The sequence below is a fragment of the Nonomuraea sp. CA-141351 genome (assembly GCF_050944675.1).
Lineage (GTDB): Bacteria > Actinomycetota > Actinomycetes > Streptosporangiales > Streptosporangiaceae > Nonomuraea.
In genome coordinates this window covers 10,572,914-10,628,016 of sequence record NZ_CP191982.1, presented here as the reverse complement: position 1 = coordinate 10,628,016, position 55,103 = coordinate 10,572,914, and the positions used below count along the sequence as shown (strand labels likewise).

At 69.6% G+C, this 55,103-nt stretch carries 57 protein-coding genes and 1 tRNA gene (2 of these 58 running past the window's edge); 27 read left to right on the top strand and 31 right to left on the bottom strand.

Annotated features, from left to right (window positions below; genetic code table 11):
* Positions 1-128: the beginning of a sugar kinase gene (locus ACQPWU_RS49880; RefSeq protein ID WP_433433477.1), read on the bottom strand. Its footprint begins 817 nt before the window's first position; only the first 128 of its 945 coding nucleotides appear in the window; its start codon is at positions 126-128; its stop codon lies off the left edge, out of view.
* A 15-nt stretch (positions 129-143) separates the two neighbouring features.
* Positions 144-1,244 carry a winged helix DNA-binding domain-containing protein gene (locus tag ACQPWU_RS49875; RefSeq protein WP_433433475.1) on the bottom strand — a complete coding sequence of 367 codons (1,101 nt, stop codon included), beginning with the start codon at positions 1,242-1,244 and terminating at the stop codon, positions 144-146.
* A gap of 339 nt (positions 1,245-1,583) precedes the next feature.
* Between ACQPWU_RS49875 and ACQPWU_RS49870 the strand changes: the two genes are divergently transcribed.
* From ACQPWU_RS49870 to ACQPWU_RS49860, 3 genes are all read left to right on the top strand, one after another.
* Positions 1,584-2,621 (top strand): substrate-binding domain-containing protein, encoded by a 1,038-nt coding sequence (locus ACQPWU_RS49870; RefSeq protein WP_433433474.1) that lies wholly within the window; start codon positions 1,584-1,586, stop codon positions 2,619-2,621.
* A 398-nt stretch (positions 2,622-3,019) separates the two neighbouring features.
* The gene (locus ACQPWU_RS49865; protein WP_433433472.1) at positions 3,020-4,021 is read left to right on the top strand and encodes a hydroxyacid dehydrogenase; all 1,002 of its coding nucleotides are present in this window, start codon (positions 3,020-3,022) and stop codon (positions 4,019-4,021) included.
* 337 nt (positions 4,022-4,358) lie between these two features.
* Positions 4,359-6,179 (top strand): protein kinase domain-containing protein, encoded by a 1,821-nt coding sequence (locus ACQPWU_RS49860; protein WP_433433470.1) that lies wholly within the window; start codon positions 4,359-4,361, stop codon positions 6,177-6,179.
* A 105-nt stretch (positions 6,180-6,284) separates the two neighbouring features.
* Here ACQPWU_RS49860 and ACQPWU_RS49855 read toward each other — a convergent pair whose 3' ends face one another.
* The 3 genes from ACQPWU_RS49855 to ACQPWU_RS49845 form a co-directional block, all read right to left on the bottom strand.
* Complete coding sequence (locus ACQPWU_RS49855; protein WP_433433469.1) at positions 6,285-9,698, bottom strand: protein kinase domain-containing protein; 3,414 nt, start codon at positions 9,696-9,698, stop codon at positions 6,285-6,287.
* A gap of 122 nt (positions 9,699-9,820) precedes the next feature.
* Positions 9,821-10,387, bottom strand: coding sequence for a GNAT family N-acetyltransferase (locus tag ACQPWU_RS49850; protein WP_433433467.1), 567 nt, complete (start codon positions 10,385-10,387; stop codon positions 9,821-9,823).
* A 12-nt stretch (positions 10,388-10,399) separates the two neighbouring features.
* Positions 10,400-10,909, bottom strand: coding sequence for a shikimate kinase (locus ACQPWU_RS49845; protein ID WP_433433465.1), 510 nt, complete (start codon positions 10,907-10,909; stop codon positions 10,400-10,402).
* Between the two features lie 38 nt (positions 10,910-10,947).
* Here ACQPWU_RS49845 and ACQPWU_RS49840 point away from each other — a divergent pair, with 38 nt between their 5' ends.
* Together ACQPWU_RS49840 and ACQPWU_RS49835 are read left to right on the top strand one after the other, a co-directional pair.
* Positions 10,948-11,229, top strand: a complete 282-nt coding sequence (locus tag ACQPWU_RS49840; protein WP_349455194.1) for a hypothetical protein — start codon at positions 10,948-10,950, stop codon at positions 11,227-11,229.
* A gap of 13 nt (positions 11,230-11,242) precedes the next feature.
* The gene (locus ACQPWU_RS49835; RefSeq protein ID WP_433433463.1) at positions 11,243-11,626 is read left to right on the top strand and encodes a ChaB family protein; all 384 of its coding nucleotides are present in this window, start codon (positions 11,243-11,245) and stop codon (positions 11,624-11,626) included.
* 66 nt (positions 11,627-11,692) lie between these two features.
* Here the strand turns inward: ACQPWU_RS49835 and ACQPWU_RS49830 are convergent, their stop codons facing one another.
* The 3 genes from ACQPWU_RS49830 to ACQPWU_RS49820 all read right to left on the bottom strand — a co-directional run bounded on the left by ACQPWU_RS49830 (position 11,693) and on the right by ACQPWU_RS49820 (position 14,952).
* Positions 11,693-13,522, bottom strand: a complete 1,830-nt coding sequence (locus ACQPWU_RS49830) for a transketolase (RefSeq protein WP_433433461.1) — start codon at positions 13,520-13,522, stop codon at positions 11,693-11,695.
* Between the two features lie 151 nt (positions 13,523-13,673).
* Positions 13,674-14,678 carry an SDR family oxidoreductase gene (locus tag ACQPWU_RS49825; protein ID WP_433433459.1) on the bottom strand — a complete coding sequence of 335 codons (1,005 nt, stop codon included), beginning with the start codon at positions 14,676-14,678 and terminating at the stop codon, positions 13,674-13,676.
* A gap of 7 nt (positions 14,679-14,685) precedes the next feature.
* A complete protein-coding gene (locus ACQPWU_RS49820) occupies positions 14,686-14,952 on the bottom strand; it encodes a hypothetical protein (RefSeq protein WP_433433457.1) in 267 nt (88 codons plus the stop codon).
* Positions 14,953-15,048: 96 nt separating this feature from the next.
* On the opposite strand from ACQPWU_RS49820, the gene ACQPWU_RS49815 reads away from it, so the two are divergent.
* From ACQPWU_RS49815 to ACQPWU_RS49805, 3 genes are read left to right on the top strand one after another with little or no spacing between them, the layout of a single operon-like run.
* On the top strand, positions 15,049-15,999 hold the full coding sequence (locus ACQPWU_RS49815; RefSeq protein WP_433433455.1) for a DNA topoisomerase IB: 951 nt from the start codon (positions 15,049-15,051) through the stop codon (positions 15,997-15,999).
* 45 nt (positions 16,000-16,044) lie between these two features.
* Entirely contained in the window at positions 16,045-16,293 is a 249-nt protein-coding gene (locus tag ACQPWU_RS49810) for a BON domain-containing protein (protein WP_433433453.1), read from the top strand.
* Complete coding sequence (locus ACQPWU_RS49805) at positions 16,286-17,017, top strand: metallophosphoesterase family protein (RefSeq protein WP_433433451.1); 732 nt, start codon at positions 16,286-16,288, stop codon at positions 17,015-17,017. Before ACQPWU_RS49810 ends, ACQPWU_RS49805 begins: the two co-directional genes overlap by 8 nt.
* Here the strand turns inward: ACQPWU_RS49805 and ACQPWU_RS49800 are convergent.
* The 3 genes from ACQPWU_RS49800 to ACQPWU_RS49790 all read right to left on the bottom strand — a co-directional run bounded on the left by ACQPWU_RS49800 (position 17,014) and on the right by ACQPWU_RS49790 (position 17,920).
* Positions 17,014-17,214, bottom strand: coding sequence for a hypothetical protein (locus ACQPWU_RS49800; protein WP_433433449.1), 201 nt, complete (start codon positions 17,212-17,214; stop codon positions 17,014-17,016). The two genes, ACQPWU_RS49805 and ACQPWU_RS49800, sit on opposite strands and share 4 nt — an antisense overlap.
* A 12-nt stretch (positions 17,215-17,226) precedes the next feature.
* A complete protein-coding gene (locus ACQPWU_RS49795) occupies positions 17,227-17,487 on the bottom strand; it encodes a hypothetical protein (protein ID WP_433433448.1) in 261 nt (86 codons plus the stop codon).
* Positions 17,488-17,770: 283 nt separating this feature from the next.
* On the bottom strand, positions 17,771-17,920 hold the full coding sequence (locus tag ACQPWU_RS49790; protein WP_165959640.1) for a GPGG-motif small membrane protein: 150 nt from the start codon (positions 17,918-17,920) through the stop codon (positions 17,771-17,773).
* 70 nt (positions 17,921-17,990) lie between these two features.
* Here ACQPWU_RS49790 and ACQPWU_RS49785 point away from each other — a divergent pair, with 70 nt between their 5' ends.
* A complete protein-coding gene (locus ACQPWU_RS49785) occupies positions 17,991-18,944 on the top strand; it encodes a TIGR03557 family F420-dependent LLM class oxidoreductase (protein ID WP_433433445.1) in 954 nt (317 codons plus the stop codon).
* A gap of 48 nt (positions 18,945-18,992) precedes the next feature.
* Here the strand turns inward: ACQPWU_RS49785 and ACQPWU_RS49780 are convergent, their stop codons facing one another.
* Complete coding sequence (locus ACQPWU_RS49780; protein ID WP_433433443.1) at positions 18,993-19,478, bottom strand: DUF1360 domain-containing protein; 486 nt, start codon at positions 19,476-19,478, stop codon at positions 18,993-18,995.
* A gap of 70 nt (positions 19,479-19,548) precedes the next feature.
* Between ACQPWU_RS49780 and ACQPWU_RS49775 the strand changes: the two genes are divergently transcribed.
* On the top strand, positions 19,549-20,145 hold the full coding sequence (locus ACQPWU_RS49775; RefSeq protein ID WP_349455209.1) for a nucleotidyltransferase: 597 nt from the start codon (positions 19,549-19,551) through the stop codon (positions 20,143-20,145).
* A 57-nt stretch (positions 20,146-20,202) separates the two neighbouring features.
* Here the strand turns inward: ACQPWU_RS49775 and ACQPWU_RS49770 are convergent, their stop codons facing one another.
* On the bottom strand, positions 20,203-20,547 hold the full coding sequence (locus ACQPWU_RS49770) for a PRC-barrel domain containing protein (RefSeq protein ID WP_433433441.1): 345 nt from the start codon (positions 20,545-20,547) through the stop codon (positions 20,203-20,205).
* A 152-nt stretch (positions 20,548-20,699) separates the two neighbouring features.
* Between ACQPWU_RS49770 and ACQPWU_RS49765 the strand changes: the two genes are divergently transcribed.
* The 6 genes from ACQPWU_RS49765 to ACQPWU_RS49740 all read left to right on the top strand — a co-directional run bounded on the left by ACQPWU_RS49765 (position 20,700) and on the right by ACQPWU_RS49740 (position 27,139).
* Positions 20,700-21,515, top strand: coding sequence for an SAM-dependent methyltransferase (locus ACQPWU_RS49765; RefSeq protein WP_433433440.1), 816 nt, complete (start codon positions 20,700-20,702; stop codon positions 21,513-21,515).
* Positions 21,516-21,726: 211 nt separating this feature from the next.
* On the top strand, positions 21,727-22,590 hold the full coding sequence (locus tag ACQPWU_RS49760; protein ID WP_433433438.1) for a DMT family transporter: 864 nt from the start codon (positions 21,727-21,729) through the stop codon (positions 22,588-22,590).
* A 187-nt stretch (positions 22,591-22,777) separates the two neighbouring features.
* Entirely contained in the window at positions 22,778-24,928 is a 2,151-nt protein-coding gene (gene secA2 / locus ACQPWU_RS49755) for an accessory Sec system translocase SecA2 (protein ID WP_433433436.1), read from the top strand.
* A 54-nt stretch (positions 24,929-24,982) separates the two neighbouring features.
* Complete coding sequence (locus ACQPWU_RS49750; protein ID WP_433433434.1) at positions 24,983-25,357, top strand: VOC family protein; 375 nt, start codon at positions 24,983-24,985, stop codon at positions 25,355-25,357.
* 214 nt (positions 25,358-25,571) lie between these two features.
* Positions 25,572-26,456 (top strand): hypothetical protein, encoded by an 885-nt coding sequence (locus ACQPWU_RS49745; protein ID WP_433433432.1) that lies wholly within the window; start codon positions 25,572-25,574, stop codon positions 26,454-26,456.
* 314 nt (positions 26,457-26,770) lie between these two features.
* Positions 26,771-27,139, top strand: coding sequence for a YciI family protein (locus ACQPWU_RS49740; RefSeq protein ID WP_433433431.1), 369 nt, complete (start codon positions 26,771-26,773; stop codon positions 27,137-27,139).
* Positions 27,140-27,212: 73 nt separating this feature from the next.
* On the opposite strand, the gene ACQPWU_RS49735 is transcribed toward ACQPWU_RS49740, so the two are convergent.
* Entirely contained in the window at positions 27,213-27,800 is a 588-nt protein-coding gene (locus tag ACQPWU_RS49735) for a GNAT family N-acetyltransferase (RefSeq protein WP_433433429.1), read from the bottom strand.
* Positions 27,801-27,907: 107 nt separating this feature from the next.
* Between ACQPWU_RS49735 and ACQPWU_RS49730 the strand changes: the two genes are divergently transcribed.
* From ACQPWU_RS49730 to ACQPWU_RS49720, 3 genes are read left to right on the top strand one after another with little or no spacing between them, the layout of a single operon-like run.
* On the top strand, positions 27,908-29,110 hold the full coding sequence (locus ACQPWU_RS49730; protein WP_433433427.1) for an acyl-CoA dehydrogenase family protein: 1,203 nt from the start codon (positions 27,908-27,910) through the stop codon (positions 29,108-29,110).
* The gene (locus tag ACQPWU_RS49725) at positions 29,101-30,261 is read left to right on the top strand and encodes an acyl-CoA dehydrogenase family protein (protein WP_433433425.1); all 1,161 of its coding nucleotides are present in this window, start codon (positions 29,101-29,103) and stop codon (positions 30,259-30,261) included. Before ACQPWU_RS49730 ends, ACQPWU_RS49725 begins: the two co-directional genes overlap by 10 nt.
* Entirely contained in the window at positions 30,258-31,298 is a 1,041-nt protein-coding gene (locus ACQPWU_RS49720; protein ID WP_433433423.1) for an acyl-CoA dehydrogenase family protein, read from the top strand. Before ACQPWU_RS49725 ends, ACQPWU_RS49720 begins: the two co-directional genes overlap by 4 nt.
* Here ACQPWU_RS49720 and ACQPWU_RS49715 read toward each other — a convergent pair.
* On the bottom strand, positions 31,269-31,889 hold the full coding sequence (locus ACQPWU_RS49715; protein ID WP_433433422.1) for a TetR/AcrR family transcriptional regulator: 621 nt from the start codon (positions 31,887-31,889) through the stop codon (positions 31,269-31,271). The two genes, ACQPWU_RS49720 and ACQPWU_RS49715, sit on opposite strands and share 30 nt — an antisense overlap.
* A 154-nt stretch (positions 31,890-32,043) precedes the next feature.
* On the opposite strand from ACQPWU_RS49715, the gene ACQPWU_RS49710 reads away from it, so the two are divergent.
* Positions 32,044-32,811 carry a nuclease-related domain-containing protein gene (locus ACQPWU_RS49710; protein ID WP_433433420.1) on the top strand — a complete coding sequence of 256 codons (768 nt, stop codon included), beginning with the start codon at positions 32,044-32,046 and terminating at the stop codon, positions 32,809-32,811.
* A 27-nt stretch (positions 32,812-32,838) separates the two neighbouring features.
* Here the strand turns inward: ACQPWU_RS49710 and ACQPWU_RS49705 are convergent, their stop codons facing one another.
* Positions 32,839-34,203 (bottom strand): vWA domain-containing protein, encoded by a 1,365-nt coding sequence (locus ACQPWU_RS49705; protein WP_433433418.1) that lies wholly within the window; start codon positions 34,201-34,203, stop codon positions 32,839-32,841.
* Positions 34,187-35,035 carry an AAA family ATPase gene (locus tag ACQPWU_RS49700; RefSeq protein WP_433433416.1) on the bottom strand — a complete coding sequence of 283 codons (849 nt, stop codon included), beginning with the start codon at positions 35,033-35,035 and terminating at the stop codon, positions 34,187-34,189. Before ACQPWU_RS49700 ends, ACQPWU_RS49705 begins: the two co-directional genes overlap by 17 nt.
* Positions 35,036-35,144: 109 nt before the next feature.
* Here ACQPWU_RS49700 and ACQPWU_RS49695 point away from each other — a divergent pair.
* From ACQPWU_RS49695 to ACQPWU_RS49675, 5 genes are all read left to right on the top strand, one after another.
* A tRNA-Lys gene (locus ACQPWU_RS49695) sits at positions 35,145-35,218 on the top strand.
* Positions 35,219-35,869: 651 nt separating this feature from the next.
* Positions 35,870-36,436 carry an ATP-binding protein gene (locus ACQPWU_RS49690; RefSeq protein ID WP_433433414.1) on the top strand — a complete coding sequence of 189 codons (567 nt, stop codon included), beginning with the start codon at positions 35,870-35,872 and terminating at the stop codon, positions 36,434-36,436.
* Between the two features lie 147 nt (positions 36,437-36,583).
* Complete coding sequence (locus ACQPWU_RS49685) at positions 36,584-37,210, top strand: LysE family translocator (protein ID WP_433433412.1); 627 nt, start codon at positions 36,584-36,586, stop codon at positions 37,208-37,210.
* Positions 37,211-37,472: 262 nt separating this feature from the next.
* Positions 37,473-38,042 carry a TetR/AcrR family transcriptional regulator gene (locus ACQPWU_RS49680; protein ID WP_433433410.1) on the top strand — a complete coding sequence of 190 codons (570 nt, stop codon included), beginning with the start codon at positions 37,473-37,475 and terminating at the stop codon, positions 38,040-38,042.
* Positions 38,039-38,623: a hypothetical protein gene (locus ACQPWU_RS49675; protein ID WP_433433409.1), complete on the top strand. Its 585-nt coding sequence runs from the start codon at positions 38,039-38,041 to the stop codon at positions 38,621-38,623. Before ACQPWU_RS49680 ends, ACQPWU_RS49675 begins: the two co-directional genes overlap by 4 nt.
* Before the next feature lie 12 nt (positions 38,624-38,635).
* Here ACQPWU_RS49675 and ACQPWU_RS49670 read toward each other — a convergent pair whose 3' ends face one another.
* The 11 genes from ACQPWU_RS49670 to ACQPWU_RS49620 all read right to left on the bottom strand — a co-directional run bounded on the left by ACQPWU_RS49670 (position 38,636) and on the right by ACQPWU_RS49620 (position 48,506).
* Complete coding sequence (locus ACQPWU_RS49670; RefSeq protein WP_433433407.1) at positions 38,636-38,803, bottom strand: heme-binding protein; 168 nt, start codon at positions 38,801-38,803, stop codon at positions 38,636-38,638.
* Between the two features lie 19 nt (positions 38,804-38,822).
* The gene (locus ACQPWU_RS49665; protein WP_433433405.1) at positions 38,823-39,368 is read right to left on the bottom strand and encodes a dihydrofolate reductase family protein; all 546 of its coding nucleotides are present in this window, start codon (positions 39,366-39,368) and stop codon (positions 38,823-38,825) included.
* A 60-nt stretch (positions 39,369-39,428) separates the two neighbouring features.
* On the bottom strand, positions 39,429-40,358 hold the full coding sequence (locus ACQPWU_RS49660; RefSeq protein ID WP_433433403.1) for an RNA polymerase subunit sigma-70: 930 nt from the start codon (positions 40,356-40,358) through the stop codon (positions 39,429-39,431).
* A gap of 119 nt (positions 40,359-40,477) precedes the next feature.
* Positions 40,478-40,894 carry an SDR family NAD(P)-dependent oxidoreductase gene (locus tag ACQPWU_RS49655; protein WP_433433401.1) on the bottom strand — a complete coding sequence of 139 codons (417 nt, stop codon included), beginning with the start codon at positions 40,892-40,894 and terminating at the stop codon, positions 40,478-40,480.
* Positions 40,895-40,995: 101 nt separating this feature from the next.
* Positions 40,996-41,664, bottom strand: a complete 669-nt coding sequence (locus ACQPWU_RS49650; protein WP_433433400.1) for a hypothetical protein — start codon at positions 41,662-41,664, stop codon at positions 40,996-40,998.
* A gap of 138 nt (positions 41,665-41,802) precedes the next feature.
* On the bottom strand, positions 41,803-43,197 hold the full coding sequence (gene tnpC, locus ACQPWU_RS49645; protein WP_433433398.1) for an IS66 family transposase: 1,395 nt from the start codon (positions 43,195-43,197) through the stop codon (positions 41,803-41,805).
* 778 nt (positions 43,198-43,975) lie between these two features.
* A complete protein-coding gene (locus ACQPWU_RS49640) occupies positions 43,976-44,515 on the bottom strand; it encodes a phospholipase (protein ID WP_433433396.1) in 540 nt (179 codons plus the stop codon).
* Between the two features lie 150 nt (positions 44,516-44,665).
* The gene (locus ACQPWU_RS49635) at positions 44,666-45,106 is read right to left on the bottom strand and encodes a hypothetical protein (RefSeq protein WP_433433394.1); all 441 of its coding nucleotides are present in this window, start codon (positions 45,104-45,106) and stop codon (positions 44,666-44,668) included.
* Complete coding sequence (locus ACQPWU_RS49630) at positions 45,103-47,460, bottom strand: right-handed parallel beta-helix repeat-containing protein (protein WP_433433393.1); 2,358 nt, start codon at positions 47,458-47,460, stop codon at positions 45,103-45,105. The genes ACQPWU_RS49635 and ACQPWU_RS49630 overlap by 4 nt, the downstream gene beginning before the upstream one ends.
* An 18-nt stretch (positions 47,461-47,478) precedes the next feature.
* Entirely contained in the window at positions 47,479-48,195 is a 717-nt protein-coding gene (locus ACQPWU_RS49625) for a hypothetical protein (protein ID WP_433433391.1), read from the bottom strand.
* Between the two features lie 11 nt (positions 48,196-48,206).
* The gene (locus ACQPWU_RS49620; protein WP_360702176.1) at positions 48,207-48,506 is read right to left on the bottom strand and encodes a hypothetical protein; all 300 of its coding nucleotides are present in this window, start codon (positions 48,504-48,506) and stop codon (positions 48,207-48,209) included.
* Positions 48,507-48,632: 126 nt separating this feature from the next.
* Between ACQPWU_RS49620 and ACQPWU_RS49615 the strand changes: the two genes are divergently transcribed.
* Positions 48,633-49,055 (top strand): YbaB/EbfC family nucleoid-associated protein, encoded by a 423-nt coding sequence (locus ACQPWU_RS49615; RefSeq protein WP_433433389.1) that lies wholly within the window; start codon positions 48,633-48,635, stop codon positions 49,053-49,055.
* On the opposite strand, the gene ACQPWU_RS49610 is transcribed toward ACQPWU_RS49615, so the two are convergent.
* Positions 49,030-50,829: a glycoside hydrolase family 15 protein gene (locus ACQPWU_RS49610; protein WP_433433387.1), complete on the bottom strand. Its 1,800-nt coding sequence runs from the start codon at positions 50,827-50,829 to the stop codon at positions 49,030-49,032. The genes ACQPWU_RS49615 and ACQPWU_RS49610 overlap by 26 nt on opposite strands.
* 97 nt (positions 50,830-50,926) lie before the next feature.
* Between ACQPWU_RS49610 and ACQPWU_RS49605 the strand changes: the two genes are divergently transcribed.
* Entirely contained in the window at positions 50,927-53,908 is a 2,982-nt protein-coding gene (locus tag ACQPWU_RS49605) for an AfsR/SARP family transcriptional regulator (protein WP_433433385.1), read from the top strand.
* Here ACQPWU_RS49605 and ACQPWU_RS49600 read toward each other — a convergent pair.
* Both ACQPWU_RS49600 and ACQPWU_RS49595 read right to left on the bottom strand, forming a co-directional pair.
* A complete protein-coding gene (locus tag ACQPWU_RS49600; protein ID WP_433433383.1) occupies positions 53,893-54,852 on the bottom strand; it encodes a hypothetical protein in 960 nt (319 codons plus the stop codon). The genes ACQPWU_RS49605 and ACQPWU_RS49600 overlap by 16 nt on opposite strands.
* Positions 54,849-55,103: the final stretch of a phenylacetate--CoA ligase family protein gene (locus tag ACQPWU_RS49595; protein WP_433433382.1), read on the bottom strand. 1,128 nt of this gene lie beyond the right edge of the window; the window shows 255 of its 1,383 coding nt (coding positions 1,129-1,383); the start codon falls outside the window, past its right edge; the stop codon is at positions 54,849-54,851. Before ACQPWU_RS49595 ends, ACQPWU_RS49600 begins: the two co-directional genes overlap by 4 nt.

Here is a 55,103-nt window from a genome sequence, read left to right as displayed (position 1 = left end):
ACGCCGATCGCGACGTTCGACTCGGCGCCACCCAGGCCCAGGTCGAAGTCGCGGGCGAAGCGCAGCGGCCCGGTGCGGCGGGCGGCGAACAGCGCCATGGTTTCTCCGAAAGTCACCAGCTCGTGCATGGTTGAAGCCTAGTGTCACGGTTTGGACGGGCGATCGGAGACCGAGACTTCGTGTTTGTCGCCTGGGGTCAGGAACTCCAGCAGCCGCAGCCCCTCCTCCTCGACCTCCTCCAGGACGGAGATCGGCACCCACTGGTGGATGGTGAGCGTGGAGGTGCCCTTGGCGCGGGTGACCGTCCAGTCTCCCGCGGTGAAGCCGTCCACCAGGATGGTGCGGGGCGGCACGCTCGAGCCCATGAAGCCCTGGAGCGCGGCCAGGCCCGTCTCGGTGATGACCCTGGAGCGGTCGGCGTGTGACCGGAAGAGGTTGTCGAAGTCGTACATCAGCCGCACCGGTGCCGGGGTGTCCTCGTCGGGCCGTACGGCGTCGGGCAGGTCGTACAGGATCCGTCCTGACTCGTCCCTGAACCTGACCAGGTCCAGCGACTCCACCGCCTCGCCCAGCCGCGTCAGCCCCGACCACATCTGCACGTCCATCACCGACGCGGGCCCGAACGCCGCGAGATAACGCAGCACCAGCTCGGCGGGCGTCATCGGCGGCACCTCGAAGCCCAGCCACGACTCGGCGCTCGTGTGCGCGACGGGTCCGCTCTTGCCCCACAGGCCGCGGGGCGGCACCTGCACGAGCGGCACCAGGCACCGCACACCCTGGCCGAGCGCGTGCGGATCGTGTGACGGCCACCGTTCCGCGAGTCCGCGGCCCAGTTCGGCGAACGTCATGGGCCGCTCTTCCAGCAGCGCCCTCCCGACCGCGGCCAGTTCGTCCAGATCCACCCCTTCCAACCGCTTGCCGAATGTGGACCAGGTCATGCGCTCGCCGACAGTCTGCAGCAGCGGCCGCATGGCCAGGCAGTCGCGGGCGCTCACGAGGTGGATCGTGGATCGCTGCAGGGCGATGCGTACGAGATCGCGCGAGAGCAGCAGGTCGGCGGCGTCGGCGGGCTTGAAGCCCTCGATGCGGTTCCACAGGCCGGCGTACCAGGTGTGCGGGGTCTGCGCCTGGAGTCCGCCGAGGTGCTCCACGACCTCGATCACGGTCTTGCCGGTGCGGCGCAGCAGGTGCTGCCGGTCGAGCGTGGCCCGGTTGAGCGCCCTGCGGCTGATGAGGGGATCCATGGTCTAAAGGTAGGGGCTATTGCGGCCGGTCCCGGGCCGCAATAGCCCCCGCGACACCGGCGGTCGGCCGGCTCGTGGCCTTCTAGGGCCTGATAGTACGCGCGCCGATGTCATCCCTCAGGAACTTCCGAAGGCCGGAATGACCGACGGGGCAGGGGCTGTCGTGCCGTGGCACCACGATCCCGGTCAGTGCCGCGCGAGCGCTCCGTGCTCGCCCGGGTACCGGCCGCCGGAGGACAAGCCGTCCCCGACCCTGACCCCGAACGATCGCATGAAACACAAACGCTCATAACGAAAGGTCGTAGGATCGAGTCATCGTCCGTGAAGGAGTCCCCACCCGTGTCCGTCGAGCAGCGCCATCGGCTCATACTCCGCCAGGTCCGCGACAAGGGCTCGGTTCGCGTGGCCGACCTGGCCGAGGCGCTGGGCGTCTCCGCCGTGACCTTGCGCAGGGACGTCGAGCACCTCGCCGCCCAGGGCCTGCTCACCAGGGTGCACGGCGGCGTCACACTGCCACGCGACACCGACGCGCCCGCTCCGCCGGCCTCGAAGCTGACCATCGGCATGCTGGTCCCCACCGCCCACTACTACTACCCAGCGGTGATCAAGGGCGCGCAGGAGCAGGCTGCCAGGGCGGGGGCGCGGCTCGTGCTGGGCATCTCCCGCTACGACGACGCCGAGGACCGGGCCCAGGTGCGCCAGCTCGTCGAGGGCGGCGCGGACGGCCTGCTGCTCACGCCGAGCAGGCAGCCCGACGACGACCACGCGGAGTGGCTGGCCGGGCTGCGCGTACCGGCCGTGCTGGTGGAGCGCAGGGCTGAGCTCGCGGGTCCGGCGTCCATGCTCGACGCTGTCGCCTCCGATCACGCCCACGGCGCCTACCTCGCCGTACGCCACCTGGCCGAGCTCGGCCACCGCAAGCTCGCGCTCGTCGCCTACCCCAGCCCGACCACGCCGAGGATCAGAGTGGGGCTGCTGGCCGCCGCCTCGTCGCTGGGCGTGGCAGTCGCCCAGGAGGTCGTCATCGACCGCGGGCGGACGGACGAGCTCGCCGCCGGCGTGGCGGGTCTGGTGCGCGACCAGGGCGTGACGGGTCTGCTCGTGCACAACGACGAGGACGCGCTCTCGCTGGTCAGGCACCTGGGCGCGGCCGGCGTCGCCATCCCCGGCGAGGTGTCGCTGGTTGCCTATGACGACGAGGTGGCCGCGTTCTGCTCACCCTCACTCACCGCCGTGGCGCCGCCCAAGGAAGAGGTCGGCCGCTGTGCGGTGGACCTGCTGATCACCCGCCTCACCCGCGGCTCCGCCCCCGGCCGCCACCTGGCACTGCTGCCCGAGCTGAGGGTACGCGAGTCGTCCGCGCCCGCCTCACCGTGATCGCCTGCCACTCACCACTTCTGCGGACTCTGGGTGTCCGGGTCGATGTGCGTCTGTTCGGCGGTGGCTCGATTGCGGCTCGGTGGCTCCTGCATGGCCTTGGGCGCGGGGTCGGTACGCCGTGCTTCGTCGTGATGGCTCGCTCCCGGGTGGCCTTGGGTGTGTGGGTCGGTGTGCGCGTGCTTCGCCGTGATCGCTCGGTTCGGCCGCTCCCGGGTGGCCCCGGATGCGTGGGCCGATGCGTGCGTGCTTCGCAGTGATCGCTTGTCGTTCGGCGACACAAGGGCCCGAGTCGGTGCGTACGTGACCCGCGCTCTCGCGGCCCTTAGGGCGCTCGAGTTCGTGTACGGCTCCTTCGTTATGATCGGTTCGATCGAATTGATTGTCCGGGGAGCGAAATGACCGAATCACGGCCGAAGACTCTGCTCGCCATGGGGCGGCCGGTGGCGAAGCGGCTCGTCACGGGAGAGGTACGCGATCGCCTGCTCGGCATCGCCGACGTGGACCCCGACCTGGTGGCCGAGGATTTCGCCGACCCGGGCGTGGCCGAGGCGCTGGCCGGGGCGGAGGTGCTCTACACGAGCTGGTGGTGCCCGCCCATCACCCAGGAGGTGCTGGACAGGGCGCCCAGGTTGCGCGCGGTCGTGCACGCGGCCGGCTCCGTGAAGCACCACATCACCGAGGCGTGCTGGGAGCGCGGCATCCTCGTCTCGTCCGCGGCGGCGGCCAACGCCGAGCCGGTCGCCGAGTACACGCTGGCCTCGATCCTGTTCGCGAACAAGCGGGTGCTCGACATCTCCCGGCTCTACCGCGAGCACCGGGCGCGGCTCGACCTGGACAGTCACTTCCCCGGGTTCGGCAACTACCGGCGCACTGTCGGCATCGTCGGCGCCTCCAGGGTCGGCCGGCGGCTGATCGAGCTGCTGCGACCGTTCGAGCTGGACGTGCTCGTCGCTGACCCGTACCTGACGGATGACCTGGGCGTGCCGCACGTCGAACTGGACGAGCTCTTCGAGCGGTGTGACGTGATCAGCCTGCACGCGCCCGCGCTCCCGGAGACCAGGCACCTCATCGACGCGGGCCGCCTCGCGCGCATGCGCGACGGCGCGACGCTGATCAACACGGCTCGCGGTGCGCTCGTGGACCAGGAGGCGCTCATCGCCGAGCTGGCCGGCGGTCGGTTGTACGCGGTGATCGACGTGACCGAGCCTGACCTGCTGCCCACCGAGTCGCCCCTCTACGACCTCCCGAACGTCCTGCTCACCCCGCACATCGCCGGATCTCTCGGCGGCGAGCTGCCCCGCCTCGCCCACCTGGCCCTCGACGAGCTCGCCAGGTACGCCCAGGGCCTGCCGTTCCTGCACGGCGTCGAAGCGGAGGAACTGAGCAGAAGCGCCTGACACCGTGGCCGGCGGCACCACCCGAGAGCAACTCGGCGCGGGCTGTGAGTGGCTGGTGCGCGATGGGCGGTGGCGCCGCCATCGCAGCCGCTGGAGGTGGCTGGTGACGGTAGGGGTGTCGGCTCGGAGCGGTTGGCCTCGGATCATGAGCGCCGGCCGTCAGCGCCTTGGGTTGGCGGGCGGCGTCGGCCGGGTGGTGCCGACGGTAGGTGCTTGTGTCGGTTGGGCGGTGCCGACGGTGACTGCTCGGGTCGATTGGGCGGTGCCGATGGTAAACGCCGGGCGTCGGTTGGGGGCGTGATGGCGCGGGCGGCGGGCCGGCCCTACGCTGCTCTGCATGCACAGACGGGTGATCGACGGCCGCTTCGAGTTGGTGGAGCGGCTCGGCGGTGGGGGCATGGGCCTGGTGTGGCGGGCCCGGGACATGGCCCTGCACCGCGAGGTCGCGCTCAAGGAGGTACGTCCTCCCGATCCCTCCATGGACGAGCACGACCCAGCCGGCGCCCGTGAGCTGCGCTCGAGGGTGCTGCGGGAGGCCCGCGCCCTGGCTCGGCTGAACCATCCGCACGTCGCCACCATCCACCACATCGTCGATCCGGGCGAGCACGGCTACCCGTGGATCGTCATGGAGCTGGTCTCGGGCGGCTCGCTTCAGGACCGCATCCAGCGCGGGCCCATGCCGCCGCACGAGGTGGCGCGACTCGGACGTGAGGTCTTGTCCGCGTTACGGGCCGCGCACGCCGTCGGCATCCAGCACCGCGACGTCAAGCCCGCCAACGTCCTGTTACGCGAGGACGGCAGGTCGGTGCTCACCGACTTCGGCGTCGCGGCCGTACGTGAGTCCACGAGCCTGACGGCCACCGGGTCGTTCATCGGCTCGCCCGAATACATGGCTCCCGAGCGCATCAACGGCGTCGAGGGCGACCCGGCCTCCGACTTCTGGTCGCTCGGCATGATGCTGTACGTGGCGGTGGAGGGCCGGCACCCGCTGCGCAGGAGCACCGTGCTGGCGACGCTGGCCGCCGTGCTCAACCAGGACGTGCCGCCGCCGGAGCGCGCCGGGCCGCTCACCCCCGTGCTGAGCGCACTGCTCAGACGCGACCCGGCGGCCCGCCCCGACACCGAGACCCTCGACCGCATGCTGGCCTCGGCCGCCGACCCCGGCTCGGCCCCGCCTCCGGTCCTGGCCCCATCTCCGCTCCTGCCGCCATTCCCGGTCCAGGCCTCATCTCCGATCCCGGCCCCATCCTCAGGGACGCCCCCGCTCTCCAGCGCGATGGGACCCGCGCCGCGGGCCGCCGCGCATACCGCGCCGCCTATGGCCGGGCACCCGGAGCCGCCTCTCGCCGGTAACACGGTCCCGCCGGTGTCCGGGCCTACCATGCCGCCCGGCTACGGTCATGCGGTGCCGCCTGTCGCCGGTAACACGGTCCCGCCGAGGTCCGGGCCCAGCATCCCGCCCCGCTACGGGCACGCGGCCTCGCACCCACCCCCTCCAAGCACAGGGGCCGGCACCGCGCCCCCGCGCCGCGCCCCCGCAGTCCGCACCGCGGCGATCGTGGCGTCCGCGGCGGCGGTCACGGTGGCCGGCGTGCTGGTGTGGCAGCTGCTCCCCGCCCAGTCCAGGTACGTCGCGAAGGACATCCCCTCGGTGGGATTCACCCCGGAGGTGACCTCGAACCCGAGGTCGCCGAGCACCACCACGCGCGCCACACCGGAGAACCTGCACACCCCGGCGGGAATGCGCGCCATGATCGCCAAGATCGAGTCCGCCGTCGGCGGCACCAAGGTCGTCAAGCTGACGGTGTACCCGACCTACGCCTCCATCGAGGCGCCGCTCGAGCGGGACAAGGAGCTCTACGACAGGTACGACTACCGTTACGGCGAGGTCGTCCGCTCGGGCACCGGCGGCAGTGTGAACACCCCCGTCGTGGACCTCGACCAGTACAACTGGGACGCCCTCCCCGCCCTGTTCAGGAAGGCGGACAAGGACCTCGGCGTCCCCAAGCCGACCACGCGGTACGTGATCGCTGACCCCGACTACGCGTTCGCCAGCCCGCACCAGGTGCTGCTCGTCTACGTGTCCGACGGCTACCGCTCGGGCTACCTGGTCGCCGACCTCAAGGGCAAGGTCGTCAGGACCTATCCGAGCGACTAGCCCCACACGTCACGGCGCCTGGCCGCTGTTCCTCAGCCACCCGCCGCCCTTCGGCGAAGTCCCTTCGGGAGGGCGGCCGGCATGGGCGCGCCCGCTTTTCGTCCGTCAGCAGCTGTCCTGGTAGCCGCTCTCCGGGATCAGCCTGGTCCACTCCGCTCTGCTCAGCGCCCCGCCCGCCTTGGTGCACACCTCTTTCGCGGTCAGCGCGGGATCGACCGGGCTCTCGCGCACGGTGCCGTCGAGCGCCACGCCGCGCAGCCGCTTGCCGTCCTGGGTGAAGGCCGGGCCCGCGACCCACGAGCCCGCCTGGCCGACCTCGCGCATCGTGCCGGCGTCCCAGAGCGAGGTACGGGCGGCGTCGATGGCCAGCAGATCGCCGTCGGGGGAGAAGCGCAGCTCGTCCACAGGCGCCGTGCCGGTCTGGATGGTGCCCCGCGGCTCCTCCTTGCGTACGTCCCAGAGCAGCACCCGGCCGCCCTCCAGCCCGAACGCCAGCGTGCGCCCGTCGGGGGAGAACGCGAGCGCGGTCGGCACAGGGGAGGCGTCGCCGGATCGGGGGAGGTCGAGCGGGGTGATCTCGCCGGTGCTCAGGTCGAGCAGCTTGGCGCCGGCGGCCAGCGTCGAGCCGTCGGGGCTGAAGGCCAGCGCCAGGTCCCCCGCGCCCTCGTACGCCTTGATGCGCCGCCCCTCGCGAACGTCCCACGTCTCCAGTGTCCTGCCACGTGCGGTGGCCAGCGTGTCGCCGCTGGGGGAGAGCGCGACGGCGGGCACGTCGCCGCCCGCGTCGATGGCGGCCACCTGCCTGCCGCCGGCCACCTCCCACACGGTCACCGGGTCGCCCGCGACGGCGAGCAGCCGGCCGTCCCCGTCGAAGGCCAGGTCGCCGGCGGCGGCGATGCGGCCGAGCGTCTTGCGTTCGACGGCGTCGGTGAGCTCGATGGAGTCGCCGACCTCCTTGGCGGCGACCCGCCCGTCGCCGGAGAAGGCGGCGCTGTGGCCGTCTTCTGACGGGACCGGCAGCCCAGAGACGTCGAGCGAGACGACGGATCCCGTGCCGCTCAGGTAGCGTAGCGAGCGGCCGTCGGCGGAGAAGGCCAGGCCGCGTTCGGGGTTCCTGAGTGGGTACGCGCCCGCGAGGCGGCGCTCGGCCACGTTCCACACCCGCACCTCGCCCTCGCCCGGCAGGGCGAGCAGGCGGCCGTCGGGACTGAAGGCGGGCGGGTCCGCCGAGGTGTGTCCCAGGTCGTCGTCGCCGACCACCTCCACGCCGGGCAGGACGGACGTCTTCGTGCGGTCGCGCCCCGCGTCCCGAGCGTCCTGCCCGTCCGAGCGCAGCACCTCAGGGCGGCCGGACGCCGAAGGGCTCGGCGACGGCGTGCCGGCGGGCTCCCGTCCGGTGGACGCCGAGGCCCCCGGAGACGCCACGCCCGCGGGCTCCCGTCCGGACGGCGCCGTGTTCGGCGGCCCGGTGCCGAACGTCTCGCGTTCGGCACGCACGGTCCCCGCCGCCACGAGCGTGACCCCGTCGCGCCCGGCCACCGCCAGCGTGCCGCCGTCCGGGCTGAACGCCAGGGCGGGCGCCGCCGCGTCCGCGCCGGTGAGCGGCCGGACCTCGACCGCTCCCGTCCTGGTCCGCCCGCCGAGCTCCCACAACTCGACCCGCCCGTTCAGGGCCGAGAGGGCCGCCTTGCTCCCGTCCGCGGAAAGCGCCACCTGGCTGTCGGCGACGTCGAACAGCAGCCGCCCACCCCGGTAGACCCTGGTCCTGCTGCCCTGGGTGATCGCATACGCGGCCGTCGCGGCGGGCGGGCGCCCCGTGGCCACCTCGAACGCCCTGCCGTCGGCCCCCACCGCGAACTTCCCGTCATCGCTCAGCACACCGCCCGCGGGCAGCGGGTACGACGCGAGGCGCCCCCCGCGGCCCACGTCCCAGACGGTGACCGCGCCGGTGCCCCATTTGACCAGCTCGTCCCCGCGCAGCAGGTAACGCGCCCGCATGTCGGCGGCCGGATCGGTGAACGTCCCCAGCTCCGGCTGCACGAGAGAGGCCTGCAGCGCGGCCCGCGCCTCGAACACCGGCGACAGCTTCCAGGCGGCCACGCTCAGCCGCATCGCCGTGCGCGGATCGGACGACCGCAGCGCCTCGGCCCTGGCGGCCACGGCCCGCGCGTTGGCCTCGATGAGCTGCCGGCGCAGCTGGTTCTGCCCGTGCACGGACACCACCGACAGCGTCACCGCGACGGCCAGCACCGCGCTGAGCGCCGCCAGCGCGGGCGTGAGAAGCTTCCTGCGCTGCTTGGACAGGGCCACGCTGTCATTGACGAAGTCGCGTTCGAGCTGGTTGAGGCGCAGGTGGCGGCGTTTGGTCGCGGCCCAGGCGAGCGCGGTGTCGAGCGCCTGGCCGCGGAGGAGGCGGCTCCTGCCGCGCCGGTGCTCGGACCAGTTTCCGGCGGCCTCGCGGATCAGCCGGTGGACCGGCATGCTCTCGCGCTCGTCCTCGACCCAGTCGCGCAGCCGGGGCCAGGCCCGGTAGAGCGCGGCGCTGGCGGGAGCCACCCGGTTGTCGCTGACGGCCACGAGCTTGCCCACGGCGGTCTCGGTCGGCGGGACGCGTACGCTGCGCCGTACCAGGAGGCCCGCGTCCATGAGCGGCCTGAGCACGTCGCCCTCGTCGTGCGGGCTGTCGCCGTCGAACAGGCGCAGCAGCAGCCCCGGCACCTCCGCCTGCTGCCGGGGCGTGAGCGCCTGGTACGCCTCCTCGGCCACCTCGCCCAGCGACCGCGGCCCCGCGTGCCCCTCGGGCGGCCGTATCTCCGCCGTGCTCTGGACGCGCAGCTCCCGCGCCGAGGGCCGGTCGGCGGGATCCTTGGCCAGGGCCCGCCCGACCAGCTCGCGCAGCGGCTCGGGCAGCGCGTCCAGGTCGGGATCGACGGTCAGCAGCCGGTGCATGACCCCGCCCAGGCTCTCCCCGCGGAACGGATCGAGCCCGGTGGCCGCGAACACCACCACCGCGCCCCACGCGAACACGTCGGCCGCCGCCCCGGCCTCTTTGCCGGTCAGGACCTCGGGGGCCGTGCAGGTGTACGTCCCGCCGGCAGGCACGCCCAGCTCGATCACCTTGGGACCGCCGGCGGCCAGCAGCACGCTCTCCGGATTGAGCCCCCGATGCGTCAGCCCGGCCACGTGCAGCGCGTCCAGCGCGGACCCCAGCGCCCCGGCCAGCGCGACCAGCTCGTCACCCTCGTAAGGCCCGTGCAGCTCCACCGCCCGCCGCAGGTCCGGCCCGTCCACGTATTCGCTCACCACGTACGGCACGCCCGCGTCCGCCCCGACGGCGACCACCTCGGCCAGATGTGGACAGGTCACCCGCTCGAACCGGCGCCCGACCTCACCCCGCGGCACCGTGACCGCGAAGCGGCGCCCCTCGTCGTCGTACGCGTCGTAGACCACGCCGCGACCGCCCGCGCCGAGCCTGGCCGCCAGCCAGAAGCCGCCGAGCCTCTCGGGGTCACCGGGCACCAAGCGCATCGTCACTGATGCTTAGATGCACGAGACCGCACATTGGTTGTCGCCGGCACAACGTCATCCATAGAACGTCACAGGTCCCCCGCGCGCCTCGGGGGACCCATGCGTCATGATCATTATGCCAGGCTTCTGGATCTTGCCGGCCACTCGTGGCGAAGCACCGACATGAGCACCGCGTCGTGCCACTCGCCGTCCCACAGCAGGGCGTCGCGCTCCACGCCCTCCTCCACGAATCCGACCTTCTTGTACACGTGGCGGGCCCGCTCGTTGAAGGCGTAGACGCCGAGCCTGATCCGGTGCAGTGGCGTCGTGGCGAAGGCGTGGTCGAGGACCAGCCTGATGGCCTCGGTGCCGTAGCCCTTGCCGAAGACCCTGTCGCCGATGAGCGCTATGCGCAGGTTGCAGGAGAGGTTGTGCCGGTCGAGCTCGTTGAGCACGACCTCGCCGACGTACTCCCCGTCCGCGATGATGGCCAGGTCGAGCCGCTCGGCGTGGTCCTTCCTGGTGGCGTACCACTGGCGGGCGCTTTCGAGGTCGATCTCGCCGTGGGAGCCCGTCAGCCGGCCCACCTCGGGGTCGGAGATCAGCTCGAAGAGCCCGTCGACGTGCTCGGGGCCGACCGGGCACAGCGTCACGTGCTCACCCGTCAAGGTGGGTTTCTCGGCGAACAACCCATTTGGCATCCCCATTGGCTATCAGTGCCGATCCTCGCCGGGCAAACCCATTTCCCGCAGTGTCGCGTCCCGCACCTGCTCGGGGCGCATGGAGCCGACGTCGCATCTCAGGTCCGCGACCTCGCGGAAGTACGGCTCACGGCGGGCCCGCATGGCGGCCGGGTCGAAGCCGGGGCGGTGATCGCTCGACTTCATCCGCTGCGCCAGCACCTCGTCGGGGGCGTCCACCCAGAGCACGAACGCCTTGTCCAGCGCCTCGCGCACCCGGGGGTCCTCGACCGTGCTGGCGGCCGCCGCGATGACCTCGGGCTCCCCGGCCAGTTCGTGCAGCACGTGGTCGGCCTCGTACCGGTGCAGCGTGTCCGCGCCGTCGCGGGCGGCGATCTGCGCGGCCGAGCCGCCGTACCGCTCCTTGAGGAACGGATCGCTGTCACTGAACGGCAGCCCCAGCGCCTCCGCGATCAACCGGCCCGCTGTCGACTTGCCCGAGCCCATCAGCCCGAGCACCACGACTGGTTTGTTTCTCGACATGTGGATAGAGGTTCCTTCGTGTCAAGGAGGTAAATCTGATGACCATCGCCGGAAGCATCATCCTCATCATGCTCGGCGCGATCCTCACCTGGGCCGTCGAGTTCGACCTCGCCGGTCTCGACATCAACGTAGTGGGGGTCATCCTCATGCTCGGCGGCCTCGTCGGACTCCTGTTCGGCATATACAGGATCAGCGTCACCCGTAGGGCGGTCGGCCCGATCGACGAGCCGGTGCACCGTCACGACGTCTACGAGGAGCCTGAAGCCCGCAGGACCACCGTGTATGAGGAACGTCGCCACTACGACGAACCACCGCTGTAGGAGGTGAATCGGCATGCCTGCCGTCGAAGAGCTGCCGTCGACCATCAAGCGTTCGCCGAAGAAGGCGCAGAACACGTGGATCAAGGCGCACGACAACGCCGTGAAGGAGTACGGCGAGGGCCGGCGCGCCCACATGACCGCGTTCGCGGCGCTGAAGCATTCGTTCGAGAAGGTCGGCGACCACTGGGAACCGAAGGAGAAGAAGGGGCCTTCTGACAAGGGCGCGATGGACCGGTCCGGCCGGACGGCCGAGGGCGTCGACGCCAACGCCAGCAAGGAGCACCTGCAGAAGGTGGCCGCGCAGCTCGATGTGCACGGCCGGTCGAAGATGACCAAGCAGGAGCTGGTGAATGCCATCAAGAAGGCCAACCGGAAGGCCACGGCGAAGGCCCGCTGATCGCGGGCCGTACACTCCGAGGGCCGGTGGCGCACAAGCCATCGGCCCTCATCATGTCCGTATCCGTTACAACAGCCGCTTGACCGCCTCCGCGATCGCGTGGCGGTCGATGCGGGCGAGGGCGAGTTGCTCCTCAGGCGTCGCGGACCCGGGCAGGCCCGTCACGGCCAGCTTCACCACCCGCGGCCCGAGCTCGCTGACCGCGTCCATCACCGCGTCGCCGAGCCCGCCCTCCAGCCGGTGATCCTCCACTGTGATCAGGTTGCCCGTGGTGGTGGCCGCCTCGACCAGCGCCGACGTGTCGACGGGCTTGACCGAGTACAGGTCGATCACCCCCACAGGGATGCCGGCGTCGCGCAGTTCGTCGGCCGCCGCCAGCGCCTCGTGCACGGTCACGCCCGCCGCGACGATCGTGGCCCGGTCGTTGGGCGAGTGCCGCAGTATCCGTGAACCGCCCACGGGGAAGTGCTCGCCCGGCGGGTAGATCACCGGCGTGTTCCCGCGCGTCGTGCGCAGGTAGGACACCCCTTCGAGGTCTGCCATCTCGACGGTCAGCGCCGCCGCCTGGTTGGCGTCGCACGGATACAGCACGGTGCTGCCGTATATGGCCCGCAGCATCGCCAGGTCCTCCAGACCCATCTGGGACGGCCCGTCCTCGCCGATCGACACCCCCGCGTGCGAGCCGACCAGCCGGATCGACGCCCTGCTCACGCCGGCCATCCTGATGAAGTCGTACGCCCTGGTCAGGAACGCCGCGAACGTGGCCGCGTACGGCCGCCACCCGCGCACCTGCAGGCCCACGGCGGCGGCGACGAGCTGCTGCTCGGCGATGTACATCTCGAAGAACCGCTCGGGGAACTCCTTCGCGAACGCCTCCGTCTTGGTGGAGTCCGCCACCTCGCCGTCCAGCACGACGACGTCCTCCCGCGCCGCGCCGAGGGCCGCGAGCGCCTCCCCGAACGCCGTCCGCGTGGCCACCTTGTCGCCCACCTTGTATGAGGGCAGGCTCATCGGCCTGGTCTCGAACCGGTACGGCGCCGGGGAATCGTCTGGCTTGTGCACCTCGACCCGCACGTCTCTGGGGCCGCCCAGCTCCTCGATGGCCTTGTCCGGATCCTTGAGCGGCTTGCCGTGGGCCCCTTCGCGGTTCTCGACCTCCAGGGCCCCCTCGCCCTTGCGCGTCTTGGCCAGGATCGCGGTCGGCCGCCTGCGCGTGTTGCAGGCGTCGCTCAGGGCGTAGTCGATCTGCCCGGGATCGTGCCCGTCGATCTCTATCGTGTGCCACCCGAACGCCCCGAACCTGCGCGCGTACGCCCCGGTGTCCCACCCATGCCGGGTTGGTCCCCGCTGCCCGAGCCGGTTCACGTCCACGATCACGGTCAGGTTGGCCAGCCCCTCGCAGCCCGCGTGCTCGGCCGCCTCCCAGATGGACCCCTCGGCCAGCTCGCTGTCCCCGCAGAGCACCCACACCCGGTACGGCAACCGTTCCAGCCGCCCGGCCATGGCCACCCCGACCCCCACCGGCAGGCCCTGCCCCAGCGACCCGGTCGCGACGTCCACCCAGGGCAGCCGGGGCGTCGGATGACCTTCCAGCCGGCTGGAGCGCTTTCTGAACGTCAGCAACTCCTTGTCGTCGATGGCCCCGGCCGCCTTGTAGAGCGCATAGAGAAGGGGCGACGCGTGCCCCTTCGAGAAGATCAAGTGATCGTTGGCCGGACTGTCCGGGTGGTCGAAGTCGTAACGCAGATGGCAGGCGAACAGCACCGCCATCAGATCGGCCGCCGACATCGATGAGGTCGGATGGCCGGACCCGGCCTCCGCGGCCGCCCGTACGGAGTCGACACGAAGTTGCGCGGCCAGTTCGGCCAGGTACTGAAGATCGCGCTCGGGCATCATGACCTCCTCGGAAAGGGTTTCCCGCCGCCTACCCCGCCAAGCCGCCTTAACCCCGATATGCGCGTGATCGGTTCGTTGCCCCGTCTCCAGCGTCCGGTCACCGCTCGCGTTGTCCGCCACGGTGGGATTCGGCAGCGAGCCGCGCCCCGGCTCAGTGGTTTCGGCGGCGGAGGGCGGCGAAGGCGGCGGCGCCTCCGGCCAGGGCGAGGAGGACGGGGCCGCGGTGTTGTGACAGCCAGAGCTGGGGGCTGTGGGCATGGGAGCGGTTGTCGAACGAGCCGTGGGCGCCGTAGTCCTCCGCCTCGTCCGCCGGCTCCCACAGGTTGGACACGCCGCTCGGCGGCTTCTCGTCCGTCTGCTGGGACCGCGCGCCGCTCCTGGCCAGGTAGCGGTCCACCAGTGCCGGGGCCACGCGCTGGGCCAGGAGCGTGGCGGCCGTGCTTGCGCCCACCCAGTACTCCTTGCGCTCCGGGTGCTCGGCCGCGTACACGATGGCCCTGGCCGCGACCTCCGGCTGGTAGATCGGGGGGACCGGCTGCGGGTGGCGGCGGAGCTTGGACAGCACCCAGTCGAACTGCGGGGTGTTGACCGCGGGCAACTGCACCAGGGTGACGTGGATGTCGCTGCCGTCGGCCAGCAGTTCGGTGCGGAGGGACTCCGTGAAGCCCTTGATCGCGTGTTTGGCGCCGCAGTACGCCGACTGCAGCGGGATGCCGCGATATGACAGCGCCGAGCCGGTCTGGACGATCGTGCCCGTGCCGCGCGGGCGCATGAGGTCCAGGGCCACCTTCGTGCCCCAGACATAGCCCAGGTACGTCACCGCGGTGGTGCGGGCGTACTCATCTGGGGAGATGTCAGTGAATTTGGCGAAGACGGAGGAGAAGGCGGTATTGATCCAGACGGAGATCGGTCCCATCTCCGCCTCGATGCGCTCCCCGGCCCGTCTCACCTCGTCGTAGTCCGCTATGTCGGCCTCGAATACCTTCCCGATGCCTCCTTCCACGCCCACGTCCACGGCGGCGGCGCCCAGCCCGGTCGTGCCCCGGGCGATGAGCGCCACCTTGGCCCCCTGCTGGCCGAGCAGGCGGACGACCGCTCGGCCGACCCCGCCGCTCGCGCCTGTCACCACCACTACCCGCCCTTCGAGTGGCGTCATGTTGAGATCAGCCCGCCTCTCCGTTTTGTCGTAGTTTCTGGCGCCGTACGGCCAGGACGATGTCGATCACCGTGCCGATGGCCAGCACGATCGCGACCCCGGTCATGACCGGAGCCTGTGCGATGATCCCGAGCACCGCGAACGCGAAGAGGAACACCAGCATGAACGACCCGACCCTGATGTGGACCACGTCACGCGGTGTGGCCGGCACCATGGGATGGCCCCTGGCGTCTCCCTCTTCGTGCCACTTTCCGTTATCAGGCAAGTCAGACATGCGGCTCACCTGCCCGTCCTGTTTGTCGCCTAACGTCAGGGGTAGCGACCTTCCGTGCCCGAGCTGCATCCCAGTGACCAGAGTGAGCCAGGGATCGTGCGGAAGCGCCGCGGGCGCGGTTTCAGCTATCAGGGTCCTGACGGGCGTCCGGTGCGCGACCGCGCCACGCTGGACCGGATCAAGGCGCTCGCCATCCCCCCGGCCTGGACCGACGTGTGGATCTGCCGGTCGCCCCGCGGCCACCTGCAGGCCGTGGGCACGGACGCGGCCGGGCGCAGGCAGTACCGCTATCACGACCTGTGGCGCGAGCAGCAGGACCAGGCCAAGTTCGACCGGGTGCTCGAGGTGGCCGAACGGCTGCCGGCGTTCAGGAAGACCGTGGACGACCAGCTCGAGGGGCGCGGCCTGACCAGGCAGCGGGTGCTGGCCGCCGCCGCCCGCCTGCTCGACATCGGTTTCTTCCGCATCGGCGGCGAGAGCTACGACACCTACGGGCTGACCACGCTCAGGATGGAGCACGTCACCTGCGCCAACGGCATCGTCACGTGCTCGTACCAGGCCAAAGGGGACGCCCTGCGGGAGGTCGAGGTGGCCGATCCCGCGGCGTGCAAGGTGCTCAGGGCGCTCAAGGCGCTCGGCGCCGAGGGCGAGCTGCTGCGCTACCGGCACGCGGGCGGCTGGGCCGACATCAGGAGCGAGGACATCAACGGCTACCTGCGGGAGATCATCGGGTACGAGGTCACCGCCAAGGACTTCCGCACCTGGCACGCCACCGTCCTGGCCGCGGTGGGCCTGGCGGTGTCCAAGCCCGCCGGCCAGAAGAAGCGGGCGGTCGCCCGGGTCATGCGGGAGGTCGCCGAGTACCTGGGGAACACCCCCACCGTGGCAAGGGCGTCGTACGTGGACCCGCGCGTGGTCGAGGCGTACGACCAGGGCAGGACCATCGCGGCCGTGCTGACCGAGCTGGGCGCGGACGCCGACTTCGGGCAACTGGCCACGGCGGGCACGGTGGAACAGGCGGTCATCGACCTCGTCCGCGCCGTTTGAGCTGTTTTTCCCCGGGCATGCGGCGACAGAAGAAGGAGGCGAGCGATGGAAGCTCCGCAGTACGTCGCGGCCCGCGTCCAGCAGGCGCTGGCCGAGGACGGACGCACGCACGAGCTCGGAATTCGCGTCGACATACGAGGTGACCAGCTCTTCCTGCGCGGCCAGGTGAGCGGCGCCGGGCAGCGCGAGCGGCTCGGCCAAGTGGCGCACGAAGCCGCACCCGAGCTCCACCTGCACAACGAGATCAAGGTCGTGGAGGCCAACGAGCCGGGGGAGGATGAGCGTCTTGACTGACCTGCGTATCGCAGCCGTCGGAGACATCCACCTGGGGGAGGACGACAGAGGCCAGTACCGCAAGAAGCTGGGGGGCATCGAGGAGCGCGCGGACGTGTTCATGCTGGCGGGCGACCTGACCAGGCACGGCACTCTGGAAGAGGGCCGGGTCGTGGCCGACGAGCTGCGCGGCCTGCCGATCCCCGTCGTCGCGGTGCTCGGCAACCACGACTACCACTCGGACCTGCAGTACGAGATCGCCGGGGAGCTACGCGACGCCGGCGTCGTCGTGCTGGACGACGACGGCGCCGTCGTTCAGTGTGGCGACAGGAAGCTTGGAGTGGTCGGCGGGAAGGGGTTCGGCGGCGGGTTCGCGGGCAAGTGCGCCAGCGAGTTCGGCGAGCGCGAGATCAAGAACTTCGTGGCCCACACCCGCTACATCGCCGAGTCGTGGAAGGTCGCGCTGAAGGAGATCGTGGCCGAGAAGCGCGTGGTGCTGTCGCACTACTCCCCGATCAAGGAGACGCTGGAGGGCGAGCCGCCCGAGATCTACCCGTTCCTGGGCAGCTACCTGCTGGCGGAGGCGGTCGACACGGCGGGCGCCGACCTGATCCTGCACGGGCACGCACACAAGGGCAGTGAGAAGGGCATGACGCCGGGCGGTATCAGGGTGCGTAACGTCGCGCTGCCGGTCCTGGGGCGGGCCTACGCGGTTTACTGCCTCGACTGCGAGAGCGGCTTCTAGAGGATCTTCGCGGCTGTCAGGCATATGACGTCCTCGGCGTTCTCCCCGCCCAGCCGCTTGAGCACGCAGGCGATGATCTCCTCGGGATCCTCCCCGGCGCACGAGTGCGCCGCGTGGATCAGGGCCTCCGTGCCGTCCTCCGTGCCCTGCTCGTGCGCCACCGCCGGCGCCCGCTCTCTGCGGCGGTTCTTGGTCACGTCCTGGGCCAGTCAACGTCCAGGTACTCCCCGGTACACCGGCTCGCCGGTCTCGTACACGGCGATGTAGTCGTCGAGCAGCCCGGAGCCGGCCACGCCGGGGCTGGCCGTCTCCGGCCAGCTCGCCGGCGGGTCGTCCCGGCACGGTCTTGGCGTGCCGGTTGGCGCCAGGATGCGGAAGTCCACCACGCGGCCCCGAGAGTCTTTGACGGGGGTGTGATAGAGGGCCGAGGGGTGGACGGCTTCCAGCATCCCGGATACCTGGGCGGGCATGGCGAGCGCCTCCCGCGGGCGCTCGATGCCCCTTGGCGACCTCGATCAGGTCGAGTCCGCTGTGCTGCGCCATCCGGGCGAGCTGTGCGGCGGCCTCACCGGGGCGGATGTTCAGCTGTGTCGCGAGCCGGGCGGTCGCCTCGTCGAGTAAGGCCTCGCTACGCATGCGATGTCGCTAGCGCGCGAGTTGTTCCGTACTCCTGCCGAGGCCGCGCCCGTTTCGAATCGGCTGAACGGCGGATATTTGTTCACCCCGCTCCCCATGCCCTGGGGAGCGGCTCACCTACACATTGAAGATACTGACCCCACCAGGTCCGACCAGGAATCCGAGTACGATGAGCACGATCCCCCAGAGGAGGTCGCGCCTGGCCAGGATCACGTAGATCCCGGAGATGACGAGTATTACCGCGATGATCCAGAGCAAAGTAGCCATAGACCTGCTGCTGCCCTCAGGAGGAGTTACATAACATGTTTTTCCCCTGACTAAAGGGCAGGGAATTCGCATGACGACCTTCGGTTATTTCCTGTCTTGTGAGGAACACGGCCCGAAAGAGCTGGTCCGGCAGGCCAAGGCCGCCGAGCGCGCCGGCTTCGAGGCCCTCTGGATATCCGATCACTTCCACCCATGGCTGGACGAGCAGGGACAGGCCCCGTTCGTCTGGTCTGTCATCGGCGCCGTGGCCGAGGCGACGTCTCTGCCGATCACCACCGCCGTGACCTGCCCGCTCGTCCGCACGCACCCCGCGATCATCGCCCAGGCCGCGGCCACCACGGCGGCGCTGACCGGCGGCCGCTTCCGGCTCGGCGTGGGCACCGGTGAGGCACTCAACGAGCACATCGTGGACTCGCGCTGGCCCCCGGTCAACGAGCGGCTGGAGATGCTGGAGGAGGCGGTCAGGCTGATCCGCGAGCTGTTCACCGGCAAGCTGGTCACGCACAGGGGCCGCCACTACAACGTGGACACCGCCAGGCTCTACACGCTGCCCGACGATCCGCCGCCCATCTTCATGTCGGGGTTCGGCCGGAAGTCCATTCAGCTCGCCGGGCGGCTGGCGGACGGGTACATCTCGACCGCGCCGGACGCGGACTCCGTACGGGCGTTCCGCGTCGCGGGCGGCGAGGGCAAGCCGGCGCTCGGCGGGCTCAAGGCCTGCTACGCCGCCGACGAGTCGGCTGCCCGCAAGACCGTGCACCGGCTGTGGCCCACACAGGGGATCAAGGGCGAGGCCTCGCAGCTCCTGCCGCTGCCGCGACACTTCGAGCAGCTCGCGCAGATGGTGACCGAGGACGAGGCCGTGAACGGCAGCCCGGTCGGCCCCGACCCCGACGTCCATGCGCGGGCCATCATGCAGTACGTGGACGCGGGCTTCGACGAGGTCTACGTCAACCAGATCGGGAACGAGCAGGACGCGTTCTTCGACTTCTACGAGCGCGAGGTCCTGCCGAGGGTCCGTTAGGGGCATCTGCCGGGGGCGTCCGTCAGCCGCGTCCGTCAGCAGCGTCCATTAGCCGGCGGACTTCATGAGCTTGGCGTAGGCGAGCTGCAGCCAGTCCGAGATCGCCACCGCGGTCATCGTCGCGCCCACGATCCGGGTGACCCTGGGCGCCAGCACCAGGCCCGCGGCGTACGCGGTGGCCACCCACTGGGCCAGGCAGAACGGGCAGGCCAGCAACTCGCCCACCGCGCCGCGCGGCTCCTCGTCCACCTCGGCGGGGCCGCCCTGCCCCTCGTACCGGGTGAACGGCGCGCGGAGCGGGCTGGTGACGGGATCCTTGGACAGCCGCCGCGACACCTTGTGCGTGCACGCCGCCATGAGCAGCAGGTCCATCACCCCGACGTGATCGGGAACCCGGCGCCCGGCCAGCATCGACGCGGTAGCGGCGACCGCGACCGTGCCGCCGTAGGCCCCGAGTATGCGGACGTACCCGCGGAGCGGCCGGTCGTGCTCGCCCTCATAGTTCTGTTCGGTCTTCTCGAGGATTTCGGTCATAGCTCCTGGCGCTACCCTCACGCACCGCCGTCCAACGTCTAGTTGACGATCGTTTGGGTAGCCCGAAAACATGACTAGCCACGGCCACGCGGTCACTGACGCCATCCTCGACACGCTCAAGCGTGCCAGCTCCGGGCTGAAGGATGCCGGAGTGAAATTCGCGCTGGCCGGTGGGTGCGCCGCGTACGCGCGGGGTGCCGCGCCGTCGTTGCACGACGTGGACTTCGTGCTCACGGAGCATGACGTGCCGGCCGCGCTTGAAGCGCTGCGCGAGCTGGGCTTCCAGACGGCCAAGCCGCCGGAGGACTGGCTCGTCAAGGCGTATGACGAGGGACGCCTGGTGGACCTCATCTACCGGGTGTCCGACCTGCCGATCACCGATGAGCTGCTCGACCGCGCCGAGCCGCTGAAGGCCTCCGCGGTGATCGTTCCCGTACTGGAGGCCACCGATCTGGTCATCACATGGCTGCTGCCGCTGTCGGAGCACGCCTGCGACTACGGGGCGCTGCTGGCCCAGGTGCGCGCGCTGCGCGAGCAGGTCGACTGGCCGCGCGTGGCCGCCGTGCTCCAGGACTCGCCGTACGCGATGACGTTCCTCACGCTCCTGGAACGGCTGGACGTGCTGAAGGGGCCGATCGAGCCGCTGGGCGACCCGAAGTGGCCGTGATACATGGGGAGGGCCGCGCCCCCGATGGGGCGCGGCCCTCCTTTCATGGCACGGAAGTTACGGCGTGTACCGGCCGTAGTAGTCCCCTATCCGCGTCCGGTACTCGGGTTCCTTGAACGTGCCTTCGTCGAACTCAGGCGCGTCCTTGATCTCGGCTTTGGTGCGCGCCACGTGCACGTTGCGCTCCTGAGGGTCGATGCTCGTGACGACCTGTGCCGGGAGCATGACCTTCTTACCGAAGATCCAAGGACCGGTGTCGACGATGATGTAACTCTCGCCGACCTCGTACGTCGCCTCGTCGACGCTCCCGATCTTCCCGTCGGTCGCCTGGACGTGGTAGCCGATGAGGTCCAACGGCTGGCCGCGGTCGTAGACGTCAGGTCGATAGTTCCAGAGCTCCATGAGGGCTCTCTCCCTCTCTTCTTCCGTCTTTCTCGGGCACGCTCCCGCTACCCGGACAGGGCCGCGTAAACCCCTGGCAAAGCACTCGCCGTCCGGCGGCCTGGGCCGGTCCTCGGCTACGATCCCGGTCACAACCTGTCGAAGGGGGCGGGATGAGTCTCGACAATGAGTACGAGTGGGCTCCTCCCGGGGTCGATCCGACGCAGCCGAGCGTGGCCCGCGTGCACGACGCGCTCCTCGGCGGCCTGGAGAACTTCGGCACTGACCGCTCGGTGGCGCGCAAGCTGAAGGACGCGGTGCCCGAAGTGGTGGATCTCGTCTGGTGCAACCGCGCCTTCGTCGGCAGGGTGGTGGACTTCCTGATCCGCGAGGCCGGGATCAGGCAGATCATCGACCTGGGCGCCGGGCTGCCCACGGTGGAGAACACCCATGAGGTGGCGCAGTTCGCCGACCCCAGGACCAGGGTGGTCTATGTCGACATCGACCCCATGGTCGAGCCGCACGCCCGCGCCCTGCTGAACGGCAACCCGTACACCGAGGCCATCACCGCCGACGTCCGGGACGTGGACGCGGTGCTCGGCCACCCGTCGCTGCGCCGCCTGATCGACCTGTCGCAGCCCACGGCGATCCTGATCGTCGGCCTGCTCCATCTCTTCTCGGATCGTGAGGACCCGCACGGGCTGGTCAGGCGGTACATGTCCGCACTGCCGAAGGACAGCTACCTCGCCGCCTCCAACATGCTCGCCTCGGCCAACCCCAAGGCCCGGGCCTTGGAGGCCATGCTGCAAGCCACCATGGGCACCGGCCATTTCCGCGACCGGGAGTCCATCACCGCGTTCTTCGACGGGCTGGTGCTGGTGGAGCCCGGACTGGTGCACTTTCCCGAATGGCGTCCCGACGAGCGCATCCCCGGCCCGCTCGCGACCTGGGAGGAACTCCTGATGGGCGGCGTGGCCCGCAAACCCTAGAGCGTCACCCGCCGCTGAGGACACCGGCCGGAGTACGGCGGATCACCGGGGGCGCTAGGGTGGGCGGCGTGCCGCGACGTTTGATCTGCTCCCCGCCCCCCGCCCTGTAGCGGGCGGCATTTCCTGAAATTTCCGGGTCTGACCGATCCGGGGGTGGTTGCTGCCCGCAGACCGGGCCCATTCCAACCACTCCATCCGGAGAACTCCTGTCATGACCCATGTCTCCGCCCGGCGGGGCGCCCTTTACGCGTCCGTGGCCGCGACCGCCTGGGGGACGGGCGGCGCCGCCGGTTCGCTGCTCTTCCAGACCGGCGGCCTCGGCCCCGCCGGCGTCTCCCTGTGGCGCTACCTCCTCGGCGCCGCCTTCCTCCTCGTCCTCACCCGCAGACCCGTCGTCGTCAACGGGCGGGTCCTGCTGGTGGGGGCCGGGATGGCCGTCTACCAGACGGCGTACTTCGCCTCGATCGCCCACTCGGGCGTGGCCGTCGCGACCGTGGTGACGATGGGCGCCACGCCCGTCTTCACCGCCCTGGGCAGCCGCTTCCTCCTGCGCGAGCCGCTCGGCCGCGTCGCGCTCACCGCTCTCGCCGCGGCCCTGGCCGGGCTCGTCCTCCTCGCCGGCGAGACCGCACTACAGGCCGGCACCTCATCCGTCGCCGGCATCGGTTCCGCCCTGGCCTCGGCCGCCGGATACGCCGGGGTCACGCTCTACTCCAGGCGGCACAAGGATGACGACCCGCAGGGCGTGGCGATCGGCGGGTTCGTGGTCGGCGCGGTGTGCCTGGCGCCGTTCGCGCTGGTGGAAGGGGTGGTGCCGGATGTGAGCGCGGCGTCGGTGTCACTGCTGCTCTACTTGGGCGCGGTGCCGACCGCCCTCGCCTACGGCCTGTTCTTCAGCGCGCTCACCGCGCTCCGCGCGACCACGGTGTCGATCATCTCGCTCGGCGAGGCCGTGGGTGCGGCGCTGCTCGGCGTGGTGCTGTTCGGCGAGCGGCTCACGCCTCTCGCCTGGTCGGGGTGCGGGCTGCTGCTGGCGGCCGTCGCAGTTCTCGCCGTACGCGCTGAATCCGGGTGACTCGGGCGCGAGCGATGTGACGGCACAGCGCGCCGGATGAGTTAAGGTCCGGTACGGCGACGCGTGTCGTATCGTCGCTCCGCTCCCCTCCCTTGAAAGAGGGAACGGTGTCAGCGAAGCGTGCGTTGGAGGAACTGTGGCCTCAATAAAGGGAATTCTCAGGAACCTCCTGGATCGTCCAGGTGGGGTGCCCCTGACCCCCTACCTCAAGATCGTCAAGGCGGCTGACGATCGGGCGGAGCGGTTGCGCGAGCTCGACGAGCTGCCCGAGCCCACGATGGACGATCTGGCCGAGTTCTGCGCCATCGCACGCGAGGCCGCCGACAGGACGCTGGGGCTGCGGCCGTACGACGTGCAGTTGCTCGGAACGCTTGCCCTCCTCGACGGGAAGGTCGCCGAGATGGCCACCGGCGAGGGCAAGACGCTCTCCGGCGCCATGGCCGCGGCCGGCTACGCGTTGCAGGGCAAGCACGTCCATGTGATCTCGGTGAACGACTACCTGGCCAAGCGCGACGCCGAGTGGATGGGGCCGTTCTACGAGGCGCTCGGCGTCAGCGTGGGCTGGATCGGGCAGAACTCCTCGCCGGACGAGCGGCGCGAGGCGTACGCGAAGGACGTCACGTACGGGCCCGTCAGCGAGATCGGGTTCGACGTGCTGCGCGACCGGCTCCGTACCGGCCCCGGCGAGATCATCGTGCCCGCGCCCGAGGTGGCGCTGGTCGACGAGGCCGACTCGGTGCTGGTCGACGAGGCCCGCGTGCCACTCGTGATGGCCGGATCGACCGATCCGGGCAGCGCGGTGCCGGAGATGGCGGCGCTGGTCAGGCAGCTCGTACGCGGCTACCACTACGAGATCGACGAGCAGGCCCGCAACGTCTACCTCACCCCCAAGGGCGCCGACAGCGTCGAGAACCTCCTCGGCGTCGAGCTCTACGACGAGCACGAGCCGGGCACGCTCATCGAGCTCAACCTGGCCCTGCACGCCCACGCGCTGCTCGCCCGCGACGTCGACTACATCGTGCGCGACGGCAAGGTCCAGCTGATCAATCCCTCGCGCGGCCGGGTGGCGCTGCTCCAGCGCTGGCCCGACGGCCTTCAGGCGGCCGTGGAGGCCAAGGAGGCGCTGCCGCCGAGCGAGAAGGGCGAGATCCTCGACTCGATCACCGTGCAGGGCCTGATCCGCCGCTATCCGGAGATCTGCGGCATGACCGGCACGGCCGTGGCCGTCAGCGAGCAACTCGGCGAGTTCTACGGCCTCAAGGTCGCGGTCATCCCGCCCAACCGCCCGTGCGTGCGCGAGGACGAGCCGGACCGCATCTACCCGACCGTGCCCGACAAGGACGCCGCGCTGGTCGAGGAGATCCAGGAGGCCCACGCCACCGGCCGGCCCATCCTCATCGGCACGCTCGACGTCGCCGAGTCGGAGAATCTCGCCAAGCTGCTCCAGCGCCGTGGCATGGAGCCGGTCGTGCTCAACGCCAAGAACGACGCCGAAGAGGCCGCGATCATCGCCAAGGCCGGCGAGCGCGACGCCATCACCGTCTCCACGCAGATGGCCGGGCGCGGCACCGACATCCGCCTGGGGGAGGGCGTCGCCGAGCTGGGCGGCCTGTACGTGATCGGCTCGGGCCGCCACGCCAGCAGCCGCCTCGACGACCAGCTCCGCGGCCGCGCCGGCCGCCAGGGCGACCCGGGCGGCTCGGTCTTCTTCGTCAGCACGCAGGACGACCTGATCACCCAGTTCGTCCCCGACGAGCGCCCGCCCGCCGCCGACGCGGACGGCATCGTCCGCCACCGGCGCGGCGCGTACCTCGTGGGCCACGCCCAGCGCGTCGCCGAGGGGGTCAACCTGGAGATCCACCGCAACACCTGGCGCTACACCCGCCTCCTGGAGCACCAGCGGGAGCTCATCCTGGAGTGGCGCGACAAGGTCCTGCACGGCGACGCCGCCTCCAAGGCCCTGTCCTCGGCCGACCCCGAACGCTGGGAGTCCCTGCCGGAGGACACCAGGGACGAGACGGCCCGCCAGATCGTCCTGCACGCCATCGACCGCTGCTGGACCGAGCACCTGGCGTTCCTGACGGACCTCCGCGAGGGCATCCACCTGCGCGCGCTGGGCCGGATGAGCCCGGTCGACGAGTTCCACCGCGAGGCGGTGGCGGAGTACAAGTCGCTGCTGGCCGAGGTGGAGCGGCGCTCGCTGGAGTCCTTCGAGGCGCCCGAGCCCAATCTGCAGCGGCCGACGGCGACGTGGACGTACCTGGTGCAGGACAACCCGTTCGGCACGGAGTGGGACAGGATTCTCAAGCGCGTCAAGACGGCCACCCGGCGCGGATGATCCGCCTCCCCGTACCTGACGGAGGATGGCAGGTACGGCTGGAAGGCTGGACCCATGACAACGAAGGCGAAACTCCTGGCGGTCACCATCGACTGCGCGGAGCCGAAGAAGCTGGCCGAGTTCTACCACGAGATCACCGGGTGGGAGATCCAGTACTCGGAGGACGAATACGCGGCCATCGGGGACGGGACGAGGAGCATTTACTTCGGCCGGGTCCCCGATCGCAAGCCGGTGACGTGGCCGAGCCCGGACAAGCAGTTCCACCTGGACTTCAGGGTGCCGGACGTGGAGAAGGCGGTGGAGGAGTACATCGCGCTGGGGGCCACGAAACCGGAGTTCCAGCCGGGGATCACGGAGGACGGCGTCGGCTGGATCGTCCTGCAGGACCCGGACGGTCACCTGTTCTGCGTCTGTCCCGAGCGGTCCTGACCCTTGGCCGAGGAGTGCGGCGACCGCCGTCCGCAGCGGTCGCCGCCTCGGCATCCCGTCCGGGCAGCCATCTGGAACAAGAGGCCACATGTAGGTCCCGGTCAGGAACGTCATTCGGTGGGATGATCCACCGAAAGTATGATTCGCCCACTTCGCTTGGCCCATAAGCTAGAGCAATGCTTTTGGAAGGATCCATGCCCCGGCGCGGGCGACGATGACCTGGGTCGGCCTGGTAGTCGCCCTGGTGGGAGCGCTGGGATACGCGCTCGGCGCGGCACTGCAACAGTACGAGGCCGTGGCCGAGGGCGCCTCCCTGAAGCTGGTCAGACGTCCTCGCTGGTGGATCGGTGGTGTCATCGGCTTCACGGGCGCCTGCCTGCACGCCGTAGCGCTCAGCCTCGCCCCGCTGGTGGCCGTCCAGCCGATCAGCGTCGCCACGCTGGTGTTCGCCGTGCCGCTGGCCGCGTTCATGTACGGGCGCAAGCCGTACAAGGGGGAGATCCTCGGGTCCATCGCGGTGGCCGTCGGCCTGCTCTGGCTCATGCTCCTGGTCCCGCAGCACAACGTGACGCCCAGGTTGAGCGACGGCGCCGCGCTCGGCTTCCTGGCCGTGATCGGGCTCATCGTCCTGGTCACCCAGCTGGCCGCGACCCGCGTCCAGGGCCCGAGCCGGGCGTTGCTGCTGGCGGTCGGCGCGGGTGCGGTGACGGCGAGCGTATCCACGTTCGTGCGGGTGGTCGGCGGGGGCATGCAGGGCGACTGGGGGCGGTTGCTGCACTGGTTCACGGTCGCCGTGCCCGTGCTGCTGGTCTGCGCGGTCGTGCTGCTGCAGCGCTCGTACGCGGTGGGGTACTTCGGCATCGCGTACGCCGGCGTACAGGTCATCGACCCCATCACCTCGGTCCTCGCCGGCGCGATCCTCCTCGGCGAACCCCTGCCGACCAGCCCTTCCACCGCGATCCCAGCCATCCTGGCGAGCGCGCTCACCATCGGCGGCACGATCACCCTCGGCCGCCTCGCCCCCGACCACTCCCGCCCGGCCCCGGTGGATGCCAAGCCGGCGCCGCGCCCGGTCTCGGCGACCTCCGAGGTCAGCTGACTTCCCAGCCTTCACCCTCGGCGCCGGTCCCCGCGTCCCGAGCGGCCCACCTGCTGCTCCAGCAGCACCGGGACACACCGCTCCGACCGTGTGGAATCCGAGGCGTTCGGTCGCCTGAGCCACGGTGACGACAGCGTACGCCCCGAAGTGCGGAAGGCTCACGCATACGGCACGCCCAGGTGAGGCGCCCTTCGGAAACAGCCGCCACTCTTTTGCGGCCGGGCGCCAGGAGGATGTCAAGAACGCGGCATCGGCTCCGACTCATTGCCGAACGGCGCCTCCGGGTGCGCCGCCCGACCATCGAGGGAGACGACGTGAAATTCCTGTTGATCATGCACATGAATCCGCATATCTGGGACGCGCTGACCGAGGAGGAGCGCAACGAGGTGATGAGCGGCCACGGCGCGTTCATGGAGACCATCAAGAAGTCCGGAGAGATGATCGGCACCGCCGCGCTGGACGACCCGTCGAAGAGCGCCGTGGTCCGGGTCCGGGGCGGCGTTCCGGCGGTCACCGACGGGCCGTATCTCGAGGCCAAGGAGTACCTCGGCGGCTACTACCTGGTCGAATGCGACAGCAGAGAGCGCGCCCTGGAACTGGCCGCGATGATCCCCGACGCCGGCGTGGAGGGCCTCGGCATCGAGGTGCGCCCGGTGGTCTTCGCGGGCACGCCCGAGGACTGAGCGAGCGGTGAGTGAGGAGTTCCTGACATCCCCGATGAGTTTCACATGCCGCTATCCGCTTGTCGCCGGCCGATCACGCGAGGGCGGAGCGCGTCAGGCGGGCCCGGTGCTCCGGCCATTCCTCTTCGAGGATGCCGAAACAGACCGTGTCGCGCCAGGTGCCGTCCGGCCGCCTGCGGTGCCGTCGCAGGGTGCCCTCGTGCAGGCCGCCGATCCGCTTGATCGCGTTCTGCGACCTGAGGTTGAGGTTGTCGGTCTTGAGCAGGACCCGGTTGTAGCCGAGCCCGAACGCGTGATCGATGAGCAGGAGCTTGCAGCTGGTGTTCACGGCCGTACGCCACACCTCCCGGCCGTACCACGTCCAGCCGATCTCGATGCTCTCGTCGAAGCCCGGCACGTCGCCGTACGTGGTCCAGCCCACGGCCCGCCCGCTCTCCTTGACCACCACGGCGAAGGGAACGTGCTGGTCGTCCGACACCAGGCCGAGGGCGACCTTCGCCAGCTCCTCCTCGGAGCGCGGTGCGGAGATGGGCAGCCAGCGCCAGAGCTCCTCGTCCCCGCCGCCGGCGGCGAACAGGTCGGGAATGTGGTCAAGGGTGAGCGGCTCGAGCCGGACGACGTCGTTCTCGAGCACTACAGGCGCAGGCAGCTTCGCGGTCATGGCGGCAACTCTAGAGAGCCCGTGAAGTCGCGATTAGGGCCACATGCCGGTTTTTGCGGAGAACCACCTGTCGACACTCATACCGGCCGGTCGGTAGGCTCACAGCCATGGACTTCGCCTTTGACAGCGTCACCGAGGACCTGCGCGAACGACTGCTGAGCTTCATGGACGAATGCGTCTATCCCGCCGAGACCGCCTTCGAGGAGCAGGCGGCGACCAGTGGCTGGAGCCCCCCGCCGCTGATGGCCGACCTGAAGGACGAGGCCAGGAAGCGGGGTCTGTGGAACCTGTTCCTCCCGGGTGAGCACGGCGCCGGGCTGACGAACCTCCAGTACGCGCCGCTGGCGGAGATCATGGGCCGGAGCCCCACCATCGCCCCGACGGCCACCAACTGCGCCGCGCCGGACACCGGGAACATGGAGGTCCTGTCCATGTTCGGCAACGAGTGGCAGCGCAAGGAGTGGCTGCGGCCGCTGCTCGACGGGGAGATCCGCTCCGCGTTCGCGATGACCGAGCCCGACGTGGCCTCCTCCGACGCCACGAACATCGCCACCTCCATCGTTCGCGACGGCGGCGAGTACGTCATCAACGGCCGCAAGTGGTTCATCTCCGGCGCGATGAACCCCGACTGCAAGATCTTCATCGTCATGGGCAAGACGAACCCCGACGCGCCCAAGCACCGCCAGCAGAGCATGGTCCTGGTGCCGCGCGACACGCCGGGGCTGCACATCAAGCGCGGCATGCACGTGTTCGGCTACACCGACGCCGACCACGGCGGCCACGCGGAGATCGAGTTCGAGGACGTACGCGTACCCGTCGAGAACCTCATCGGCGAGGAGGGCGGCGGCTTCGCCATCGCGCAGGCCAGGCTCGGGCCCGGCCGCATCCACCACTGCATGCGCCTGATCGGCATGGCCGAGCGCGCCGTCGAGCTCATGTGCAGGCGCGCGCTGGACAGGACCACGTTCGGCAAGCCCATCGCCCAGCAGGGCGTCGTGCAGGACTGGATCGCCGAGTCCCGCATCAAGATCGAGCAGATGCGCCTGCTCGTGCTCAAGACCGCCTGGCTCATGGACACGGTGGGCAACCAGGGTGCGCACACCGAGATCCAGGCCATCAAGATCTCCACCCCGCAGACCGTGGAGTGGATTCTCGACAAGGCCATCCAGGTCCACGGCGCGGGCGGTGTCTCGCAGGACTTCCCGCTGGCGGGGCTCTGGGCGGGCGCCCGGTCGCTGCGGCTGGCGGACGGCCCCGACGAGGTGCACAAGCGGTCTCTGGCCCACCGGGAGCTGAAGAAGTGGATGTGAACATCAAGGAGCGGGTCGCGGCGTTCCTCGCGGAGCACGACCCGGACGGAGATCGGCTGGAGTTCCTGCGGGCGAGATTCGACGCGGGGCTGGCCTGGGTGTGGTTCCCCGAAGGGCTCGGCGGGCTGGGCGCGTCGCGGGAGTCGCAGCAGGTCGTGGAGCGCGAGCTGGCCGGCACGCCGCAGATCAACTCCGGCGTCCAGGGCATCGGGCTGGGGATGGCCGCTCCGACCATCCTGGCGTTCGGGACGGAGGAGCAGAAGCGTCGCTTCCTGCGGCCGTTGTGGACGGGGGAGGAGATCTGGTGCCAGCTCTTCAGCGAACCCGGCGCCGGATCCGACCTGGCCACGCTCGCGACCCGCGCCGTGAGGGATGGGGACGAATGGGTCGTCGATGGCCAGAAGGTGTGGACGTCCGGCGCCCATCACGCCAGGTGGGCCATCCTCGTCGCGCGTACCGACCCGGACGTGCCCAAGCACCGCGGCATGACGTACTTCGTCTGCGACATGCAGGCGCCGGGCGTCGAGGTGCGGCCGCTGCGGCAGATCACCGGTGAGGCCGAGTTCAACGAGGTCTTCCTGACCGGCGTACGGCTCCCCGACGACCTGCGTCTCGGCGAGGTCGGCGACGGCTGGCGGGTCGCGCAGACCACGCTGATGAACGAGCGCGTCGCCATCGGCGGCGCTCCCGTGCGGCGGGGCGGCGGCATGGTCGGGGTCGTGCTCGACTCCTGGCGCGCGCACCCCGAACTGCGCACCCACGACCTGCACCAGCGGCTGCTGTCGCTCTGGGTCGAGTCCGAGGTCACCCGCCTTTCCGGGGCACGGCTGCGCGAGCAGCTCGCCGCGGGTCAGCCGGGGCCCGAGGGATCCGGGATGAAACTGTCGTTCGCCAAGCTCAACCAGGCGCTGTCCGGGTTCGAGGTGGAGTTCGGGCGAGACCTGGGCTACGACGACTGGACGTTCCGCCGCTCGGAGGACGTCGACTTCTACGGCCGCGGCTCCGGCTACCGCTACCTGCGGGCCAAGGGCAACTCGATCGAGGGCGGCACCTCCGAGATCCTGCGCAACATCATCTCCGAGCGGGTGCTCGGCCTGCCCTCAGAGCCCCGCGTCGACAAGGACGTGCCCTGGAAGGACCTGCCGCGATGAGCCTTCTTTACTCAGAGGTCGAGGAGGAGCTGAGGGCCGCGGTGCGCGGGCTGCTCGCCGACAGGTGCCCTCCCGCCGCCGTGCTCAAGCGGATCGAGTCCGAACCCTACGACCTGGACCTGTGGAAGACGCTGGCCGGCGAGATCGGGGTGGCCGGGTTGCTCATCCCGGAGGAGCACGGTGGCGCCGGGGCGTCGGCGAGCGAGGCGGCCGTCGTGCTGGAGGAGCTCGGCAGGGGAGTGGCGCCGGTGCCGTTCTTCACCAGTTCCGTGCTGGCCACGTACGCGCTGCTGCCGAGCGGGGACGCCCTGCTGGGGGAGCTGGCAGAGGGCAGGAAGACCGCCGCGCTCGCCGTGCCGTTCGCGGCGAACCCGTACAGGCTCGGCGCATCCGTGCGGGTCGAGGAGGGGCGGCTGACCGGGACCGTCACCGGCGTGGCCGGGGCGGATGTGGCCGACGTGCTGCTGGCACCCGTCGGCGGCAGGCTCTACGCCGTGGAGGAGGGGGCAGTCGTCGAGGTCGTGCCGTCGCTCGACCTGACCAGGCCGGTCGCGACCGTCGCCTTCGACCGCACGCCCGCCCGGGACGTGGGGGAGTGCGACCTGGCGGCGGTGCTGAGGGCCGGGGCGGGGCTGCTGGCGTCGGAGCAGCTCGGGGTGGCCGAATGGTGCCTCGACACGACGCTCGCCTACGTCAAGGAACGCCACCAGTTCGCCCGGCCCATCGGCTCCTTCCAGGCGATCAAGCACCGGCTGGCCGACCTGTGGCTGGACGTGGTCAGGGCCAGGGCCGCCGCCAGGAGCGCCGCGACCGACGGCTCGGCGATCTCCGTGGCCGTGGCCCAGTCGTGGAACGCGGGCGTCGCCGTGCACGCGGCGGAGGAGGCCCTGCAGCTGCACGGAGGCATCGGCATGACATGGGAGCACCCCGTACATCTCTATCTCAAGCGCGCGAAAGCCTCGGAGATCGCGCTGGGCACGCCCGGCGACCACCGTGCGGCGCTGGCCTCACTTGCCGACGTGCCCGGCCCCGAGTGAGGTGAGCAGCAGGTCGGCGAAGTGCCTGCCCACCTGGGCGCCGGTCAGCGGCCCCTCCGTGTGGAACCACGTGCCCAGGTGGTGCACCGAGCCGAAGAAGTAGTCGACGACCAGCTCGGCCGGGACCCGGTCGCTGAAGACGCCCTCGCGCTGCCCCTCGGCCACGAGGTCGCGGAAGCGCTCGTGGTAGCGGCGGCGCTCGGCGCGTACGGTCTTCTGGGTCTCCGGGGCGAGCAGGTGCATCGACCTGAAGAAGATCTTGGAGTCGTCGAGGTTCGCGGCCGTGGTCTCCACGACGTCGGCCGCGGCCTTGTAGAGGCGCTGCCGCACGTCGCCCGGGCCGTCGGCGATCCGCGTCAGCCGTTCCATCTGCATGCGGAGGACCCGGGCGTAGATCTCGTGCAGCAGGTCGTCCTTGGAGTCGAAGTAATGGTACATGGCGCCCTTGGTGACGCCGGCCGCCACGACCACCTGCTGAACGGAGGTGCCCTCGAAGCCGCGCTCGGCGAACAGCCGGGTCGCCTCGGCGAGCAACCGCTGTCTGACCGGTTCGTCTTTCACATGGTCCCCCTTTGTCACCTGCCCTAGCATACCGACTGGTCGGTTCAGGTCATTTGCTGGTCTTGCGGGTACTAATTACGTCACCTTAGGCTCGCCTTGGTCAGGAGGCGGGTATCTCTTGACCGGCGAGGGATCTTCGGCGTGGCAGATCCTGCAACACATCTACACATTCGGGGAGTTTGCCGTGCCCGGTGGCTCTATCTACGTGCAACCAAATGAGAAGTACACAGGGTCTTCCCCGCAGTGGTGGTACGAGAAGTTCTGGCGGGAGGACGCCCCCAGCCGGCGCAGATCCAGGTACGTCAAGGCCGCCGTGGGATTCGTGGTCGGGTTCGCGCTCGGGCTCAGGTTCGACCTTGCCGGAGCGTCCCCGTTCTTCGGCCTGATCATGGCTGGGATCGTGGCCGGCGGCGACTGGTATCTCGACTGGCGCTCCTTCCACGCGACGGCGGTCTGGCGCGGCGCGCGACGCGGCGAGGCGATCACCGGGAAGATGTTGCGCAGGTCGCTGAGCCGTCACGGCTACAGCGTGCTCGACGGCCGAGCCATCCGCGGCCAGGCGTCCATCGACCATCTGGTGATCGGCCCGGGCGGCGTGTGGATCATCGACAACGAGTCCTGGAGCCCCGACACCGAGATCGCCTGCTACGGCGGGAGGCTGTTCTTCGGCGAGAAGTACGGTAGCAAGACCGCCAAGCCGCTGGTCGAGACCGCCGAGGCGTTCGCCGAGCTGCTCACCCGCGAGACGCGCATCCCGGTGACGATCACGCCCATGCTCGCCGTCCACTGCGGGCTGCTGCCCAAGGGCGGCATCGTGGGCGCCGAGGGGCTGACGCTGCTCAAGCCGCGGCTGGCGGCCAAGGTGATCAAGTCGGCCGACGGCGTCGTGCTCAACGACGAGCAGATCGAGCTGCTGGCCCGCACCGCGGCCAGGGAGCTCCAGCGCACCTGACGCGCCGGGCGAAACCGGCCGGCGCGCTCAGGCGAGCGTCTCGATGAAGGCGGTGAGCTGGGCGACGTTGCGGCACTCGTACATCGGGACGACCGTGCCGTACTCACTGGCGACCGAGTCTCCCGTGTCCCACTGCGCCGTGGGCTCCGGGTTGAGCCAGTACGCGTGGCGCGAGCGGGACACGAGCGACCTGAGCACGTCCAGGGCGGGCGGCTGGTAGTTGGAGCGGGCGTCGCCCAGGATCAGCAGTGAGGTCTTGGGACCGATGGCGTCGCCGTACCGCTCGGCGAAGCGCTCCAGCGAGTGCCCGTAGTTGGTGCGGCCGAAGCGCACCATGTCGGCCTCGTTCGCCAGTCTGGTCATGGCCTCGACCACGTCGGCGCCCGGGACGAAGAACCTGGTGATCTCGTCCACCGTGTCCACGAACCCGAACGCGCGCACCTTGGTGAACTGCTCTCTGAGCGCGTACGTGAGCAGCAGCGTGAAGTGCGCGAACGACGAGACCGAGTCGCTGGTGTCGCAGAGGATGACCAGCTCGGGCCTGTGCGGGCGCGGGGGCCGGAAATGGGTGGTCAGCGGCACGCCGCCGCTCTGCAGGGAGGCCCGCATGGTCCTGCGGAAGTCGAGCCGGCCGCGCCGCCCCTTCCGCTGTTTGATCGTCAGGCGCGTGGCCAGGCGTCTGGCCAGCGGATACACCTCGCGGCGCAGCCGGGCCAGGTCGGCCTTGGTGATGCGGAGGAAGTCGATCTGGTCGAGCGGGGGGCGCACGGCGGAACGGGCGATGCGTTCGATCCCCGAGTCCTCGGCGATGCGGCGGCGCACGTCGGTGGCCACGGCGTCCTCGAAGCGCCTGGTGTTGTCGTAGACGCGCCGGCGCACGTTCTTCTCGGCCAGGCCGCCGCGCTCCTGGCCCTGGAGGACGTTCTGGAGGATGCGGGCCATCAGCGTCTCAGGGGAGAGGGCGCGCATGACGCTGTAGGAGAACCAGTTCTGCCGCCCCGGGCTCGTCGTGGGCTGGCGGCCGAAGCGCCCGACCATGGCCTGGGCGAACTCGCGCATCTCCTGGTCGGTGCCGCCGGTCAGGAGCCGGGCGAGGTGGTCGCGGAGCTCCTCGACAGAGGCTTTCTCCGGATTCATCAGCGTATGTGCGCGTGGGGCGTACATGCCGGACGTCGACGCCGGGAACCACAGGTCGAACAGCACGTCGAACCCCGGCCGGTACGCGGGCTTCTTGACCAGCGTCGCCGCGTAGGCGGCACGCAGTGACTCCCGATCGCTCAGCTCGATCACCCGCAGCGCGTGCGCGGCATCCAGCCCCTCGGCCACCGACACCGGTATCCCGGCCTCGCGCAGCGCCTGCACGAACCCGACATGTCTATCGACCAGCGACATCCGGCAGCCCCAGCTCCTTGACCGCCCGCGTCTGGTCGGAGGCGTGCTTGAGCACCACGCCCAGCGTGCCCGCCACGGTGGCCTCGTCCAGCTCCTCCCGCCCGAGCGCGAGCAGCGTGTTCGCCCAGTCCACGGTCTCGGCCACCGACGGCGCCTTCTTCAGCTCGAGCGCACGGAGCGTCGCGACAGTCCTGGCGAGCCGCTCGGCGAGGTCGGCCCGGATGCCCGGGACCTGGCTGAGCACGATGTCCCGCTCCCGCTCGGGGGTGGGGTATTCGAGGTGCAGGTAGAGGCAGCGCCGCTTGAGCGCCTCCGACAGCTCGCGGGTGGCGTTGGAGGTGAGCACCACGTACGGCCGGCGCGTCGCGACGATGGTCCCCAGCTCCGGAACCGTCACCTGGAAGTCGGACAGCAGCTCGAGCAGCAGCCCTTCGACCTCGACGTCGGCCTTGTCGGTCTCGTCGATGAGCAGCACGGTGGGCCCCGCGGCCCTGATCGCCTTCAGCAGCGGCCGCTCCAGCAGGAACTCCTCGGAGAAGATGTCATCGTCGGCACTTGTGGCCTGGATCCTGAGCAACTGCTTCTTGTAGTTCCACTCGTACAGCGCCCTGGCCTCGTCGAGGCCCTCGTAACACTGCAGCCTGATCAGCTCGGCCCCGGTCGCCATGGCCACCGCCTTGGCCAGCTGCGTCTTCCCCACGCCCGCCGGTCCTTCGACCAGCAGCGGCTTGCCCAGCGCCGCGGCCAGGAACACCGACGTGGAGATGGCGTCGTCGGAGAGGTAGTCCACGGCGGCGAGCCGCTCCGTCACGTCGTCGGGGGAGTCGAACATCGATGATCCTGTCTGCCGGAGCTCGTGGCCGAACTTTATTCTAGCCGGACGGGCCGACCTGATACCGATTCGACCAACATAGGGATCACCGGTATATTCCTCTCTGCAAGCGCCGCTAGCTCAGTTGGTTAGAGCAGCTGACTCTTAATCAGCGGGTCCGGGGTTCGAGTCCCTGGCGGCGCACGCATAAGAAACCCCAGGTCATGTCCGTGACCTGGGGTTTCTCGATTTTCGGAGTCCCACGGACCGTTTCAGACGATGCCGAGGCGCGCGGTTGGTTGCTCGCTGGTTGCTCTTCGGCGCCGTTCCGGCACATGGCCGGGCCGTCCTGACCGCCGTTTCGGGCTCGATTGCCAACGCCATCCCATGGAAGTGCTGGAAGAAGGGCACGCCTGGAGGATTCTGGGGCACGTTATGGCGAGTTCTGACTTCTGCCGGGTCAAGGTGTGATCTTGACTGCCCGGTTTCGCGGGCTCCGTATCACGTGGTGAACCTGGCTCCCTATCGTGCGAGATCTGATGGCCGCAGCGCCTGCCGCCTTGTTTGTCGATCTCCGGCATGTGTGGAGACGGTAGAAGTCGGCGATCCAGGTGGCGATCTTCAGGTGGGCTTCGGCCGGGGTGCGGAACCGGTAGCGGTGAACGTATTCGACCTTGAGCGTGCCCGTTGACGGGACCACCTTCAGACGCCGGCACAACTCCTGGCAGCTGGCAAGCCCTGGGCCGACAGATCCCGGCCCGGGGTGTCCCCGGGGGCGAGCTGCCCGGCCTCCGCCTGCAGGTCCGGGCGGCTCGCCTGCTCTGAACCGCAACCTCTTCAAAGGAGTCCCACCCCGTGACCACCCCCGCCGCACCGGCCCTGTCCGATGAGCTGGATCGGCTGCTGAGCCGCATGCGTCTGCCCTACCTGCGCAAAGCCGCGCCCGATGTGCTGGCCACCGCCCGCGCGCAACGCTGGGACCCGGCCGAAGTGCTGCGCGTGCTGATCAGCGAGGAGGTCATCAGCCGCGACGCCGCCACCCGCCGCCAGCGCCGCACCGCGGCCGGCTTCCCCACCGGTAAACACTGGCCTCCTGGCAGTCCGCGCAGTCCTCCATCGGCGAACCCACCCAAAACGCGCTGGCCACCCTGGAATGGTGGCCGCGCCGAGAACCTCGTCATCGCCGGCCCGTCCGGCACCGGCAAGTCCCACTTCGTCGAAGCCCTCGCCCACGCCGCGATCGAGAAAGACCTGCGGGTCGCCTGGTTCACCCTGGAGACCCTCACCGCCACCATCAGCAAGGCCAAGGTCATTGGAAGAGTGTGGTGGTTGGATGATCCATTTATGGACACGCCTGGTGATACTCTCTGCGTATACGACAGTGCTGCGGACGGTTGGGGCATCGAGGGAACTCTCTCCTAAGTGGCCGTCTCCGTAAATCTCTCGGGGGTTCCGCAGCTGCGTCTACTACGGCAGGCTGATGCTCGCGGCCAGGTGCCGGTGCTGCGTTGAGCGATTCCGTGGCACGGACCGGCGCAGATCGGCAAGAATGTTGGCATATTCGGGTATATGTGGATTCACCTGGTTGCGTTCCTCGGACTCTCCCTCGCGGTCATCTGCACCCCTGGCCCCGATACCGCGCTGACGGTACGCAACGCGTTCTCCGGCGGCCGCCGCAGCGGTGTGTGGACGGCTGGCGGGGTGGCCGCTGGACAGGCCGTCTGGACCCTGGCCGCCGGTCTCGGCATCGCCGGGCTCATCCAGGCGTCGGAGCCCTTGTTCCTGGTGATGAAGGTGGCGGGTGCCGCCTATCTCTGCTACCTCGGCGTCCAGTCCCTGTGGGCGGCGTGGCGGGGTCATGCGGCGCAGGCCGCTGACCAGTCTGAGCTCCGCCTGACCCCGGTTAGATCGCTGCGTCAGGGTCTCGTCAACGACCTCGCCAATCCGAAGATGGCGGCGTTCTTCATGAGTCTGCTGCCGCAGTTCGCGCCGGCGGGGGAGGGTGCGTTTGTCACGATGCTGGGGCTGGGGCTGCTGTTCAGCCTGCTCACTTTCGCCTGGCTCACCGTCTACAGCCTTCTGATCGACAAGATGCGCGCCTTGTTCGACCGGTCGCGGGTCCGCCGGACGCTGGACGCGGTCACCGGCGGCATCCTCATCGCCTTCGGCCTGCGCCTGGCACTTTCCGACCGCTGAGCCGCGCTTGCGGCACACCAGCCCCTGGCTGGGCAAGGTCAGGGCCGACGGTGCCGACCTTCTTCGTCGGCGCGCTCAAGGGAAATCGATGGCGTACGCCGCAGCCGCCACGACTGGTGCATTCACTCAGCGCACGCTGACAACTCCATGTTGTGAGGCCAAGTGACTGCACCCATGGCTGGCCATAGCCACCCTGGCGCCTTGATTCCCGTGGATGGTTCCCGATTGTGTTAGAGAGTCTCAAGATGTTACTCTCTAACACATGAAGGATGGTCTCCGGGCACGCCGCAAGGCGCTTCTCCGGCAGGAGATCCAGGCACACGCGATGCGACTGTTCCAGGAGCGCGGCTACGACGAAACAGCCGTGGCCGACATAGCCCAGGCAGTGGGCGTCTCGTCGATGACGGTCTTCCGCCACTTCCCGACCAAGGAAGACCTCGTCCTGTCCGACGAGTTCGACCCTGCCCTGGCCGCCCGCGTCCAGGCCAAGCCTGCCGACCAGCCGCTGCTACGGCGCATCGGCGACACGCTGGTCGAGAGCCTGGCCCAGACGCCGCCTGCCGAGCTCGACATGCTGCTGGCTCGGCTGAAGCTCGGGCTGGCCACCCCCGCATTGCGTGCCCGCTGGCTGGACAACGAGTACCAGACCCAGAAGGCCATTGTCGATGCGCTCAACGACGGCCGGTACGACGAGTTCCACCTCCAAGTCGTCGCCAGCGCCTGCCTGGCCGCCGCGACCACCGCTCTCACCCGCTGGGCGGAGAGCGGAGGACAAGACATGCCCCACGAACTCCTCGCCCAAGCCCTCGGCATCCTCCAGGAGGAATCTTGAAAATCCGCAGAGTCGTCACCGGACACGACCCCAGCGGCACCGGCGTCGTCGTCAGCGACGACCACGTCGAACCGTTCGCCCCCGACCTCGGGCAGAAATGGTCCATCTGGGCCGGCGACGCCACCGTCACCCTCCCTAGCGACGGCGCACCGCCGCCGTTCACCGGCCCGCTCCTACCTCAGCCGGGCGGCTTCCACATCACCGTCTTCACCCTGCCGCCCCGCTTCAACCCCGACGACCTGCTCGGCCGAGACCCGGCCAAGGCCGCCGAACTGATGCGCCAGGCCGCCGACGAATCCCACCCCTTCGTCCACGACCCCAACCCGCCCGGCGGCCATGGCGACCTGCCCGGCTCGTCTGCCATGCACGCCACCGCCTCCATGGACTGCATGATGCAGCTCACGGGAGAATCCGTCTTCGTCCTCGACCAGACCGAGGTGCATCTCCGCCCCGGCGACTGGCTCATCCTCAACGGCGTTGCTCACAGTTGCCGCAACGACGGCGACGAGACAGCCGTCCTGATCGGCGTCGTCATCGGCGCCCACCACACAGGACTTCCGCTCAGGACATCCGCCACCTGACATGCGCACCCACTACAAGATCGCTGTCAAGTGACCCGACTGGCCCATGCCCAGCGCTCCCCATGCTTTGGCGATGGCGATGGCGACTCGTGGGTAGCCGGCGTCGTCCTGGCGCAGCAGGACTTTGACGTGCCCGCCGGGGTCGAGGACGGCGATCATCACGGTGCGGTCGAAGAGCACGAGGGCCAACCCTGGGGCCTCATCTCTGCATCTCGTAGGTCAGCTTGACGATCTTCGAAAAGGTCTTCACGCCCGCGAGCCTCAGCTTGGCATCCTGCCCCTCCCGAAAAAACTGCTTCCCGCTCCCGGCCATGAAGGGGTAAACCGTGAGGTCGATGACATCGATCAGCTGCTCTCGCAGAAGAGCCTCCCCGAACTGGCCGTGACCGAGAAGCAGCAGGTTTCCCCCGTCTTGCTGTTTGAGGCGGGCCACCTCGGCAACGGCATCGCCCCGAACGATGATCGAGTTGTTCCAGTCGGCCCTCTCAAGCGTCGAGCTGAACACGTACTTCGGGATCGTCGTGAGTCGGTCGGCCCACATCGGCTTGTGGTCTGTGCGACCGTCATACAGTTCCGCGAACGCTTCGTAGATGCGGCGCCCGAACAGGATCGCGTCGCAGGCCGTCAGCAGACCCAGACCGTCCCGCAGATAGGCCTCATCCTGGTACTCGGCCACTCCCATGCCCACCGGGTCTTCAACGACACCGTCCGCCGAGGCCAGAACGTACTCGATCACTTTCCGCATAGCGGTAACCCTCCTAATTCGGTTACCGCTACCTACGAATGAGAGCCCTCGAACTCATCGCTACTGCTCGAAGAGCGCGAACAGCTTCGGGTCCCGGTAGACGAGCAGGTGGGACAGCAGGCCGTCCGCTCCCCCCGTGAGCACATGGAGCGTGTTGGGCTGCACACCGTCGTCGGTGACGTGATAGAGCAGCAGCCCTGGTTGATGATTGGCCGAGATGGAACGCGTCTGCCGGCGGGCGCCACGCCGGCGGAAGAGGTCTTCCATGAATGCCCGGTACGGAACTCGGCCGCGCAACCACTGTAGAACTGGCGGCATCTCGAAGACGACATCCGCTGTTACCAGCTGCTCCAGTGCCTCTGCGTCCCCCGCTTCGAAGGCCCGGGCGTACTGCTCGACCAGTGCGGCTTCGATGCCTCGTTGCTCAGGGCGGCCATCCGTTCGCGTCTGTGAGAGACGAGCTCGAGCGCGCTGGAGTGCGGAGTTGATCGCAGGTACTGAGGTGCCGAGTGCGGCGGCAGCGTCAGCCGAGGAGTAACCCAGCACCTCACGCAGAATGAAGACCGCGCGCTGTTGGGCCGGCAGCGCTTGTAGGAGAGCCGTCAACGCCAACCGGACTTCGCTGCCCCGCACCACAGCATCGCCGATGCCATCCTCGCCCAACCAGCTTGACGGGGCCGGCTGCAGCCACGGGGTGTCGAACCGAGGGACCAGAGGGGCGCCCACCTCGAATCCCGGATCGCTGAGATCGCGCGGCAGCGTACGGCGGCTCGCGTTCCGAAGCCGATCCACGCAGACATTCCGAGCGATCCGAAACACCCATCCGGTCACGCTCCCTACTTCGGCGTCAAAGTCACCCCGCGCTCGCCATACCCGCTCAAGCACATCTTGGACGGCGTCTTCAGCATCGAACGGAGAGCCCAACATCTGATAGCAGAACGCCCACAACTCGCGGCGGTGCTCGCCGAGGAAGCCATCCAGGACCTTCATCCATCCCCTGTCCACGGGACTAGTATTCACTCACCGCAACAAGGCCGACGACCACACTCGGACAATCAGGACTCAGCGGCCGCGCCACGAGCCTGCCCTGATGACGCTCGCCGAAGACTTCAGATGAGCGTCGTCACCGCCGCCTGCAGGCCGAGCAGGGCACCGCGCAGATTCACCGCTATCGTGCGGTCCCATTCCTCCAGCGGGTAATCGAGCACCCGCCCACTGCCCCGTCCCGGCGTTGAGGTGCGCCACGTGCACGGCGCTGTGGCGGGCCACCGTCTCGTGGACCATCGCGTCGTTGTCCTGCGAGGCAACGTCCACCTGCAGCCCGGACGCTTGGCCGCCGCGATGTCCTCGGCCGTCTGTTCGGCGCATTCGGCGTCGATGTCGGCGCAGTACACCCGGGCTCCCTGGGCGGCCAGCGTCGCCGTGGACGCCGCTCCCTTCCCGGACCCGGCCCCGGTCACGATCGCCACCTTCCCGCTGAGCGGCATCCGCGCGAGCGGAACAATTCCTTGCTGTGTCGTTGTCAACGGTTGTTCCCTTTCCTGGTCGGAAGGTCCTTGGCCTGAGGCTCTTGGCCGGAGGACGGGTGAGTACTCGCGGCGATACGAACGCGGACGAGCCGAGGTTGTCACGGCTGGGCCAGCGGGATGACCCGGCGGAACTTGCCGCCGGGTGACTGCTGCGGCGGCTCCTTGGCGCGCTCCAGCGCGACGTGGTCGATCTTGTGCTCGGTGAGCAGGTGGGCGATCTCGCCGCGCACCGCCTGCCACACGCGGTCGGGGTCGGCGTTGTTCTCGGGCTGCAGGCGCACGCGCAGTGTAGAGGGCGCGGTCTGGACGACCTGGAACTGCTCGATCCCGGCAACGCGGTCCAGCAGGGTGCCGAACAGCATGGGGGAGATGTCGGCGTGCTCACCGCGCTCGGTGGGGAAGGTGAGCACGTCGGCGGCGCGGCCCTGCACCTGAAGAGCGGGAAGTGGGCTGCCGCACGGGCACGGGCACGGGTCGGGGCGGAGCAGGACGCTGTCGCCCAGATCGTAGCGCAGGATCGGCTGGATGCGGTTGGCCAGGTTGCTGATCAGCACGGTGTGCGACTGCCGGCCAGGCGGGACCGGCCGGTAGTCGACATCGACCGGTTCGACCACGGCCCAGTCGCTGGTGACGTGGTACCAGCCGTGGGCGCAGCTGAACGTGAGGAAGCCGCACTCGGTGCAGCCGTAGCTGGCTCGGACCCTGGTGTGGAACGCGGCGGCGAGCCGGGCGCGGCTGTCGGCTGTCAGCGTCTCACCATTGGTCATGACCAGCACGGGGTTGATGTGCAGGCGGCCGCCTCCTGCTCGCCGGCCAGCAGCGTGAGCATGCTCGGGAAGCCGACAAGTTCGCAGGAATCGTGTAAGCAATCAGAAGGTTCTGTGACGCTGGGTGATAGGTGCTGATCAGGCGTCGAGTGCGATCGGTGGCATCCAGAGGTTGCCGGTGAAGGCGCGGTGGATCGCCTCGAAGGCGCTCAGCCCGTGTTTGCGGGCGCTGTCGAGGTAGGAACGGACGGTCAGCCAGTGCGCGGCACCGTCTTCGGATTGATGGCAGCCGGAGATTTTCACCTGGGTCTTGACCGGGCGCAGCGCGCGCTCCCCGGTGTTGTTTGTGAACGGCACCCAGCCGGGGAAGTCGGCGAAGCGCAGCACCTCATCAGCCCGGTCCCGCAGGCGTTCCAGCAGGTTACGGGCCGGGGACTGTTTCCGCCCAGGGGCGCGGGGATGCAGCGACAGCCCGACCGCGATCCCGTGATGGAAGGATTCGAGGTAGATCCGCGCCCGCTCGGGCGGGATCTCGGCCAGTCCCTTCTCGCGGGCCTTGATGGCCTGCTTGTTCAACTCGGCCAGCGCCCACCGGATCTGCGCCGGCCACCGCTGACCGGGATGATCCTCGGCCGCCGCGGTCAGCTCCCTGACCAGATGTGCTCCGCACAGTTGGTGACGAGCGTGCGGGTAGCCGTCATACAGCGACAGCGAGTCGTGCACCAGCACCCCGCGGAACTCGGGCAGGATGCCGAGGGAGTTGCCGCCCTGGCGGGAGCGTTCGCCCAGGCCGAGCAGGGTCAGGGTGGTGGTGCAGGCCACGTGCAGCCAGCGGCGCGCCGCCCCGATCCGGGTGGTGGTCTCATCGACGTGCAGCACATGCGTGAGGGTCGGCAGCGCGCGGATCACCTTGATGCTGCCGGCGACCAGCGTGGCGGCCTCGGCCAGGATCGACGACACCCAGCCGGGCGAGACCCGGGCTCCGGTGACGTCGGCGATCAGCTGGGCGCAGCGCTCCACCGGCACGTGCTGGAACACCAGCAGATAGGCGGCGAGTGCGCGCAGGTTCGGCCCGTACGACGACGGCGCACCAGCCACCTGCTCGGGCATGTCCGCACCGGTGACAGCGCCGCACCCGCCGCACCGGCAGCGATGCGCCCGGTGCTCGGTCACCGTCACGGTGACCAGGGGAATGTCGCGGACCTGGCGGCGCGAGTAGCCGACGCTGTCGGTGGCCGACAGCTGCTTCCCGCATCCGCCGCAGGCCGCCGGGAGGTAATCCTCGACCTCGTCGGCGACCTCGGCCATGGCCAGGCCGTTGCCCGCAGCGCCGGGCTGGCGCCCCCGTGTCCGCCCGCTCTTGACCGGCGGCTGCTTCCCCGGACGGACGAAGGTGTCGCTGGACGGCGGTAACGAGGAGTTCCCCGAATTGCGGTTCTGCCGACGTTCCAGCTCGGCGACCCGGGCGCTCAGCCGCTCCACCGTTGCTTCCAGCTTCGCGATCGTCTCGCGCTGAGCCTCGATCGTGGCCATCTGCCGGACCACCAGCGATGCCAGCTCGTCATACGACGGACGGCGCTCCGGGGTCTTCGGCAGCCAAAGATCATCGCACCTCGCGGACAGCCCTCACGCCAGCAAGATCGAGGCTACTGAATGCCTACGGAATCGGAGCCTCCAAGATTCCCGGGGCATGTTCGGTGCCCGCCGTGACTGCGTCCCTGAACTCCACACTGCTTCAGAATCTAGTTGGCCAAAGGCCGCTCATCCGACCAAATCGCAGGGTCAAGGCCGTGCAATCGTCCGGCCGGTTGCTCGGTGGTTGCTCTTCGGCCATCGGTACGCACGAACACGCGACGGCATTCTGGGACATTTCGAAAGCGGCAAAACCGAACCGAGCGGTACAAGGAAGTGCATGCAGGCATCGCCTGACATGAAAGCTAGCGACTCTTAATCAGCGGGTCCGGGGTTCGAGTCCCTGGCGGCGCACTGTATGAAAACCCCAGCTCAGCGTGCTGAACTGGGGTTTCTCGGTTCTTGGAGACTCCGGTGCGGCCGCAGCCGGGCCCAGGTCCTCGCCGGCGCCGCCGACCCGCTGGTCAACCCTCTTACGAGGACCACTGCACGACGACCTGCTCAAGTTCGACACCGCCTGCACCCCTGCCTGTCAGGGGCCGACCGGCACCGCGGTCTCTGGACGGCGGTACAGGCCGAGGCCGGCTGGGGCCGCAGGGCCGCGCCCGGGCGTCCGACGGCCCTTCGGCCCGCGGCGGTTGGCGGGCGGGGATGCGACGGCATCCCCGCCCGGCCTGTTTCAGGCGTCGGCGCTCTCGGCGTTCTGGGCGTCCAGTTCCGCCTGCCGCTGCACCTGCTGGATCTGCTCGTCAGTGACGACGAGGCTTCCGAACTCCTTGACCGCCTGGTAGTACGTCCAGGCGAGGCCGTTGCAGGTGGACTTGGAGACCCCCGAGTACTTGGAGCACACCTGCTTCATGTCGAAGTAGAACGAGTCATCGATGCGTGACTTGTTCGCCGGGAACTGGCTCACGTCCTTGTAGTTGCGGTAGCCGAAGTCGTGCCGCCTGCAGGGCATCCTGAAATCGAACCCGAGCGGCTGGTCGGGGCTGCTCGAGCAGAGGTCGGTCGACCAGTCGAAGGCGTAGTCGGCCCACGCCGCCTGGTTCTCCCAGGCGGCCCGCCAGGAGCCGGCGCTGGCGGTGGTGGGCTGGGTGAATCCGGAGAGCGCGGCGAGTTTCTGCTGCAGGGTCACCGCGTGCGCCGGTAACGCGAAGCCGAGCACGGTGATCAGGGAGAGGACGACGGAGGTGAGTGCGGCGCGGGATCGTCTGGCCATGAGGACCTGGCTCCTAAGCCGAGGGGAGGGACGTCCTCACGATGACCCGAAACGGCTGGGAATGCAGAAGCAGATCTTGCTCAATTCCGGGGGAAGGCTTCGCACAGGATGGATGTTTACAAGCAGCCGATTTTCTGTCAGTGGTCGAAGTCAGCGGCCGGCCACCAGGAGGCGGATCGACCAGCCGAGTGCCCACAGCAGGAGCAGAGCCACGAGAGGGCCGCCCAGGAGGATCGTCAGCCCGGCGCCGATGTTGGCGCCGAGCGTCCCCGCGGTCACCACCCGCCAACCGGCTCCCGCGATGGCGCCCGCGGCCAGCGCCGGCAGGAGCGCCGCCCACCAGCGGCGATCGAACCGGCGGCGCCGGGAGGCCCGCACGAGCAGGGCCAGCGTGCCGGCCGCCACCAGCGCCGCCGCGATGCCGGCGGCGCGCTCGGCCCACGGATCGATGGCCGGCGGGCGGACCGCATGGTCGAGCTCGGTGCCCGGTGGGGCCGCCGCGCTCAGATCTCCCAGCAGCCACCAGACGACTACAGGGGCGGCCAGCACGCAGCCCGCCGCCGCCACCACAAGGCCCGTGTTTCTCGTCACGCCGGTCCGATGCCCTCCAAGGTGAAGTGCGTGTTCCAGTCCTTTACCCATTTCCGGCCGAATCCTTCAGCGGTGTTGAGCGGCGTGGTGGCCGCGTCGAACTTGCCCGTGCCCGGATCGAAGGCGAATTCGGCGGCGGTCTCCTTCTTGACGTCGTACGAGTCGAAGTCCGGGTTGAACGTCTTGACGCTCAGGCCACCGGCGTCGTCGGTGTAGGCGAAGTCGCCGGAGGCGATGCTCACCGACCGGGTCAGGACGTTGTGGGACGGCACGTACAGGGAGTCGGGGTCGCTCCACACATACGATTCGGTGCACTCCGTGGTGCCGATCGCGGTGCAGATCTGCCCGCTCGAGTCCGCGGGGACGTACCAGGACCGGATGTTGGGGTACTGCCGGCCGTAGTGGCGGTACCACTTCTCGACGTTCTGGCGCGTGTTGGTGAATCCGGTGCCGTCACCCATTTTGAGCATGTCGTTGAAACGCTCGACCACGACCTTGGAATTGGGCACCGGCAACTTCGGCCCGCCCTCGTGGTAGAGCTTGTCGTGCCCGACGTACGTCACGTCCTTGAACACGTTGTCGTACGCGACGTTGCTGTGCCCCGACTGGAAGAACAGCCCGTGCTGTGCTCCGTCGATGACGTTGTGGTGGACCACCATCCCCGACATCCCGTCGTCCATGTAGACGGCCTGGTTGCCGGCACGGCCCACGTTCTTGAAGAGGTTGTAGGAGATCACGTTGTTCAGGTACGTGTAGTCGCGGCCCGCGTAGATCACCCCCTGGTCCGAGGCGTGCGTCACGAGGTTCTCGAACCTGTTGTGGCTGACCTCCATGTCGTTGCCCATGATCTGGATGGCCATGTGGGGCGCGTCGTGGACATGGTTGTAGCGGAAGGTGTTGCCGACGCCGTACATGTAGCCCGCGGGGGTGTAGGTGGCGAGCTTGGAGAAGTCGTAGATCTCGTTGTGCTCCACCACGTGGTCGCCGCGCTCCAGTGAATCGCGGTTCCCGCCGGCCGTGAACACCCCGCCGCCGCCCAGGTCGTGCAGCCTGCTGTTGATCACCCTGTTGCGGTGCCCGCCCCGGCTCGTGCGGTACTCCGCGATCGCCGTGATCGCGTCGTTGGCCTCGCCGATCGCGACCGCGTCCATGCTGACGTTGAGGATCTCCAGGCCGTCGATGGTGCACGACTCCGCGTCCAGCAGGCGGACGCCGGTGCCCGTGGTGCCGTTCAGCTTCAGCCCCTTGAGCGTCACGCCCTTCACGTTCTCCAGCGTGAAGAACGGCGCGTCGAAGGAGGTGAGGCTGATGTGCTTGCCCTCGACCGTCCCGCCGGGTGGGTAGTAGTAGAGGGTGTTGCCGCCGTTCCAGCGGTCGATGTAGTACTCGCCCTCGGTGTCCAGCTCGCTCAGCACGTTCTGGGCGACGAACGACGTCCACTTGTCCGTGGCGGCGTACATCGTGGGGTAGCGGGTCTTGAGCTCGTCCCCGTTGACGGAGTCGATGCGCACGCGGTCGTTGGCGTAGTTGTTGCCGAAGTAGCCGGACAGCCAGCCGTCGGTCTCGTACTTCGTGTTGTCGGGGGTCCCGTCGGGCGGGGCCCACGTGGCGGAGTGGTCCTTGAGCGCGGGGTCGACGGTGGTGTAGACGGGACCGGGCAGCTTGAGCATGTCCGCGTAGGGCATGGTGATGCCGTCGGCGGTCTTGTCCGAGAAGTAGTCGCGGGCGCCCTTGGGCGCCACCTTGACGGTGAGGTCGGCGCGGTCCAGTTTCTCGCCGCCGTTCGGGTACTGCGCCGGCGTCTGCGCCGCGTCGTCGGTGATCAACTCGGGCGCGTACGGCTGCGGCTTCCAGTTGAACCCGTTCTTGTTGATCTGCCCGGCGGGGATGCCCTCGGCGCCCAGGTCGTAGACGTAGACCTTGTCGTGCACCGCGTCCGGGACCCGCGAACTCGACGACCACTTGGCCTCGCCCGCGGGCACGTCACTCAGTCTGCGGAACTTCTCCGGTTTGAGCGTGGTCACCCCGGCGAACTCGACCTGTTCGCCGGGGTAGGCGGCGTAGGTGACGTAGGAGTCCCGTTCGCCGCTGAGCTGGATGGTCTTGGAGGTCTGGTACACGCCGCCCCTGATGTAGACGACGCCGGGATCGCGGGCGCTCGTCCGGCCCGCGAGCGCGTCGCGGGCCTGCTCGACGGTCGCGAACGGATCCTTCTGCGTGCCGGCGGCGCCCGCTCTGCCCTCCTGGGACACGTAGACGACGGTCTTCCCGGATGGGGACGCCCAGGATAAGGGCGCCCCGGCCGGGGAGAACAGAGTGGCCGCTACGAGAACACCCAGGACTCTGCTCGGCATGCCGGCTATGACCTCCAGTTAGCGGGGCTTTTCGGGCTTTTCGGGTTGCGCGGTGGTCGCCTTCTCCTTCTTGGGCGCGATCCACTGGGTGGGCGGCGTGACCGGGATGACGGCGCGCTGAAAGTCGATCTTGGTGCCCTCGGTGGGCTGGATGTTGAAGAGCTGCCCGAGCGACTGCGAACTGGTCGCGAGCGTGGCGCCCGCCGCGCCCAGGAAGCCGACCAGGACCTTGGTCTTCTGGGCGATCATGGCGTTGGTCAGCGCGCTCAGCCGGTTGAGCAGGATCTCGCCGTACGCGCGCAGATACGGCGTGAGCTTCATGGCCTGGGCGGCGAGGATGTAGGCCATGATGGTGGCCGCCAGGACGCCGATCTCCATCCAGTAGAGCGCGTAGCGGTCGCGCACCTGGTCGACCTGCGACTCCATGTTGTAGCAGAGGCCGCTGAGCTTCTGCAGGTCGCCGCTGAACGTGGCGACGGCGTTGAGGAACTGCTCCCGGTCGTCGGCGATCCAGCCTGCCCTCGACAGGAAGACGGCGTTGCCGATGGCGTTCGGGTATTCGACCTCCAGGGCCTTGGCCAGGGAGTTCCAGTTGGCCTTGGCGTCGCCCATGCCGGGGACGTTCGCCAGCGCGGTCGCGGCGATGGTGACGCCGATCATGATGGCCGGGGCCGACCTGGCGGCCACCTTGAGCTCGTCCATCGCCGCTTTCGCGTGCAGCATCGCATAGGGCATGAGTCAGGTCCTCACTGGTAGACGACGGTGCTGGCGTCTTCCGCCGCCCGCCAGTTCTTCTTGATCGTCTCCAGGGCGTCGATCCAGTTGTGGATGGTCTCGATGGCGTCGTCGGCATAGCCCTTGACGTCGTGCCGGACGTCGTCGTACTTGCCGACCAGGATGAAGCCCAGGCTGCCGAAGCCCGGCCAGGGTACGCCGGTGCTGTCAACGGAGCCCTTGAGCCGTTCGAGGGCGGGGATGACGTATTCGTTGAGGTTGCTCTGGATGGAAGCGATCGTTGTGGACGTGACATAGATGTCCTGCGACATAACCTCTCCCCTCGTTGGCCAGCAGTTTGCAAGATCCGAAACACTGGCTTAACGCAGCATGAGGCTATCTAGTATTTTGTGGCAAGTCAGGAGTGATCTAAGTTACATTTGCGACATAGGGGGAGTATGTTGCTGGATCCGGGTGGTATCAGTCCGGAAGACCTGGAACGAGTCGCGCGGGAGGCGGATGAGGCGCTGCGGCGGCTCGCCGGCCTCCAGGAGCGGGTCAACAGCATCCGCGGCACCGGCACGGGGGCGGACGGGATGGTCGTCGTGGGGGCCGACAGCTCGGGCCGGATCGACTCGATCCAGCTCAACCCGCGCGTGATGCGCCTTGCCAGCCAGGACCTGGCGGGCGAGCTGCTCCGCGCGGTCAGCGGCGCGCAGGACGACTGCGCCCGGCAGATCCACGACCTGATGGGCGAGGCCGGCGTGGGCACCTCCGTGGATCCGGCGGCGTACGAGGCCATGGAGCGCCAGGTGAACGATGCCCACACTGCCTTCATCAAGGAAATGGAACGCTTCAGCCCAGGGCATGGTCAAGGTTGAAGGCGGCGCTGATCAGGGCCAGATGAGTGAACGCCTGGGGGAAGTTGCCGAGCTGCTCGCCCGAGCGCCCGATCTGCTCGGCGTACAGCCCGAGATGGTTGGCGTAGCTGAGGATGTTGTCGAAAACCCGGCGCGCCTCCTCCAAGCGGCCCGCCCTGGTCAGCGCCTCGACGTACCAGAAGGTGCAGATCGAGAACGTGCCCTCCTCGCCCTGCAGCCCGTCGGGGCTGACCTCGGGGTCGTAGCGGTACACCAGCGTGTCGGAGACCAGCCCCTCGGCCAGGGCGTCCAGCGTGGACAGCCACTTGGGATCGGTGGGTGAGACGAACTTGGCCAGCGGCATCATCAGCACCGACGCGTCCAGCACGTCCTCGTTGAAGTGCTGGACGAAGGCGTTCAGCGTGGGCGACCAGCCGTCGCGCATGATCTGGTGGTAGATCGCGTCGCGGGACTCGCGCCAGCGTGGCACGTCGGCCGGGAGCCCGCGGTGGATGGCCACGCGCATGGCGCGCTCCACGGCCACCCAGCACATGAGCCGGGAGTAGACGAAGTTCTTGCGGCCGCCGCGGGTCTCCCAGATGCCCTCGTCCGGCTGGTCCCAGTTGTCGCAGATCCACTCGACCAGCACGCACAGCTCGTCCCAGCGCTCGCTGGAGATGGGCTGGCCCCACTTGTTGTACAGGTAGATGGAGTCGATGAGTGCGCCGTAGATGTCCAACTGGAGCTGGCCTGCGGCGGCGTTGCCCACGCGCACCGGGGCGGATCCGCGGTAGCCCTTCAGGTGGGTGAGCTCGCGCTCGGGGAACTCGGTGCGGCCGTCGATGCCGTACATGATCTGGAGCGGGCCCGACGGCTGGACGCCGCCGGGCGTGGCGTGCTTCGACAGGAAGCTCATGAACGCCTCGGCCTCCTCGGTGAAGCCCAGCCTGAGCAGGGCGTACACGCAGAAGGCCGCGTCGCGTACCCACACGTAGCGGTAGTCCCAGTTGCGCCCGCCGCCGATCTGCTCCGGCAGGCTCGTGGTGGCGGCCGCGACGATGCCGCCGGTCGGCGCGTACGTGAGCAGCTTCAGCGTCAGCGCGGAGCGGTGCACCATCTCCCGCCAGCGGCCGCGGTAGCGGGAGGCGGACAACCAGTGCCGCCAGTACCGCACGGTGTCGCCGTACGCCTTCTCGGCCTCGAAAAGCGCGCACGATCTGCGCACGATTCCCTCGGCCGCCCGGTCGAGGGCGAAGACGGCCTGTTCACCCTCGCTGAGCTTGAACCGCGCCCGGACGTCCCGCCCGTCGCTCTCCAGAGGAACGGTGGCGGTCAGCGTCAGCGAATACGCGGACGACTCGAACACGGCCTGACCGTCGATCATGTGCACGGTGTGCGGCTCGGAGCCGTAGTCGAACCGGGGCGCCACCAGCACGCGGAACGGCAGCGCGCCGCGCACGCACAGCACCCGCCTGATCAGCCGGTGCCGGTCGGCCTCGCGCGACTCCTCCTCGACGATCGGCATGAAGTCCTGGACCTCGGCCACGCCCTCGTCGGTGAAGAACCGGGTGACCAGCACGTTCGTGTCGGGGACGTAGAACTGGGTGGTCCGCACGGGCAGGTCGGCGGCCAGTTCGAACGACCCGCCCCGCTCGTCGTCGAGGATCGAGGCGAACACGCTGGGCGCGTCGAAGCGCGGACAGCAGTACCAGTCGATCGTGCCGTCCGTGCCGACGAGGGCGACCGTCCGCAGGTCACCGATCAGCCCGTGTTCGCCGATCGGCAGATATCCCATGTCATCAAACTAGACGGGCCAAGGTCGACGGTTGCCAAAACGTTCGGCAAGGGATGTACTGCCTCGTGGGTCCGGACGGCTTCGGGGAGATGCCACAGTGGATTTCGCGGTTCTGGGACCCCTGCGCGTGCGTGGCGCGGAAGGGTCTGTCCGGCTGAGCGCCAAGCAGCGGGGCGTGCTCAGCGCCCTGCTCCTCCATCCCAATGTCGCCGTCTCCACCGAACGCCTGGTCGCCGCCGTCTGGGACGACCCGCCGCGCTCGGCGGTGGCCAACATCCAGACGTACGTCTCCCAGCTGCGCCGCACCATGCGCGGCACCGCGCTCCACCTGCACACGGAGCCTTTCGGGTACACGTGCGAGCTGACGCCCGACCGGCTCGACCTGCTCGCGTTCGAGGACTCCGTACGGCGGGCGCGGCGCGCGAGGCAGGCCGGCGAGCGCCAGAGCGCGGCGCGGGCCTACGAGGCGGCGGTGTCCCTGTGGCGGGGCAGCCCCGCGGAGGACGCCCGGCTCGGCAACGCGATGGCGCCCAGGATCGCCGAGCTGGAGGAGCAGCTCCTCATGGCCAGGTCCGAGTGGATCGACGTGCGGCTGGAGCTCGGCGGGGAAGACCTGGTGGCCGAGCTGCGCACGCTGGTCGCCGCCCACCCGCTGCGCGAGCGGCTGTGGGCACAGCTCATGCTGGCCCTGCACAGGACCGGTCGGCGCAGCGAGGCGCTGGACGCCTTCCGCCAGGCCCGCGCGGTGCTCCGCACGGAGCTGGGCCTCGAGCCGGGCCGCGAGCTGGCCGACCTGCACGCCGCCCTGCTCGCCGGCGACCCCGCGCCGATCACTGGGCCGATCACTGGGCCGATCACTGGGCCGGCCACCGGGCAGAGCGCCTCCGCCTTCCGCGCGCCGCTGTGCCGGCTCCCCGCCGACACCTCCGACTTCGTGGGCAGGCAGGCCGAGCTCGATGTGCTGCTGACGGCGGCGCGGGCCAGGGCGGACCGGATGTCGCCGCCCATCGTGGTCGTCTCGGGACTGCCGGGGGTGGGCAAGACCACGCTCGCCGTGCACGCGGCGCACCTGTTACGTCCCGACTACCCCGACGGCCAGGTCTTCCTGCGGCTGGGCCGCGACGCGGCCGGGGCGAGACGCCCTGGCGACCTGCTGGGCGAGCTGCTCAGGTCTCTGGGCGTGGACGGTACGTTGATCCCCGAGCCGCTGGAGGAGCGGGCCGGGCTGCTCAGGCAGCGCCTGGCCGACCTGGCAGTGCTCATCGTGCTCGACGACGCCCAGGACGAGACGCAGGTGCGTCACCTGCTGCCGGGCACGGCGCGGTGCTGCGTGCTGGTGACGTCCAGGTCGCGGATGCCCGTCCTGGAGGGGGCCACCCGCCTGCCACTGGACCTCCCGGGAGAGGACGACGCCCGGCTGCTGCTCGAGCGGGTGGCGGGCGGCGTCCGGCTCGGGGCGGCGCCGGAGGCCGCGGAGGCCATCTTGCTGGCGTGCGGGATGTTGCCGCTGGCGATCAGGGTGGCGGGCGCGCGGCTGGCGATCCGTCCTTCCTGGCCGGTACGCGAGTTCGCGAGCAGGCTCGAGGGCCGGCGGCTCGACGAGCTGGTCGTGGGCGGGCTTGACGTGCGCGGCACGTTCTCGGAGAGCTACGCGGCCCTGCCGGAGCCGGCGCGGCGGGCGTTCAGGCTGCTCGGGCTGGCGGATCTGGGAAGCATCGCCGAGTGGTCGGCGGCGGCGCTGCTCGGCGTGCCGGCACTCGACGCCGACGAGGCCCTGGAGACCCTGGTCGCCAGGGGAATGCTCGACGCGGGCGAGGTCGACGGGGCGGGCCAGCCGCGCTACCGGCTGCACGATCTGTTACGGGTCTACGCCGGCGAACGCGCCCAGGCCGAGGACGCTCCAGAGGAGCAGCGGGCGGCGCTGACCAGGCACGTGCTGGAGTGCTTACGCCGGATCAGGGCGGCGACCCGCGACCTGCCCATTCCGACCGCGCCGCCGTATCCGCAGTCGGAGTCTTCCGAGGGATTGGGCATCGCGTGGCTGGCCGCGGAGCGCAGGACGCTCATCCACAGCGTGTCGGCGGCCGTCGAGCTGGGGATGGCGGAAGAGGCGGCCGAGCTGGCGCACCATCTGTCCGCGTACCTGAACCTCGAGGGGTTTCTGGACGACGTCGAGCGGGTGCAGCAGGTCGTGATCGCGGCGGCGCCCAGCGAGCGGACCGCGCTGCGGGCCGAGCTGATCCTGGCGGGGGCGTCGCTGTCGCGCGGGGCCTACGGGATGGCGGGGGCGCACTTCGGCCGGTTGCATGGGGAATTTCTGAGGATCGGGGACTCGCATGGGGCCGCGTACGCGCTGATCAACCGGTCCGCGTGCCACCACGGGGCCGGGCTGTGGGAGGAGGGGCTGGACGACGCGTACCGGGCCATCGCCATGCTGGAGGAACTGGGCGACACGGGCGGGCTCGACTACGCCTGGACGTGGCCGATCTGGATCCACATGGAGCTCGGCCGGTACGGCGAGTCGGTGCGGCTCTGCCAGGAACGGCTGGCCAAGGCCGGAGACGACCCGCGGGCGCGCGGCGACCTGCTGCGGGCTCTGGGCACCGCCTGCTACCTGCGCGGCGAGGTGGCCGAGGCGGTGCGGTGCTACCAGGAAAGCCTGCTGATCAACGAGGTCATCGGGAATCGTGTTTCGGCGAGCAAGGTGCTGCGCAGGCTCGGCGAGGCGCTGGGCGCGCTCGGCCGGTTCGACGAGGCCGTCGATGCGCTGGTCCGGGCGCGGTCGCTGTTCCGCGAGTGCGGGGACGGGCTGGGGGAGGCGCTGGCCACGTACGCGCTGGGCGAGGTGCGGCTGCGGCAGGGGCGCGCATCGGAGGCGCTCGACCTGCTGGCCATCGCGCGTGATGGGCTCGGGCCCGACGGGCCGCCGGTGTGGCGGGCCCGCGTACTGAGGGAGCTCGGGCGCGCGCATGCCGAGCTGGGGGAGCGCGAGCGCGCGACCGCGGTCTGGCGCGAGTCGATCGAGCTGTTCGAGAGCGGACCTGAGAGCGTGCAAGTCGAGGCCTACCTGGCCGGCTGATGCCTGATCACGGGCACTTCCGCCACGCCGGACCGCCGCGCCGCCTGCCTCGCCCGGCCCGGCGTCGGCCCCTCGCCGACGATCCGGCCGTCGGTCAGCGCCACCCACACGCCCTCGGGGATCGTGTCGCCGAGGGCCTGTTCCACCTGCGGGCGCGACGGCGCCGGGGTGGGCAGCCTGCGCCAGAAGAGCCACTGCACGACGATGAGCGGGCCGAGCGTGGTCAGCAGCGGCACCGCGCCACTCCCGGACAGGATGGCCGTGGCCACCACGATCAGCAGCGCGGCGTCGATCCCGGCCGCCGTCCATCCGGCCCGCCTGCCGTACCGCTTGTATGCCACGAGCGGCCACAGCGCGAGCATGAGGCAGTCGCCCAGCCCGACGATCGAGGGGTCGGAGCCGTAACGGGTGGCCAGCACGGGCGCGAACGGCAGCCCGTCGAGCCGCGCGACGAAGTCCATCGTGAGTGAGCTGAGCCCGGTGGCGAGCGTGTCGTAGCAGGTCAGGGCCGCGGCCAGGGCGGCCACCTGGGCCGGGCTGATCGCCGTCTGCACCCAGAGGTTGACCACGCCGACGACCAGCACGATCACGGCCACGTCGTTCAGCACGAGGACGCCCGGCTCCCATCCGGCGAAGTACGCGGCCACGTCACCGCCGCACAGCAGCAGCGCCGCGATCGCCGCCGTCCGGCCGCCGAGCACCGGTGCCAGCGTGAGCTGCGCGATCGTGAACACCACGATGCCGAAGACCGTCACGACGATGCCGACGGGGATGTGCAGGTACGCGAACGGCATCGCCACCAGCGCCACGATCATGATCGCGATGTCGGACCCGACGAACTTGCCGACCGGCGGGCGCGGGATCTCGTACCGCGACAGGAAGAGGGCCGCCAGTGCGACCGTCAGCGCGATGAGCGCGTTCAGGCCCAGGACGTGCGCGGTCATCGGACTCCGATCGAGAGGGGAGCGGCGTGCTCGAAGCTCTGCTCGATCAGGTCCGCCCGGACGTGGCAGGGGTGCGGAAGGTCGTCGGGGGTCTCGATCAGCCTGATGCCCTTGATCTTCAGTGCCCCGGCGCGCTCCTCCAGCCGGCCGAGCAGCGCCGGATCGTCCTTACCCGACACCACGTGCAGGACTCCGTCTTCGATCGCGAACCTGGTCGGCAGCGGCAGCGCGGGCTCGGCCTGCAGCAGGTC

Coding starts and splice junctions, on each gene's coding strand:
- ACQPWU_RS49730 (WP_433433427.1), top strand. CDS start 27,908: ATGGACTTCGCCTTTGACAGCGTCACCGAGGACCTGCGCGAACGACTG.
- ACQPWU_RS49825 (WP_433433459.1), bottom strand. CDS start 14,678: ATGACGCCACTCGAAGGGCGGGTAGTGGTGGTGACAGGCGCGAGCGGC.
- ACQPWU_RS49760 (WP_433433438.1), top strand. CDS start 21,727: ATGACCCATGTCTCCGCCCGGCGGGGCGCCCTTTACGCGTCCGTGGCC.
- ACQPWU_RS49705 (WP_433433418.1), bottom strand. CDS start 34,203: ATGTCGCTGGTCGATAGACATGTCGGGTTCGTGCAGGCGCTGCGCGAG.
- tnpC (WP_433433398.1), bottom strand. CDS start 43,197: ATGGCCACGATCGAGGCTCAGCGCGAGACGATCGCGAAGCTGGAAGCA.
- ACQPWU_RS49700 (WP_433433416.1), bottom strand. CDS start 35,035: ATGTTCGACTCCCCCGACGACGTGACGGAGCGGCTCGCCGCCGTGGAC.
- ACQPWU_RS49715 (WP_433433422.1), bottom strand. CDS start 31,889: ATGCTAGGGCAGGTGACAAAGGGGGACCATGTGAAAGACGAACCGGTC.
- ACQPWU_RS49630 (WP_433433393.1), bottom strand. CDS start 47,460: ATGCCGAGCAGAGTCCTGGGTGTTCTCGTAGCGGCCACTCTGTTCTCC.
- ACQPWU_RS49860 (WP_433433470.1), top strand. CDS start 4,359: ATGCACAGACGGGTGATCGACGGCCGCTTCGAGTTGGTGGAGCGGCTC.
- ACQPWU_RS49765 (WP_433433440.1), top strand. CDS start 20,700: ATGAGTCTCGACAATGAGTACGAGTGGGCTCCTCCCGGGGTCGATCCG.
- ACQPWU_RS49785 (WP_433433445.1), top strand. CDS start 17,991: ATGACGACCTTCGGTTATTTCCTGTCTTGTGAGGAACACGGCCCGAAA.
- ACQPWU_RS49745 (WP_433433432.1), top strand. CDS start 25,572: ATGACCTGGGTCGGCCTGGTAGTCGCCCTGGTGGGAGCGCTGGGATAC.
- ACQPWU_RS49790 (WP_165959640.1), bottom strand. CDS start 17,920: ATGGCTACTTTGCTCTGGATCATCGCGGTAATACTCGTCATCTCCGGG.
- ACQPWU_RS49615 (WP_433433389.1), top strand. CDS start 48,633: ATGTTGCTGGATCCGGGTGGTATCAGTCCGGAAGACCTGGAACGAGTC.
- ACQPWU_RS49780 (WP_433433443.1), bottom strand. CDS start 19,478: ATGACCGAAATCCTCGAGAAGACCGAACAGAACTATGAGGGCGAGCAC.
- ACQPWU_RS49770 (WP_433433441.1), bottom strand. CDS start 20,547: ATGGAGCTCTGGAACTATCGACCTGACGTCTACGACCGCGGCCAGCCG.
- ACQPWU_RS49735 (WP_433433429.1), bottom strand. CDS start 27,800: ATGACCGCGAAGCTGCCTGCGCCTGTAGTGCTCGAGAACGACGTCGTC.
- ACQPWU_RS49875 (WP_433433475.1), bottom strand. CDS start 1,244: ATGGATCCCCTCATCAGCCGCAGGGCGCTCAACCGGGCCACGCTCGAC.
- ACQPWU_RS49865 (WP_433433472.1), top strand. CDS start 3,020: ATGACCGAATCACGGCCGAAGACTCTGCTCGCCATGGGGCGGCCGGTG.
- ACQPWU_RS49665 (WP_433433405.1), bottom strand. CDS start 39,368: ATGCGGAAAGTGATCGAGTACGTTCTGGCCTCGGCGGACGGTGTCGTT.
- ACQPWU_RS49840 (WP_349455194.1), top strand. CDS start 10,948: ATGACCATCGCCGGAAGCATCATCCTCATCATGCTCGGCGCGATCCTC.
- ACQPWU_RS49720 (WP_433433423.1), top strand. CDS start 30,258: ATGAGCCTTCTTTACTCAGAGGTCGAGGAGGAGCTGAGGGCCGCGGTG.
- ACQPWU_RS49600 (WP_433433383.1), bottom strand. CDS start 54,852: ATGACCGCGCACGTCCTGGGCCTGAACGCGCTCATCGCGCTGACGGTC.
- ACQPWU_RS49620 (WP_360702176.1), bottom strand. CDS start 48,506: ATGTCGCAGGACATCTATGTCACGTCCACAACGATCGCTTCCATCCAG.
- ACQPWU_RS49685 (WP_433433412.1), top strand. CDS start 36,584: ATGTGGATTCACCTGGTTGCGTTCCTCGGACTCTCCCTCGCGGTCATC.
- ACQPWU_RS49775 (WP_349455209.1), top strand. CDS start 19,549: ATGACTAGCCACGGCCACGCGGTCACTGACGCCATCCTCGACACGCTC.
- ACQPWU_RS49640 (WP_433433396.1), bottom strand. CDS start 44,515: ATGGCCAGACGATCCCGCGCCGCACTCACCTCCGTCGTCCTCTCCCTG.
- ACQPWU_RS49750 (WP_433433434.1), top strand. CDS start 24,983: ATGACAACGAAGGCGAAACTCCTGGCGGTCACCATCGACTGCGCGGAG.
- ACQPWU_RS49625 (WP_433433391.1), bottom strand. CDS start 48,195: ATGCCCTATGCGATGCTGCACGCGAAAGCGGCGATGGACGAGCTCAAG.
- ACQPWU_RS49845 (WP_433433465.1), bottom strand. CDS start 10,909: ATGTCGAGAAACAAACCAGTCGTGGTGCTCGGGCTGATGGGCTCGGGC.
- ACQPWU_RS49660 (WP_433433403.1), bottom strand. CDS start 40,358: ATGAAGGTCCTGGATGGCTTCCTCGGCGAGCACCGCCGCGAGTTGTGG.
- ACQPWU_RS49795 (WP_433433448.1), bottom strand. CDS start 17,487: ATGCCCGCCCAGGTATCCGGGATGCTGGAAGCCGTCCACCCCTCGGCC.
- ACQPWU_RS49835 (WP_433433463.1), top strand. CDS start 11,243: ATGCCTGCCGTCGAAGAGCTGCCGTCGACCATCAAGCGTTCGCCGAAG.
- ACQPWU_RS49610 (WP_433433387.1), bottom strand. CDS start 50,829: ATGGGATATCTGCCGATCGGCGAACACGGGCTGATCGGTGACCTGCGG.
- ACQPWU_RS49820 (WP_433433457.1), bottom strand. CDS start 14,952: ATGTCTGACTTGCCTGATAACGGAAAGTGGCACGAAGAGGGAGACGCC.
- ACQPWU_RS49680 (WP_433433410.1), top strand. CDS start 37,473: ATGAAGGATGGTCTCCGGGCACGCCGCAAGGCGCTTCTCCGGCAGGAG.
- ACQPWU_RS49830 (WP_433433461.1), bottom strand. CDS start 13,522: ATGATGCCCGAGCGCGATCTTCAGTACCTGGCCGAACTGGCCGCGCAA.
- ACQPWU_RS49850 (WP_433433467.1), bottom strand. CDS start 10,387: ATGCCAAATGGGTTGTTCGCCGAGAAACCCACCTTGACGGGTGAGCAC.
- ACQPWU_RS49650 (WP_433433400.1), bottom strand. CDS start 41,664: ATGACCAATGGTGAGACGCTGACAGCCGACAGCCGCGCCCGGCTCGCC.
- ACQPWU_RS49810 (WP_433433453.1), top strand. CDS start 16,045: ATGGAAGCTCCGCAGTACGTCGCGGCCCGCGTCCAGCAGGCGCTGGCC.